Origin of the sequence: Mesorhizobium sp. M0904 (assembly GCF_040319475.1) — a bacterium.
GTDB lineage: Bacteria > Pseudomonadota > Alphaproteobacteria > Rhizobiales > Rhizobiaceae > Mesorhizobium.
The window spans coordinates 1-54,852 of sequence record NZ_JAMYOC010000025.1 but is presented as its reverse complement, the minus strand read 5'-3'; the positions used below and the strand labels follow the sequence as shown (position 1 = coordinate 54,852).

At 62.7% G+C, this 54,852-nt stretch carries 59 protein-coding genes and 1 pseudogene (1 of these 60 only partly in view); 36 read left to right on the top strand and 24 right to left on the bottom strand.

What is annotated here, in order from left to right; translation table 11 throughout:
* Both NKH80_RS24200 and NKH80_RS24195 read left to right on the top strand, forming a co-directional pair.
* Positions 1–237 carry the end of a carbohydrate ABC transporter permease gene (locus NKH80_RS24200; protein ID WP_352617427.1) on the top strand. Its footprint begins 621 nt before the window's first position, so only the last 237 of its 858 coding nucleotides appear in the window; its start codon lies beyond the left edge, outside the window; it ends in the stop codon at positions 235–237.
* 28 nt (positions 238–265) lie between these two features.
* On the top strand, positions 266–2,248 hold the full coding sequence (locus tag NKH80_RS24195; RefSeq protein ID WP_352993999.1) for a glycoside hydrolase family 127 protein: 1,983 nt from the start codon (positions 266–268) through the stop codon (positions 2,246–2,248).
* Here the strand turns inward: NKH80_RS24195 and NKH80_RS24190 are convergent.
* Positions 2,235–2,972 carry a gamma-glutamylcyclotransferase gene (locus tag NKH80_RS24190; protein WP_352993996.1) on the bottom strand — a complete coding sequence of 246 codons (738 nt, stop codon included), beginning with the start codon at positions 2,970–2,972 and terminating at the stop codon, positions 2,235–2,237. The two genes, NKH80_RS24195 and NKH80_RS24190, sit on opposite strands and share 14 nt — an antisense overlap.
* Positions 2,973–3,278: 306 nt before the next feature.
* On the opposite strand from NKH80_RS24190, the gene NKH80_RS24185 reads away from it, so the two are divergent.
* Complete coding sequence (locus NKH80_RS24185; RefSeq protein WP_352993993.1) at positions 3,279–4,436, top strand: putative hexosyltransferase; 1,158 nt, start codon at positions 3,279–3,281, stop codon at positions 4,434–4,436.
* Positions 4,423–5,055 (top strand): hypothetical protein, encoded by a 633-nt coding sequence (locus NKH80_RS24180; RefSeq protein WP_352509452.1) that lies wholly within the window; start codon positions 4,423–4,425, stop codon positions 5,053–5,055. Before NKH80_RS24185 ends, NKH80_RS24180 begins: the two co-directional genes overlap by 14 nt.
* Here the strand turns inward: NKH80_RS24180 and NKH80_RS24175 are convergent.
* The 4 genes from NKH80_RS24175 to NKH80_RS24160 form a co-directional block, all read right to left on the bottom strand.
* The gene (locus NKH80_RS24175; RefSeq protein WP_352993990.1) at positions 5,052–5,492 is read right to left on the bottom strand and encodes a GtrA family protein; all 441 of its coding nucleotides are present in this window, start codon (positions 5,490–5,492) and stop codon (positions 5,052–5,054) included. The genes NKH80_RS24180 and NKH80_RS24175 overlap by 4 nt on opposite strands.
* A complete protein-coding gene (locus NKH80_RS24170) occupies positions 5,485–6,177 on the bottom strand; it encodes a class I SAM-dependent methyltransferase (protein WP_352509455.1) in 693 nt (230 codons plus the stop codon). The genes NKH80_RS24175 and NKH80_RS24170 overlap by 8 nt, the downstream gene beginning before the upstream one ends.
* Positions 6,152–7,192 (bottom strand): glycosyltransferase family 2 protein, encoded by a 1,041-nt coding sequence (locus tag NKH80_RS24165; protein WP_352509473.1) that lies wholly within the window; start codon positions 7,190–7,192, stop codon positions 6,152–6,154. The genes NKH80_RS24170 and NKH80_RS24165 overlap by 26 nt, the downstream gene beginning before the upstream one ends.
* Before the next feature lie 476 nt (positions 7,193–7,668).
* Positions 7,669–9,051 (bottom strand): FAD-binding oxidoreductase, encoded by a 1,383-nt coding sequence (locus tag NKH80_RS24160; RefSeq protein ID WP_352509456.1) that lies wholly within the window; start codon positions 9,049–9,051, stop codon positions 7,669–7,671.
* A gap of 226 nt (positions 9,052–9,277) precedes the next feature.
* Here NKH80_RS24160 and NKH80_RS24155 point away from each other — a divergent pair, with 226 nt between their 5' ends.
* Positions 9,278–10,285: an AraC family transcriptional regulator gene (locus NKH80_RS24155; RefSeq protein WP_352751669.1), complete on the top strand. Its 1,008-nt coding sequence runs from the start codon at positions 9,278–9,280 to the stop codon at positions 10,283–10,285.
* Positions 10,286–10,416: 131 nt separating this feature from the next.
* Here NKH80_RS24155 and efp read toward each other — a convergent pair whose 3' ends face one another.
* Complete coding sequence (gene efp, locus NKH80_RS24150) at positions 10,417–10,983, bottom strand: elongation factor P (RefSeq protein WP_023674374.1); 567 nt, start codon at positions 10,981–10,983, stop codon at positions 10,417–10,419.
* Positions 10,984–11,097: 114 nt separating this feature from the next.
* Between efp and epmA the strand changes: the two genes are divergently transcribed.
* Both epmA and NKH80_RS24140 read left to right on the top strand, forming a co-directional pair.
* Positions 11,098–12,144, top strand: a complete 1,047-nt coding sequence (gene epmA, locus NKH80_RS24145) for an EF-P lysine aminoacylase EpmA (RefSeq protein ID WP_352993987.1) — start codon at positions 11,098–11,100, stop codon at positions 12,142–12,144.
* Positions 12,145–12,463: 319 nt separating this feature from the next.
* Complete coding sequence (locus NKH80_RS24140) at positions 12,464–13,138, top strand: DUF8692 domain-containing protein (protein ID WP_352479931.1); 675 nt, start codon at positions 12,464–12,466, stop codon at positions 13,136–13,138.
* Between the two features lie 12 nt (positions 13,139–13,150).
* On the opposite strand, the gene NKH80_RS24135 is transcribed toward NKH80_RS24140, so the two are convergent.
* On the bottom strand, positions 13,151–13,465 hold the full coding sequence (locus tag NKH80_RS24135; protein ID WP_352993984.1) for an ABC transporter permease: 315 nt from the start codon (positions 13,463–13,465) through the stop codon (positions 13,151–13,153).
* Positions 13,459–13,599, bottom strand: a complete 141-nt coding sequence (locus NKH80_RS24130; protein ID WP_352509461.1) for a hypothetical protein — start codon at positions 13,597–13,599, stop codon at positions 13,459–13,461. The genes NKH80_RS24135 and NKH80_RS24130 overlap by 7 nt, the downstream gene beginning before the upstream one ends.
* A gap of 244 nt (positions 13,600–13,843) precedes the next feature.
* On the opposite strand from NKH80_RS24130, the gene NKH80_RS24125 reads away from it, so the two are divergent.
* The 7 genes from NKH80_RS24125 to lpxK all read left to right on the top strand — a co-directional run bounded on the left by NKH80_RS24125 (position 13,844) and on the right by lpxK (position 19,869).
* A complete protein-coding gene (locus tag NKH80_RS24125; RefSeq protein WP_352993981.1) occupies positions 13,844–14,110 on the top strand; it encodes an FAD-dependent oxidoreductase in 267 nt (88 codons plus the stop codon).
* Positions 14,111–14,272: 162 nt separating this feature from the next.
* Entirely contained in the window at positions 14,273–15,616 is a 1,344-nt protein-coding gene (locus NKH80_RS24120; RefSeq protein WP_352993977.1) for a TldD/PmbA family protein, read from the top strand.
* Positions 15,603–16,409 (top strand): 3'(2'),5'-bisphosphate nucleotidase CysQ, encoded by an 807-nt coding sequence (locus NKH80_RS24115; protein WP_254817456.1) that lies wholly within the window; start codon positions 15,603–15,605, stop codon positions 16,407–16,409. Before NKH80_RS24120 ends, NKH80_RS24115 begins: the two co-directional genes overlap by 14 nt.
* Positions 16,410–16,483: 74 nt before the next feature.
* The gene (locus NKH80_RS24110) at positions 16,484–16,729 is read left to right on the top strand and encodes a DUF4170 domain-containing protein (protein WP_352993973.1); all 246 of its coding nucleotides are present in this window, start codon (positions 16,484–16,486) and stop codon (positions 16,727–16,729) included.
* Between the two features lie 5 nt (positions 16,730–16,734).
* Positions 16,735–17,514 carry a lysophospholipid acyltransferase family protein gene (locus NKH80_RS24105; protein ID WP_023717166.1) on the top strand — a complete coding sequence of 260 codons (780 nt, stop codon included), beginning with the start codon at positions 16,735–16,737 and terminating at the stop codon, positions 17,512–17,514.
* The gene (gene waaA / locus NKH80_RS24100; protein ID WP_254817457.1) at positions 17,511–18,827 is read left to right on the top strand and encodes a lipid IV(A) 3-deoxy-D-manno-octulosonic acid transferase; all 1,317 of its coding nucleotides are present in this window, start codon (positions 17,511–17,513) and stop codon (positions 18,825–18,827) included. The genes NKH80_RS24105 and waaA overlap by 4 nt, the downstream gene beginning before the upstream one ends.
* A gap of 1 nt (position 18,828) precedes the next feature.
* On the top strand, positions 18,829–19,869 hold the full coding sequence (lpxK, locus tag NKH80_RS24095) for a tetraacyldisaccharide 4'-kinase (protein ID WP_352993970.1): 1,041 nt from the start codon (positions 18,829–18,831) through the stop codon (positions 19,867–19,869).
* Between the two features lie 251 nt (positions 19,870–20,120).
* Here lpxK and NKH80_RS24090 read toward each other — a convergent pair whose 3' ends face one another.
* Positions 20,121–20,354: a DUF2093 domain-containing protein gene (locus tag NKH80_RS24090; RefSeq protein WP_031211156.1), complete on the bottom strand. Its 234-nt coding sequence runs from the start codon at positions 20,352–20,354 to the stop codon at positions 20,121–20,123.
* A 229-nt stretch (positions 20,355–20,583) separates the two neighbouring features.
* Positions 20,584–21,510, bottom strand: coding sequence for a LysR family transcriptional regulator (locus NKH80_RS24085; protein ID WP_352993966.1), 927 nt, complete (start codon positions 21,508–21,510; stop codon positions 20,584–20,586).
* Between the two features lie 90 nt (positions 21,511–21,600).
* Here NKH80_RS24085 and NKH80_RS24080 point away from each other — a divergent pair, with 90 nt between their 5' ends.
* On the top strand, positions 21,601–22,494 hold the full coding sequence (locus tag NKH80_RS24080) for a DMT family transporter (RefSeq protein WP_352479940.1): 894 nt from the start codon (positions 21,601–21,603) through the stop codon (positions 22,492–22,494).
* A 124-nt stretch (positions 22,495–22,618) separates the two neighbouring features.
* On the top strand, positions 22,619–23,374 hold the full coding sequence (locus tag NKH80_RS24075; RefSeq protein WP_352993962.1) for a hypothetical protein: 756 nt from the start codon (positions 22,619–22,621) through the stop codon (positions 23,372–23,374).
* A 34-nt stretch (positions 23,375–23,408) separates the two neighbouring features.
* Here NKH80_RS24075 and mutL read toward each other — a convergent pair whose 3' ends face one another.
* Both mutL and NKH80_RS24065 read right to left on the bottom strand, forming a co-directional pair.
* A complete protein-coding gene (mutL, locus tag NKH80_RS24070) occupies positions 23,409–25,259 on the bottom strand; it encodes a DNA mismatch repair endonuclease MutL (protein WP_352479969.1) in 1,851 nt (616 codons plus the stop codon).
* A gap of 87 nt (positions 25,260–25,346) precedes the next feature.
* A complete protein-coding gene (locus tag NKH80_RS24065; protein WP_352993959.1) occupies positions 25,347–26,249 on the bottom strand; it encodes a LysR family transcriptional regulator in 903 nt (300 codons plus the stop codon).
* 103 nt (positions 26,250–26,352) lie between these two features.
* On the opposite strand from NKH80_RS24065, the gene NKH80_RS24060 reads away from it, so the two are divergent.
* Entirely contained in the window at positions 26,353–27,342 is a 990-nt protein-coding gene (locus NKH80_RS24060; RefSeq protein ID WP_352993956.1) for a zinc-dependent alcohol dehydrogenase family protein, read from the top strand.
* Positions 27,343–27,359: 17 nt separating this feature from the next.
* Here NKH80_RS24060 and NKH80_RS24055 read toward each other — a convergent pair whose 3' ends face one another.
* On the bottom strand, positions 27,360–28,262 hold the full coding sequence (locus NKH80_RS24055; protein WP_352881602.1) for a LysR substrate-binding domain-containing protein: 903 nt from the start codon (positions 28,260–28,262) through the stop codon (positions 27,360–27,362).
* A 91-nt stretch (positions 28,263–28,353) separates the two neighbouring features.
* On the opposite strand from NKH80_RS24055, the gene NKH80_RS24050 reads away from it, so the two are divergent.
* The 6 genes from NKH80_RS24050 to NKH80_RS24025 all read left to right on the top strand — a co-directional run bounded on the left by NKH80_RS24050 (position 28,354) and on the right by NKH80_RS24025 (position 34,831).
* Positions 28,354–29,904 (top strand): trimethylamine methyltransferase family protein, encoded by a 1,551-nt coding sequence (locus NKH80_RS24050; protein WP_352993953.1) that lies wholly within the window; start codon positions 28,354–28,356, stop codon positions 29,902–29,904.
* Between the two features lie 41 nt (positions 29,905–29,945).
* Entirely contained in the window at positions 29,946–31,595 is a 1,650-nt protein-coding gene (locus tag NKH80_RS24045; protein WP_352993951.1) for an ABC transporter substrate-binding protein, read from the top strand.
* Positions 31,596–31,700: 105 nt separating this feature from the next.
* The gene (locus NKH80_RS24040) at positions 31,701–32,180 is read left to right on the top strand and encodes a DUF3828 domain-containing protein (RefSeq protein ID WP_352993949.1); all 480 of its coding nucleotides are present in this window, start codon (positions 31,701–31,703) and stop codon (positions 32,178–32,180) included.
* Positions 32,181–32,184: 4 nt separating this feature from the next.
* Entirely contained in the window at positions 32,185–32,739 is a 555-nt protein-coding gene (locus NKH80_RS24035; RefSeq protein ID WP_352993946.1) for a hypothetical protein, read from the top strand.
* 11 nt (positions 32,740–32,750) lie between these two features.
* The gene (locus NKH80_RS24030) at positions 32,751–33,935 is read left to right on the top strand and encodes a mandelate racemase/muconate lactonizing enzyme family protein (RefSeq protein ID WP_352993943.1); all 1,185 of its coding nucleotides are present in this window, start codon (positions 32,751–32,753) and stop codon (positions 33,933–33,935) included.
* Between the two features lie 110 nt (positions 33,936–34,045).
* On the top strand, positions 34,046–34,831 hold the full coding sequence (locus NKH80_RS24025; protein WP_352993940.1) for an alpha/beta hydrolase: 786 nt from the start codon (positions 34,046–34,048) through the stop codon (positions 34,829–34,831).
* 14 nt (positions 34,832–34,845) lie between these two features.
* On the opposite strand, the gene queF is transcribed toward NKH80_RS24025, so the two are convergent.
* A complete protein-coding gene (gene queF, locus NKH80_RS24020) occupies positions 34,846–35,307 on the bottom strand; it encodes a preQ(1) synthase (protein ID WP_023674394.1) in 462 nt (153 codons plus the stop codon).
* A 114-nt stretch (positions 35,308–35,421) separates the two neighbouring features.
* Between queF and NKH80_RS24015 the strand changes: the two genes are divergently transcribed.
* Complete coding sequence (locus NKH80_RS24015; protein ID WP_352650331.1) at positions 35,422–37,467, top strand: oxidoreductase; 2,046 nt, start codon at positions 35,422–35,424, stop codon at positions 37,465–37,467.
* A gap of 141 nt (positions 37,468–37,608) precedes the next feature.
* Here the strand turns inward: NKH80_RS24015 and NKH80_RS24010 are convergent, their stop codons facing one another.
* Positions 37,609–38,016 carry a hypothetical protein gene (locus NKH80_RS24010; protein WP_352650330.1) on the bottom strand — a complete coding sequence of 136 codons (408 nt, stop codon included), beginning with the start codon at positions 38,014–38,016 and terminating at the stop codon, positions 37,609–37,611.
* Between the two features lie 117 nt (positions 38,017–38,133).
* Between NKH80_RS24010 and NKH80_RS24005 the strand changes: the two genes are divergently transcribed.
* Both NKH80_RS24005 and NKH80_RS24000 read left to right on the top strand, forming a co-directional pair.
* Positions 38,134–38,562 (top strand): MarR family winged helix-turn-helix transcriptional regulator, encoded by a 429-nt coding sequence (locus NKH80_RS24005; RefSeq protein WP_352650328.1) that lies wholly within the window; start codon positions 38,134–38,136, stop codon positions 38,560–38,562.
* A 21-nt stretch (positions 38,563–38,583) separates the two neighbouring features.
* Positions 38,584–38,827, top strand: a pseudogene (locus NKH80_RS24000) (type II toxin-antitoxin system Phd/YefM family antitoxin).
* A 5-nt stretch (positions 38,828–38,832) separates the two neighbouring features.
* On the opposite strand, the gene NKH80_RS23995 reads toward NKH80_RS24000, so the two are convergent.
* A complete protein-coding gene (locus tag NKH80_RS23995; protein ID WP_352993937.1) occupies positions 38,833–40,905 on the bottom strand; it encodes a putative bifunctional diguanylate cyclase/phosphodiesterase in 2,073 nt (690 codons plus the stop codon).
* Between the two features lie 264 nt (positions 40,906–41,169).
* Here NKH80_RS23995 and NKH80_RS23990 point away from each other — a divergent pair, with 264 nt between their 5' ends.
* Together NKH80_RS23990 and tdh are read left to right on the top strand one after the other, a co-directional pair.
* Positions 41,170–42,357, top strand: a complete 1,188-nt coding sequence (locus NKH80_RS23990) for a glycine C-acetyltransferase (RefSeq protein ID WP_352993934.1) — start codon at positions 41,170–41,172, stop codon at positions 42,355–42,357.
* Positions 42,358–42,410: 53 nt separating this feature from the next.
* Positions 42,411–43,445 carry an L-threonine 3-dehydrogenase gene (tdh, locus tag NKH80_RS23985; RefSeq protein WP_352993930.1) on the top strand — a complete coding sequence of 345 codons (1,035 nt, stop codon included), beginning with the start codon at positions 42,411–42,413 and terminating at the stop codon, positions 43,443–43,445.
* 67 nt (positions 43,446–43,512) lie between these two features.
* Here the strand turns inward: tdh and NKH80_RS23980 are convergent, their stop codons facing one another.
* Positions 43,513–43,950, bottom strand: coding sequence for a MarR family winged helix-turn-helix transcriptional regulator (locus tag NKH80_RS23980; protein WP_352994049.1), 438 nt, complete (start codon positions 43,948–43,950; stop codon positions 43,513–43,515).
* A gap of 154 nt (positions 43,951–44,104) precedes the next feature.
* On the opposite strand from NKH80_RS23980, the gene hmgA reads away from it, so the two are divergent.
* The 5 genes from hmgA to NKH80_RS23955 are packed head-to-tail and all read left to right on the top strand — an operon-like array spanning position 44,105 to position 48,247.
* Positions 44,105–45,418 (top strand): homogentisate 1,2-dioxygenase, encoded by a 1,314-nt coding sequence (gene hmgA / locus NKH80_RS23975; RefSeq protein ID WP_352802458.1) that lies wholly within the window; start codon positions 44,105–44,107, stop codon positions 45,416–45,418.
* 10 nt (positions 45,419–45,428) lie between these two features.
* On the top strand, positions 45,429–46,328 hold the full coding sequence (locus tag NKH80_RS23970) for an MBL fold metallo-hydrolase (RefSeq protein WP_352993927.1): 900 nt from the start codon (positions 45,429–45,431) through the stop codon (positions 46,326–46,328).
* Between the two features lie 47 nt (positions 46,329–46,375).
* On the top strand, positions 46,376–47,398 hold the full coding sequence (locus tag NKH80_RS23965) for a fumarylacetoacetate hydrolase family protein (RefSeq protein WP_352883958.1): 1,023 nt from the start codon (positions 46,376–46,378) through the stop codon (positions 47,396–47,398).
* On the top strand, positions 47,395–47,688 hold the full coding sequence (locus NKH80_RS23960; protein WP_352883956.1) for a hypothetical protein: 294 nt from the start codon (positions 47,395–47,397) through the stop codon (positions 47,686–47,688). Before NKH80_RS23965 ends, NKH80_RS23960 begins: the two co-directional genes overlap by 4 nt.
* Positions 47,689–47,692: 4 nt before the next feature.
* Positions 47,693–48,247 carry a DinB family protein gene (locus NKH80_RS23955; protein WP_352883954.1) on the top strand — a complete coding sequence of 185 codons (555 nt, stop codon included), beginning with the start codon at positions 47,693–47,695 and terminating at the stop codon, positions 48,245–48,247.
* On the opposite strand, the gene NKH80_RS23950 is transcribed toward NKH80_RS23955, so the two are convergent.
* The 3 genes from NKH80_RS23950 to hppD all read right to left on the bottom strand — a co-directional run bounded on the left by NKH80_RS23950 (position 48,248) and on the right by hppD (position 50,024).
* A complete protein-coding gene (locus tag NKH80_RS23950) occupies positions 48,248–48,625 on the bottom strand; it encodes a type II toxin-antitoxin system VapC family toxin (RefSeq protein ID WP_254817486.1) in 378 nt (125 codons plus the stop codon).
* Positions 48,622–48,846, bottom strand: coding sequence for a type II toxin-antitoxin system Phd/YefM family antitoxin (locus NKH80_RS23945; RefSeq protein ID WP_254817725.1), 225 nt, complete (start codon positions 48,844–48,846; stop codon positions 48,622–48,624). The genes NKH80_RS23950 and NKH80_RS23945 overlap by 4 nt, the downstream gene beginning before the upstream one ends.
* 68 nt (positions 48,847–48,914) lie before the next feature.
* Positions 48,915–50,024 carry a 4-hydroxyphenylpyruvate dioxygenase gene (hppD, locus tag NKH80_RS23940; RefSeq protein ID WP_352883951.1) on the bottom strand — a complete coding sequence of 370 codons (1,110 nt, stop codon included), beginning with the start codon at positions 50,022–50,024 and terminating at the stop codon, positions 48,915–48,917.
* A gap of 139 nt (positions 50,025–50,163) precedes the next feature.
* On the opposite strand from hppD, the gene NKH80_RS23935 reads away from it, so the two are divergent.
* Positions 50,164–50,631: an Lrp/AsnC family transcriptional regulator gene (locus NKH80_RS23935; RefSeq protein ID WP_352525401.1), complete on the top strand. Its 468-nt coding sequence runs from the start codon at positions 50,164–50,166 to the stop codon at positions 50,629–50,631.
* Between the two features lie 20 nt (positions 50,632–50,651).
* Entirely contained in the window at positions 50,652–50,978 is a 327-nt protein-coding gene (locus NKH80_RS23930; protein ID WP_352993924.1) for a hypothetical protein, read from the top strand.
* A gap of 33 nt (positions 50,979–51,011) precedes the next feature.
* On the opposite strand, the gene NKH80_RS23925 is transcribed toward NKH80_RS23930, so the two are convergent.
* The 4 genes from NKH80_RS23925 to aztA all read right to left on the bottom strand — a co-directional run bounded on the left by NKH80_RS23925 (position 51,012) and on the right by aztA (position 54,181).
* Positions 51,012–51,350 (bottom strand): protein tyrosine phosphatase family protein, encoded by a 339-nt coding sequence (locus NKH80_RS23925; protein ID WP_352993921.1) that lies wholly within the window; start codon positions 51,348–51,350, stop codon positions 51,012–51,014.
* Positions 51,351–51,535: 185 nt separating this feature from the next.
* Positions 51,536–52,477 (bottom strand): zinc ABC transporter substrate-binding protein AztC, encoded by a 942-nt coding sequence (aztC, locus tag NKH80_RS23920; protein WP_352501460.1) that lies wholly within the window; start codon positions 52,475–52,477, stop codon positions 51,536–51,538.
* Positions 52,478–52,499: 22 nt separating this feature from the next.
* Entirely contained in the window at positions 52,500–53,375 is an 876-nt protein-coding gene (gene aztB / locus NKH80_RS23915; protein ID WP_254817491.1) for a zinc ABC transporter permease AztB, read from the bottom strand.
* On the bottom strand, positions 53,375–54,181 hold the full coding sequence (aztA, locus tag NKH80_RS23910; protein WP_352993918.1) for a zinc ABC transporter ATP-binding protein AztA: 807 nt from the start codon (positions 54,179–54,181) through the stop codon (positions 53,375–53,377). The genes aztB and aztA overlap by 1 nt, the downstream gene beginning before the upstream one ends.
* A gap of 212 nt (positions 54,182–54,393) precedes the next feature.
* Here aztA and NKH80_RS23905 point away from each other — a divergent pair, with 212 nt between their 5' ends.
* On the top strand, positions 54,394–54,738 hold the full coding sequence (locus tag NKH80_RS23905) for a RidA family protein (RefSeq protein ID WP_023674415.1): 345 nt from the start codon (positions 54,394–54,396) through the stop codon (positions 54,736–54,738).
* Positions 54,739–54,852: the final 114 nt, after the last annotated feature.

Genomic DNA, 54,852 nt, shown 5'->3' with positions numbered 1-54,852 from the left:
CTGTTCGCCTTCCTCGGCGCCTGGAACGAGTTTCTGGCGGCGCTGGTGCTGATGACAGACCAGTCGAAATTCACGCTGCCGATCATGATGACCGCGCTGCAGTCCGGCCGCTTCGGCGCCATCGACTGGGGCGCCGTGCAGGCCGGCGTCACCGTCATGATGGTGCCGTGCCTGGTGCTCTTCCTTTTGCTGCAGCGCTTCTACATCCGCGGCCTGATGGCAGGGGCCGTGAAGTGACCACAAGAAATCGAACCGGAGTAAATTGATGACCGCATCGCAATCCGCCAGTCAGGGCGCCAAGCCGAAACTCGCCTTCCGCCCGCTGCCCGTGCCGCAGGTCGATGTGCGCGGCTTCTGGGGCGACCGCGTCGATGCCGTCGCCTCGAAGACCGCCGGCATCCTCTATGACCGCTGCGTCGAGGCGCGCATGCTCGAGCAGATCGATCCGGACCGGCCATCCCCGGGCGTCGTCATTCCGTTCCACTCACCTTCACCGGACGAGGCGGCCACTGCCGGCAACGAGTTCACCGGATCGACGGTGACGACGCAGATGTTCTGGGACAGCGATTGGGGCAAGACCATCGAGACCGCCGCCTATTCGCTCTACCGCCGCCGCAACGACGAGCTCGAGAAGAAGATCGATGCCGTCATCGACATGTACGGCAAGCTGCAGCAGCCCGACGGCTATCTGTCGAGCTGGTACCAGCGCATCCAGCCGGGCCTGCGCTGGACCAATCTGCGCGATTGCCACGAGCTCTATTGCGCCGGCCACCTGATCGAAGGCGCCGTCGCCTATTACCAGGCCACGGGCAAGCGGAAGCTGCTCGACATCATGTGCCGTTATGTCGACCACATCGCCGAGACGTTCGGTCCCGAGCCCGGCAAGAAGAAGGGCTATTGCGGCCACGAGGAGATCGAGCTGGCGCTGGTCAAGCTGGCGCGGGTGACCGGCGGGCAACGGTATATGGACCTCGCAAAGTACTTCATCGACCAGCGCGGGGTTGAGCCGCATTATTTCGACGAGGAGGCGCGCGCCCGCGGCGCCGACCCCAAGGCCTATCATTTCAAGACTTACGAATACAACCAGTCGCACAAGCCGGTGCGCGAGCAGGACAAGGTCGTCGGCCATGCGGTGCGGGCGATGTATCTCTTTTCGGGGATGGCCGACATCGCCACCGAATATGGCGACGACACGCTGCGCGTGGCGCTCGACCGGCTGTGGGACGATCTCATGACCAAGAACCTCTACGTCACCGGCGGCCTCGGCCCGTCCTCGCACAATGAGGGTTTTACCGCCGATTACGACCTGCCCAACGACACCGCCTATGCCGAAACCTGTGCTTCGGTCGGCCTGGTGTTTTGGGCAAGCCGCATGCTCGGCATGGGTCCCAATGCGCGCTACGCCGACATCATGGAGCGGGCGCTCTACAACGGCTCGATCTCGGGCCTGTCGCTCGACGGCTCGCTGTTCTTCTACGAAAATCCGCTCGAAAGCCGCGGCACCCACCACCGCTGGAAATGGCACCGCTGCCCGTGCTGCCCGCCCAATGTCGGGCGCATGGTCGCCTCGATCGGCAGCTATTTCTACGGCCTGTCGGACGACGCACTCGCCGTCCATCTCTATGGAAACGGCACGGCTCGTTTCGATATCGCGGGCCGGCAAATAGAGCTCACCCAGACCAGTAACTATCCATGGGACGGCGCGGTCTCGATCTCTGTCGAACCGGAAGCTCCGACCGAGTTCACTTTGCACCTGCGCTTGCCGGCCTGGTGCCGCAAGGCAGCGCTCAAGGTCAACGGCGCCGATGTCGATCTGGCTGCCATCAGCAGCGACGGCTATGCCGCGATCCGCCGCGAATGGCGCAAGGGCGACCGCGTCGAGCTCGACCTCGAAATGGCCGTCGACCGCCTCTACGCCAATCCGCAGGTGCGGCAGGATATCGGCCGTGTCGCACTGGCGCGCGGCCCGCTGATCTACTGCGTCGAGGAGACCGACAATTCCAGCCAGCTGCATCGCATCGCTCTGCCGCGCACGGCCGACATCGAGGCGCATCAGCAGCTGAACCTTCTGGGCGGCGTTGTGACACTTTCGGCGATTGCCAAAAAGGAGGCTTTCGAAAATTGGGAAGAGGGGCTCTACCGCACCGAACCGCCGGCGGTCGAGGACGCGAAGCTCACCGCCGTGCCGTATTTCGCCTGGGACAACCGCGACCCCGGCGAGATGCTGGTCTGGCTCAGGGACGAATGAAGCCCGACGGCGCCCGACCGATCTCCTCGGCCACAAGTTCCTGCAACTGCCAGAGATTGCGGTCGCGGATGCCGCAGGCGTCGAGATGGCGAATGGTCTCGAACAGATATTCGGCGCCCGAACCCCAATGGCCGACGGCCGTGGCCAGGGTCGCCGCTATCGCTCGCTTTTCGAGCTTGCCTGCATAGCGCGGATTGGCGGGATCGACAACGAAACCAAGCGCTTGGCCTGTGCCGTCGGCTGTCCTGACCTGCAGCCAGCGCGGCACGTTGACGGAGGGCAGGATGGTCATCTCGCGGCGCAGCAGCGCTTCGAGATTGGCCGCCACGGGCTCGGCGATCTCGAACACCATGCCCTGGCATTGGCCGCCGCGGTCGAGCGCCATCATCAGGCCGGGCTGCTCGACGGTGCCCCTGAAGCGCTGCACCGTAAAACAGAACGAACGGTGCCAGCCCGTCGCCACGGCCCGTTCGCCACCCCTGACCTCGCCGGCCGGCTTCCACAGCAGCGAGCCATAGGCGAACAGCTTCACCGGCCCGGCCGGCGCGCCGGCTAGCACCTCGTCGCGAATGCGCGCGTAATCGGCATCGGTCATGTAGACCATGCCCGGCGTCGGCCCGGCATCCTCGACCGCACGCAAGGTGCGGGCGACCAGTGCCTCGGTCAGCGCCATCGGTGTCTTGCGTGGCGAACGCCGTGATGCGGCGGAAATGACCTTGCTCATCCTCATGCTCTCAGCCTTGCCGCCATGTTGCCGAAGGCTGAAGGATTCTCAAGGGCCGAGTACACCCGCGCGGTATCGGGATTCGAACTGTCATGTCCAACAGCTTGACTGCACAAATACCTACGCGACGGGTTAAAAGCGTCGACTGAACCCATTTCAACGTGATGCGGCGAGATGCTGGTCTGGGGGGACGCCGGATAGGCGATATCGCCAATTTTTGAGCCGCGTTGCATGCCTTGAATTCGCCCGGGCGCGCGTCATCTAGCTTTGAGTGGCGCCAGCCACTTGAACGGGTGGAGGCAGATTTTGGCGCTCGAAGCTGTCGCGCGTCCCGGCGGTCGCCATATTGCGGTCGCCGTCGTGGCGGTGCCGTTGCTGTTCGCCGTCAGTGGACTGGCCATTCGCTATGCGGCATTTGCCTCGATCTCGGCGGAACCAGGCTTCGCAGCCTATGCCCAGGCGCTCTGCCGGTGGGATTGCGCGTGGTATGTCGACATTTCCGAACACGGTTATGAGCGCTTTCCCATTCCAGGCCAGAGCAATGTCGGACGCTGGGGCTTCTTTCCGCTCTATCCGATGCTGGTGGCGGCAATCCGGTCTGTTTTCCCTTTGCCGACGATACTGCTCGCGTCGATCGCATCGATTGCGTGCAGCTACGCGGCCTGTCTGGTGGCGTGGCCGCTGCTCGAGAAGAACATGCGCGCTTATGTGCTGTATTGCGCCTTTCTGCTCAGCGGCCCGTTCTCCTTTCACTTCACGACTTTCCTGACCGAACCTCTTTTCGTGCTCCTGACGTCGTGCGTTTTTCTGGCACTCAAACGCTCCAGCTATCTGACCGCGGGGCTGTCATCGGCTCTGCTGTCGGCAACCAGGCTCGTCGGAGTGCTTGTTGTATTTGCGACCGTCATTCAGATGTTCAGGGATTACCGCGCAAAGGGCGGATCGGCGCTTTCGTTCCCACGTTGGGTGCTTGGCCGACCGGATCTGCTCGTTGCAATTCTCATCTCGCCTGCCGGCTTGTTCGCCTACATCCTGTTCCTCTATCTGACGGTCGGGGACGGCTTTGCCTTCCTGCACGTCCAGCGCGCGTTTGGACGGGTGGCGGGCAATCCGCTCGCCTTCATATGGGATGGACTCTCGGCCGTTCCGACGACTGGATGGCTGCCTACGGCGCCGCAATGGAGCGCGCTCGCCGCACTCATAGGACTGGCATTATCGGCGGTTCTGGCGGTTCGCAGGCAATATGGCGCCGCGCTGTTCTGCGCCTGCTGCATCATCCTGCCGCTGATCACGAACCTGGCCTCCATGGTCAGATACGTCATTGGGCTTGCGCCTCTGACAATGTTGCTGACCACGTTGTTGTCGGCGTCGAAGCTGACTTTTCTTTCGGCTCTGGGTCTCTTCCTTGGCGCCTGCTATTTCATGACGGTGGCATGGATCGGGGGCTATCTTGCCCTGGTCTAGCACTCCGGGCCCGCATCGGCGCGCGGCCTCGCTTGGCGGCTACACGCTGGCGGCGGTTCTGGCCGGGGCGGAAGTCATCATCCTTGCGCTTGCTGTCAATCCAAACGTCAATGCCGACTATCGCGCCTATTACATCGACTGGATGACAACCTGCCTCAATCGCGATGCGGTCGGCAGCTACACCCTTGGCCAGACGGTGTCGTTCCGGTCCGACGGAGCCAAAAAGGCAGCCGGCATGAGGGTCTGCGGCTGGTCGGGACCGGTAGCCGACGGCACCCATTCGCTGGGCGAGACCTCGCGGCTTCGCCTGAAGATACCGCCGCTCCGCGACGGCCTGACGGCTACGCTGCAAATGGCCGCCGTCATTCGCCCGCCACAGGTCACGCAAAGGGTCGTGATCTCGGTAAACCGCGTTCGGGCGCATGCGGTCACGCTGTCCGGCAAAGAGCCACGAACGGTCTCGTTCGTTATCCCACCGGCGGCTCTCGCCGAGGCTAAAACACTCGACATCGCTTTCGACTACCTCGACGGCATTCCGCCAAGTCCGGCCGCCAGCAACATCTACAAGCGCTCCATCAAATTGTTGTCGCTCCGGCTCGATCCCATTGAGGCGGATTAGGGCAGGCGATCACGCTGCTGGCCGCGTCTTCGCTGCGCGAAAACCCAGCGGTCGAGCATGAGAAGATTGACCGCCGGAACAAGCAAGCATGTAACCAGGATGGCGATGATCGGTCGAAGGCCGAATTTCGCGGTCAAAAGTGCCGGCGCCGCGTAGGCAACGGCGAAGCCTGTCGCCGTCAACAACAGAAAACGCGGAGCCTCCGATCGATGCGATCCGCTCGACGCGAAGGTCACGAACTTATGCGCGAGATAAGAAAACAGGGCGGCAGCGGTATAAGCCGCGAGCGAGGCACCGACCGGCGAGAGGCCGAACCGTTGCCATTTGACCAAAGCGGTGGCCATCACTGCATATAGGATCGTTGCAGCAATGCCGACCGACCCGAAGCGCGCCAGCAGCCTCAGCCCAGCGTCGCCGGTCGAACGGCGCTCAGACATGCGCACTGCACGCATACTGCGCTCCAAGCGGCAGGGCGGAAAGCAGGCGCTCGACCTTTTTGGCCAAGGGCGTTGCCGAGGGTAGCAGCAGAAAATGCTCGGAGCGGATGTCCCTGAAGCCTGTTTCCTGAAAAAGGGACCTTGCTTTAGCGGCGTTGAGCAGGACTGCCTCGTGATCGAACGGACACCGAAACACCGCAAGACGCGTCAGTGGATTGTAGGGATTGTGCTCGATGATGCAGGCGACGCCGCCCGGCCGCACGACGCGGCGCAGTTCCAGGAAGAAATCCAGCCAGACAGCGGGCGAGACATGATGGACGACGCAGCTGGCGAAAGCCAGATCGAACGTGCCGTCCTCATAAGGCAGCCGCTGCGTGCTGCAGGTCCTGTAGGCCACACGCGAATTGTCTTGGCTGGCACGCAAGATCGATTCTTGCGAGACGTCGCAGCCATCCAGGCTGTCGAAAGCACCTTCGAGGTAGGGGTGGAGCGAACCGACGCCGCAGCCGACATCCAGCGCCCTTACGGTCGCCCCACCCTGTCCAAGCTTTCGCTCGACGAGCAGACGCCGCAGCAGGTCCGCCTTGGCGACAAGGAAGAAGTCGTGCCTGAGTCCGGAAAACCGGATGGACCCTTCGACCGCCTCGCCATAGTTGGAATTATAGCTGTCGAAGAGTTCGCCCATTGGCGGGGACTCCACTCCTGGGCTTGTGAAACGATCGGCGGCGCTCACCAGAGACGGCACGCATCGCCTCGTCGAAGCCGGTGAGCCGATCGATCACATACAGCGGGCGGCGTTTCACCTCGGCGTGGATGCTGCCGACATAGAGTCCGACCACGCCGGTCATGAAAAGGTTGATGCCGCACAGGAGCGACACGATCACCACGGTTGATGTCCAGCCGGCAATGATGCCGGTTTCAAAAAACCAGGCAAAGATGGCGTAGGCACCAAAGACCACCGCAAGCGCGGAAATGGCCAATCCGCCCCAGAGGGCCAGGCGCAACGGCTTCTCGGAGAAACTAACGATGCCGTGAACCGCAAGGTGCATCATCTTCCAGAATGGGTATTTGGTCTGGCCCAGGGTTCGGGCGTGGCGCTCAAATGGCACTGCCGTCTGCTTGAAGCCCATCCAGCCGAACATGCCCCTGACGAAGCGGTCATGTTCGGGCATATGCTTGAAGGTTTCCAGCGCCTTGCGGCCGACCAGGCGGAAGTCGCCGACGTCGCGCGGAATATCGACCGACGTCATTTTCTCCAGCAGGCGATAAAAAAGACTTGCCGTAAAGCGCTTGAACCAGGATTCGCCCTCGCGCTTGACTCGGCGGGCATAGACGATCTCGAAGCCTTCCTTCCACTTTGCCACCAGGTCGAGAACGACTTCCGGCGGGTCCTGCAGGTCTGCATCCATGACGATGACGGCATCGCCCGCAGCGGCGTCCATACCGGCGGTAATCGCCACCTGGTGACCGAAATTGCGGGAAAATTCGATCAGCCGAAAGCGCGGCTCGGCGGCAACCACCTTTTGGAGGTATTCGACGCTTCCATCGAGGCTTCCGTCATCGACGAAGATGGCCTCCGTTTCGCCGTCCAGCCGGCCGATAAGCGAACTGATCCGCTCGATCAGCCGAGGAAGCACCTGTTCTTCATTGTATACGGGCAGGACCAGCGAGTAGCGAGGCGGTGACCTGTTCACCGTCATTCCAGGGTCGTGGACCACAGACTCTCGCATGCGGTTGAAAATGGAACGAAAGCTACAAAGTTCCAAAGGCACTTAAGAAACTGCTAATTTATCTAGTTCTGGAGGGAGTACCGGTTCTCGATAAGCACTTGGAGGATGTCGTCGTGAGGTCGGACGTCCACATCGAGGCGTAAACTATCGGTGGCTGCCGGCGCGATCGGGCTGGCGAGAAGCAGTCGTTGAGGCATAACGCGTTGACCGCGAGGCCTACTCTCCCGGACTTGTCGGTTAAAGCGGGGCTACGGGTGACCCTAAGGGTGCGGGCCGACCGCTTTTGACGCATGCCGGACATCGCTCATGGAACACGGTCGGCGAGCGCGGCCGAGTGTCCCGCTGGCAGGCCAGCGAGCGCCCTAACCGGCCGCCTTATCGTACCGGCCAAGCCTCAGCTGGCCCGCAGCCGGTACGACACTTGCCGGCCTGGCCGGTCGCCGCCGTCAAGCAGCCGGTCGAATGTTTTGGTTCACCCGGAAGAGGTTGTTCGGGTCGTATTTCTTCTTCAGCGTAGCCAGGCGCTCATAGTTGTCGCCATAAGCCGCCTTGAGCCTTGCATCGCCCTCGTCATCCATCATGAAGTTCAGGTAGGCGCCACCCAGATCGAATGGATGCACGGCCTCCCAGTAGGCCTTGGTCCAGCGCGTCACCGGGCCCGCTTTCTGTGGGTCCGGATCGATCCCGGCGATGACCATCGACCAGGTCGCATCACGGTAATTCCAGGGTGTCTCGTCTTTGCCGACGCGATGGACCGCACCATCGATCGGGTAGAGATGCATGAGCGATAGCTCGCTCGGCGTCTTCGCCGCCTGCTCGAGATGGGCGTCGATCGCCTCGTCGGACAGCGTCTTGACGAAATCGCCCCGCCAGTACCACTGCATTCCCTTCGGGTAGAGCCCATCGAACATGCTCTGCACCGCGGGATAGGGCATCGTTCCCATCCAGTTGAACCAGGGCGCGGGCAGCGCATCGAGCAGCGGGGCCAGCGCCTCTCTGCCCTTTTCCTCCGGGCCGTTGTAGCAGCACATCAGCAGACACATCCGCTGTCCCCAAAACTCTTCCGGGAAGGGTGCGCTCGACAGGACGGTCTTGAGCCCGAGGAAGATCCCGAGTTCTTCGGGCGCGTTCGGCAGGAACTCGCGATAATGCTGCATGATGGTGCGGGCGTGGCGCTGATCCCATGCGATCGGCCCCGCAAAGACCATGCTGACCCGGTGGAGCCTGAACACAAAGCTGGTAACGATGCCGAAATTGCCGCCGCCGCCGCGAAGCGCCCAGAACAGGTTGGGGTTCCGTTCCTTGCTGGCGGTGACGAAGCTTCCGTCGGCAAGCACGACATCGGCCTCGACCAGATTATCGATGGTCAGGCCATATTTGCGCGTCAGATAGCCATGGCCGCCGCTCAGCGTCAGTCCGGCGACCCCGGTGGTCGAGATGATGCCCGCCGGTACGGCCAGGCCAAAGGCATGGGTGGCATGGTCGAGGTCGCCCTGAGTGCAGCCCGGGCCTACCCGCGCCGTGCGGGCATCCGGATCGACGCGCACGCCGTTCATCGCCGACAGGTCGATCACCAGACCGTCGTCGCAGCTCCCCAATCCTGGTCCATTATGGCCGCCGCCACGTACCGCAACCAGCAAATTGTTGTCGCGGCCGAAATTCACCGCTGTGATTACGTCGGCGACGTCGACACAGCGGGCGATGATCAGCGGCCGCTTGTCGATCATGCCGTTGTAGAGCTTGCGGGCCTCGTCATAGCGGGCGTCGCCGGCGCGGATGACTTCGCCTCGCAGGCTTGCTGCGAATTTGGTGATGTCTTCATCGTTCATGACATTCCTCCCTGTTATTGGACCTGTCGGCCGGCCGATGAAACGCTAATCCCGTCCGCTGTTCCCGCAAATGTCACATCGTCCATTTCTGTTGCCCGATCGTTCAGAGTAGGATTAGACCGGATGGATAGTTGCTCGGGCGGCCATATTGCCGGATAGTTCGAGATGCCTGGCGGAAAAACTCGTTGTCAAAGGGAGTAGCCGATCGTTTCCGGAGGTGTAGTGCATGGATGTCCTTTCCGATGTGCTCCGAGCCGTTCGCCTCACCGGTGCGATCTATTTCGACGTTGACGCCAGCTCTCCCTGGGTTGGCGAGTCGCCGGGCACGGCCGACATTGCCGCCGCCATCATGCCGGAGGCAGAGCACATCATTTCTTTTCATGCCGTGATGTCGGGCTCGTGCTGGGCCGCGCTGGGAGACGATTCGGTGCCCCCGGTGCTCGTGAACGCCGGTGATGTCGTTGTCTTCCCCGGTGGTGTTCCGAACGTGTTGAGCTCCTCGCCGGGGGCGCGGGGCGAACCCAATATGGCGATGTATTATCGGCCGATAGACGAGAGCCTGCCGTTTGCGGTGATCCATGGTGGCGGGGGAGACGAGCGGACCCGGTTCATTTGCGGGTATCTTGGCTGCGATGCACGTCCCTTCAATCCTCTCCTGGCCGCATTGCCGGCCATCCTGTGCGCCCGCAAGCCCGCCGATGGAAGCAGCTGGGTTATCGACCTTTTTCGGCTGGCGCTGGCAGAAGGTGGCAGTGGGCGGGCGGGCTGTGAGACGATACTCGCCAAGCTGAGCGAGCTGATGTTTGTCGAGATCATCCGCCGCCATCTCGAGACCCTGCCCGACGATTCGCGCGGCTGGCTGTCAGGCCTACGGGATCCACATGTCGGCGAGGCGCTCCGGCTCATCCACGCTCGCCCCGGGGAGGAATGGACATTGGACCGGCTCGCCCGCGAAGTAGGGCTCTCGCGCACGGCGTTTGCGAGCCGCTTTACCCACTATGTCGGGGTTTCGCCCATGCACTATCTTGCTCGCTGGCGTCTACAACTGGCAGGACGCTTGCTCGAACGCCCTGAAATGAGCATCGCGCAAGCGGGTGCCGAGGTCGGCTACGAGTCGGAAGCCGCCTTCAATCGCGCCTTCAAAAAGTTCGTCGGCATTCCACCTGGCACCTGGCGAAAGGGACGGTCGGCGTTGCTCGAGGCTCAGAGATTGCCCGCTGGCGTCGTGCAATAGGAAAGAACTGGCAGGGCGTTGACGCTTCGGTCCGCGTAAAGCGTCCCAATGCTCGAAAGCCCCTGCCACAAAGCGGTTGACGATGACCGGCAGCCTCGACGCGTTCGGCGAGGCGTTTCAGGCCTCGCGCCTCAATCCTTCGCGCGCTCGACATAGGCGCCATCGGCGGTCATCACCACCACGCGGGTGCCAGCGCTGATGTGTGGCGGCACCAGGGTACGCACGCCGTTGGACAGCGTTGCCGGCTTGTAGGACGAGGACGCCGTCTGGCCCTTGGTCACCGGCTCGGTCTCGACCACCTCGAAAGTGGCGCGCTGCGGCAGTACCAGCGAGATGGCGATGTTGTTGTATTGCGAGATCTGCACCGGCATGCCTTCCACCAGATAGGGCGCCATGTCGCCGACCACGCTTTCCGGCACCGCGACCTGGTCGTAAGTCTCCGGATTCATGAAGTGAAAGCCTTCGCCGTCACGGTAGAGGAACGTGTGCTCGCGCTCCTCGACATAGGCGCGCTCGACCTGCTCTGTGGTGCGGTAACGCTCGGAAACCTTTACCCCGTCGGAGATACGCCGCATGTCGAGCTGGGTGACCGGCGTACCCTTGCCAGGATGAATGTTTTCGGCAAAGAGGATCACATAAAGCTTGCCGTCCTTTTCGACGACGTTGCCTTTGCGTAAGGAGCTGGCGATGACCTTCACGGGTTTCCATCCTGATAAAATTTGTTGGCGCAAATCGGCTGGAGAGGCCGTTGCGTGCGGCCTAGCGCATCTTGGCCGCAATCGCCAGCCCTCTGTGCAATTCCCCTGAAGCCGATGACCGCCGCTTCGCCGTGGTGGACGCCGCATGTCCACGCCGACCGCCGGCCGCGGCTGATTCTGCGCAACGCCATTGCCGCTGGCATGCGCGACTGGTTCGCCCGCCGCGACTTCGTCGAGGTGGAGACATCGGCCCTGCAGGTCTCGCCCGGCAATGAAGCGCACCTGTCGGCCTTTGCCACCGAGGCGATCGGGCCGGACGGGCAGCGCCAGCCGCTCTATCTCCATACCTCGCCGGAATTCGCCTGCAAGAAGCTGCTTACCGCCGGCGAAGAGCGCATCTTCAGCCTCGGGGCTGTGTGGCGCAACCGCGAGCGCGGCCCCTTGCACCATCCTGAGTTCACCATGCTCGAATGGTACCGCGTCGGCGAGACCTATGAGAGCCTGATGCGCGATTGCGCCGAGCTCGTCGCGCTGGCGGCCGAACGGGCGGGCGCAAAGCGTCTTAGCTTCCGCGGCCGCGAGGCCGACCCGTTTGCCGAGCCGGAACGGTTGAGCGTCGCCGAGGCCTTCATGCGCCATGCCGGCATCGATCTGCTGGCGACGGTAGCAGCCGACGGCAGCACCGACCGCGAGGGCTTGCATGCCGCCCTGGTCCAGGCCGAATTGCGGACCGCGCCCGACGACAATTGGGCCGACCTGTTCAGCCGGGTGATGGTCGAAAAAATCGAACCGGCGCTGGGGCAGGGGTGTGCCACAATCCTCTACGGCTACCCGATCTCGGAGGCGGCATTGGCCCGGCCGAGCGCCGACGATCCACGCACCGCCGAGCGCTTCGAGCTCTATTGCTGCGGCGTCGAGCTCGCCAACGCCTTTGGCGAATTGACCGATCCGGCCGAGCAGCGCCGGCGCTTTGCCGCCGAGATGGACGAGAAGCAGCGCGTCTATGGCGAACGCTACCCGATCGACGAGGATTTCCTCGCCGCGCTCGCCATCATGCCGCAGGCGAGCGGCGCCGCGCTCGGCTTCGACCGGCTGGTAATGCTCGCCACCGGCGCGCTCAGGCTCGACGACGTGATCTGGACGCCGGTGACTGGTCCCTGACGATAGGTTGGGCTGACCGACGCGTCAGATTTGGACCAATTACATGTCAGGCCAGGCCGCCGCTGGCTCCGTCGGCTAGAAGATTAGCGACGACGAACATCGACAGACCCATCATAGCGTGCCGGCGGCGGTGATTGCCGGGAGAGCTTTTCGCGCGGCCGTTGCCACTGGCCAGGAACTGCACCACGACGACTGGTCATGGCGAAGCGCTGCAACCGTTCCGTGTGTTGCCGCGATCATGATGGCCCGGCATAGTGCTGGCGGAGTTCGCGGCGCAGCGGAGCTAGCGGCCATCGTACTCAGAATGGGCCTGGGCACAATGCCAGACAAGAATGCGCTGGACGCAAAGCATGGCGGCGAATGGACAATGTCCTGGCGCTTGGTCATACTTGCGGCCGCAGCGATTAACGTTGTGATGCTCTTGGCCGCGCTGTTCGTCGCGCAAATTCTTGGTCTGGACGCTACGATCTTCTATCGAGATCCATCTGCAGCCGCCGACGTCGGCTTCTATACGGGGTGGATTTCGTCTCTGGGTGCCTCATTATGGATCGGCACCGGCGCTGCGACCCTGTTTGCTGGTCGGCTCACGCGCCGATGGGATTGCACTTTTCTCGGCGGCCTTACCCTGGTCTTGGGCCTCGATGACCTGTTGTTGATCCATGAGGACGTGCTGCCCGTTGTTGCGATACCAGAGATTGTTCCCATGATTGCCTATGCCGTCGCCGGGTTGTTCTGGTTCTTTCGGCTGCGACGGAAGACATTTGAGGGCACGATCGTATTTGTGGCCGCAGGCTTCCTACTCGCGATGTCAGCAGCCATCGACCAGTTGGGAGAGCTGTTTCCAACCCCGGATTCGGCGGTCGACATCGCCGAAGACGCCGTCAAAGAGCTTGGCATCTTTCTTTGGGCGGCAGGTGCCGTCGGGTACGCGGCGATGGTGACACGATTGGGCCGCCCGTGGGTGGATCCAGCCGATCCCAACTCTACAGGCTGACTGCCGCACACGCTATGAGCCAACGGCGGTGATCACCACCGGCACGATCAGCGGCGACAGCAGCAGCGGCATGACGATGCGGCGGCCGGGAAACTTTTCGTCGGAAAGCGCAATCGCTGCAAACGTGCCGAGTGTCGTCGCGACCAGCGTCGTCCCGAACGCAACGATCAGGCTGTTCCCGATCGCCGATTGCCAGCGTTGGGTGCCGAGCACGACCGCGTACCAGCGCGTCGAAATCCCCTCCAGCGGAAAGATGAAGAAGGCGCCGCTGTTGAACGACAAGGGAACCGGAACGAGGATCGGCACGAGGAGAAACAGGATCACCATGCGAGGCCCTTGGGCACGGAGGCGATGAGGCAGGCGAGGGGGAAGCCCAGTATCAGCGTGGCCAGCGTCTCCACCGCGGCGACGAAGAATGTGGGCATGAACACCTGCAGGAAGATCGCCTGCTCCGGCGGCACTCTTTCAATGCCTCCAATTCGTGCGGCAATCGCTTCCGGCGGCCACCCGCGCCAATGCGCTGGCGCTCGCCGGTCTGCTGGCCGAGGCCTTGCCCGCCTGGGAGGAGGTGGTGGCGGACGCTGACCTGGCAGACTTGCCGCGCTCCACGGCTGTCTCTACTTGTATCGTCGCGAGAGCGATTTCGCCAAGGCCGCTGGGGGCAGGGCGCTGCGCGCCGGGTTTGGCGTCCATCAAGAGGTTCTGATGCCGGAAGCGGTGGCCGCGCTGGAGCCCGGCCTGCCCGCGACCGGGGCCAGCGGTCTGTACTTCCCGGACTCGATGAATGTCACCGATTCCCGGCCCGTCATCGGTCCGTCGCGCGGCAGCTCCAGGGTGATCCATGCCTTCGGTCATGGTCATCTCGGCCTGACACTCGCGCCGATCACCGCGCGCCTGGTCGCCGAACTGATCGCTGGACGCGGCGATCCAGCGCGTCTCGCGGCGTTTTCGGCTGATCGCTTCCGCGCCTGATCGATCGAACATTTCGCCGTCGGGTTGCGATCAGGAGTCGCACCGACCTGGGCTGGATGCCCCCTGATTGTCCGCTTCTCCCATTGCAGAAGCCGCACCGGGACAATAGATGGTGCAGCAACGGCTGCCCCTCAGCCGGCCGGAAATAACAGGATCATGCGCATGACCGATACGCTCGACGCAGCGAAACTGACCGATCGCGTCGCAGCCCTGGTCGAGGCTGCCAAACGGGCCGGCGCCGATGCGGCGGATGCGGTTGCGGTGCGCGGCCGTTCGACCGGCGTGTCGGTGCGGCTCGGCAAGGTCGAAGGCACAGAGGCGTCCGAGAGCGAAGACGTCTCGCTGCGTGTCTTCGTCGGCAAGCGGGTAGCGAGCGTTTCGGCAACGGCGGCATCCGACCCCAATATGCTGGCCGAGCGTGCCGTCGCCATGGCCAAAGTGTCGCCCGAAGATCCCTATCAGGGTCTCGCCGATCCGGCCTTGCTGGTCAAGACGCCGCGCGACCTCGATCTGTTCGACGCCACTCAGGTATCGGCCGACCAGTTGAAGGAAGCAGCCCTTGCCGCCGAGGCGGCGGCGCTTGCCGTCAAGGGCGTCACCAATTCGGCCGGCAGTAGCGCCAGTGCCGGGCTGGGCGGCCTTGTGCTCGCCACTTCGCATGGGTTTGTCGGCCATTATGTCGCGTCGCGCTTTTCGCGCTCGACCAGCGTGATCGCCGGCGAGGGCACCGGCATGGAGCGCGATTACGAATTCTCTTCGCGCCAGCATTTTTCCGATCTCGACGCGCCGGAAGACATCGGCCGCAAGGCCGGCGAGCGCGCTGTACGCCGTATTGGCGCGCGCAAGGCTGCGACCGGGCCGGTCGACGTGGTGTTCGATCCGCGCGTGGCGCGCGGCATTGCCGGCCATCTCGCCGGTGCCATCAATGGCGCCGCAGTGGCGCGCAAGACCAGCTTTCTGCGCGACATGATGGGCAAGAAGGTGGCTTCGGCCGCAATTACCGTCACCGACGAGCCGCTCCGGCGCCGCGGCCAGGCCTCGCGCCCGTTCGACGGCGAAGGCGTCGAGGGCGAAAAACTGTTCATGGTCGACAAGGGCGTGCTCAACCACTGGTTCCTGTCGACTTCCGCGGCTCGGGAACTCGGCCTCGTCACAAATGGGCGCGGCTCGCGCAACGGCTCGTCGGTCTCGCCGTCATCGACCAATCTTGCAATCGAGCCTGGCGAACGGACGCCGGAAGAGCTGATCAAGTCGCTCAAGACCGGCTTCTACGTCACCGAAGTGTTCGGCCAGGGCGTCGACATGGTGACGGGCGAATATAGCCGCGGCGCTTCCGGCTTCTGGATCGAAAACGGCGAGCTGGCCTATCCCGTCGCCGAGGTGACCATCGCCTCCAATTTGAAAACCATGTTCCTCAACATGGTTCCGGCGAGCGATCTCGATCGCAATTTCGGCACTGCCGCGCCCACGCTTTTGATCGAAGGAATGACCCTTGCCGGAGCTTGATCCGGCCGTCTCGGCCGGCGCTACTGAAGACCTGCAGCTGCTGCGCGACGCTGCCCGCGAAGCAGGGCTCATCGCCATGCAGTACTTCAACAACAATCCGCAGGTGTGGATGAAGGGCGGCACCTCGCCGGTCAGCGAAGCCGATCACGCCGCCGACAAATATCTGCGCGAAACCTTGCTGGCGGCCCGGCCGGACTATGGCTGGCTGTCGGAGGAAACCGTCGACGACCCGGTAAGGCTTATCGCGCGCCGCACCTTCGTCGTCGATCCGATCGACGGCACGCGCGGCTTCCTCGAGGGCTTGCCCACATGGTGCGTCAGTGTCGCGGTGGTCGAGAACGGCCGCACGCTTGCCGGCGTGCTCGACTGCCCGGCGAAGGGCGAGATCTATTGGGCGCTGCCCGGCGAGGGCGCGTTCCTGAATGGCAAGCGCATCAGCGTGCGTCCGCCGGCGGAAACGGCCGAAATCGCCGGACCGAAGCCGATGATCGACCTGCTGCCGGCGAAATGGCACAAACGGCTGAAGCGGGTGCCCTATATTCCGTCGCTCGCCTACCGGCTGGCGATGATCGCCGGCGGCCAGCTCGATGCCACCTTCGTCAAGGCCAACGCGCATGACTGGGACATCGCCGCGGCCGATCTCATCCTACGCGAGGCAGGCGGCGCCGTGCTCGATCGGCACGGCCGCGCGCCGCTCTATGCCGGCGAAGTGATCCGTCACGGACCGCTCGCCGCCGGCAGCGGCGAACTCCTCGCCGTGCTCGCCGGCGTCATCGCCGGGCTGGACAATTGAACATTATCAATAGTTCCAAAGTCGGCGGCTTTGGTCTAGACCTGTCTCAAACTCACGATATGTGAAGGATCGACATGGCCGCTGACGACGGAAAGAAACAGCTTTTGCACCTGGTGTTCGGCGGCGAACTCAAGAAGCTGGGCGGCACCGAATTCCGCGATCTCGACGCGCTCGACATCGTCGGCATTTATCCGGACTACCAATCGGCGCACGCCGTCTGGAAGGCCAAGGCGCAAGCCAGCGTCGACAATGCCCATATGCGCTATTTCGTCGTTCACCTGCACCGCCTGCTCGACCCCGAAAACAAGGCTGTCGGTTGACATCGATGAACCATGAAGCGGTCAAGCGATCAGCCCCGCGGTCGGCGGTCAGACGTCGCAAGCCGAAGACGTTCTGGCGCAAGATCCGCGAACCGCTGGCGCAGTCGCGATTCGTCAAGAATGCGCTTGCCGCGCTGTTTGCGTATTTCGTCCGCCTTGTCCGCTTGACCAACCGCATGGTCGACGGATCGGCCAAGTTTTCCGGCGGCGCCTATGCGCAGCTCGAGCCTGGCATTATCGCGCTCTGGCACGGCCAGCATTTGCTGACCCCGGCCTATTATCCCAAGGGACGGCCGCTGGTTGCCATGGTGTCGCGCAGCGCCGATGCCGAGCTCAACGCGCTGATGGTCGAGAAATTCGGCATCGAGGCGGTGCGCGGCTCTGGCGGGCGCGAAAGCGCAAGGCATCTCGACAAGGGCGGGGCCAAGGCGCTCATCGCCCTCAAAAAGTCGCTCGCCACCGGCAAGAATGTCGCCATGATTGCTGATATTCCCCACGGCACGCCGCGCGATGCGGGGCTGGGTGTCGTCCTCCTGGCGCGGCTGTCCGGCCGGCCGATCCTGCCTGCAGCCATAGCCACCAGCCGCCGCAAGGTGATCGAAGGCAGCTGGGACAAGACGACGATCAACCTGCCCTTCGGCCGCTCCTCGATTGTCGTCGGCACACCCGTCTTCGTGCCGGCCAACGCCGACGCCGCGGAAATGGAACGCAAGCGCCAGGAGGTCACGGCCTCGCTCAATGCCGCGACCGCCGAGGCTTATCGCCTTGTGGACGGTTCGAAATGAGTATGCGCTGGGCGCGCGCCTTCCTGACGGCATACCGTTTCGCCGGGGCCGCCGCCTACCCGCTGGTCGGACCTTACGTCGCCTGGCGCACGTCCAGAGGCAAGGAGGACCGCATTCGCCGGCGTGAACGCTACGGCGTCGCCGGACGCGAGCGCCCCGAAGGCCCGGTGATCTGGATCCATGCAGCCAGCGTCGGCGAGACCATCGCCGTCGTGCCGCTGGTCGAGAGCATTCTCGATTACGGCGTCAACATCGTGCTGACCACAGGCACCGTCACCTCGGCGCAGGTCGCCGAAGAACGGCTGGGCGACCGGATCATCCACCAATATGTGCCGCTCGACCTCAAGCCGGCGGTCAGCCGCTTCCTCGACCATTGGCAGCCGGACCTGGCGATCATCGCCGAATCGGAGATCTGGCCGATGACCATCCTGGAACTCGGCGCCCGCCGCGTGCCACAGGTTCTGGTCAACGGCAGGCTGTCCGACCGCTCTTTCAAATCCTGGAAGAAGCGCGCCAACATTGCCGAAGCATTGTTCGAAAATCTCGCCCATGTCGTTGCCCAATCGGATCTCGATGGCGAGCGCTTCCTTTCGCTCGGCGCCCGGCCGGTCACCGTGTCCGGCAATCTCAAGGTCGACACCGCGCCGCCGCCGGCCGACGAGCGGGCACTGGCGGCGCTGAAACGCCAGATCGGCGGTCGCCCGACCTGGGCGGCGATCTCGACCCATGATGGCGAAGAGGCGGTCGCCGCCGAAGTTCACGCCATGCTGCACAAGCGCCACCACGGGCTCTTGACGATCATCGTGCCGCGCCATCCCGATCGCGCCGGGCAGCTGGCCGCCCAGATTTCCGGCATGGGCCTGAAGCTGGCGCAGCGCAGCAAGGGCGACAGGATCACTGCCGACACCGATATTCTGCTCGGCGACACGATCGGCGAGATGGGGCTTTATCTGAGACTGACGGAAATCGCCTTTGTCGGCCGTTCGCTGACTTCCGAGGGCGGCCAGAACCCGCTGGAACCGGCCATGCTGGAGACGGCGGTGCTTGCCGGCCGCAACGTCCAGAATTTTCGCGAGGCCTATCAGCGCCTGCTCGATAGCGGCGGCGCCAAGCTGGTGCGCGACCGCGATATGCTGGCCGGCGCCGTCAATTTCCTTTTGACCAACGAGGCGGCCCGCCATGAGATGATGGCGGCGGGTGCGGCGACGGTCGACGAGATGCGCGGTGCGCTGGCACATACGCTCAGGTCGCTCGAGCCCTATATCCAGCCGCTGGTCGTCAAGTCGCGCCTGAAGGGCGCGAACGGGCGCTGACGTGACCTCGGAAGCGCCGCCCTTCTGGTGGGAAGAGCCCGACTGGCGGGTCACGGCGCTGTCGCCGCTCTCCGCCATCTATGCGCTTGTCGCCGGTCGCCGCATGCGGCATGCACCGCGCGAAAAGGTCGAGGCGCCGGTGCTCTGCGTCGGCAACTTCACCGTCGGCGGCACCGGCAAAACGCCGGTGGCGATCGCATTGGCCGAGCAGGCCCGGCGCATGCAACGCAATCCGGGTTTCCTGTCGCGCGGCCATGGCGGCTCCTTCGCGCAGCCGCATATCGTCGATCCGCACCACGACGCCGCCAAGCATGTCGGCGACGAGCCGCTACTTCTGGCCGAACACGCGCCGGTCGCGGTGACGCCGAACCGGGCCGCCGGCGCCAGGCTTCTGCTGGAGAAGCTCGGCTGCGATTTCCTGATCATGGATGACGGTTTTCAGAGCGCGCGCATCCACATCGACTATGCGCTCGTCGTCGTCGACGCGCGCCATGGCATCGGCAATGGCCGCGTCATCCCCGGCGGGCCGCTGCGGGCAAACATCGTCGACCAATTGGTCTTCACCAGCGCCTTGCTGAAAATGGGCGAGGGCACCGCGGCCGATACGGTCGTGCGCCAGGCAGCGCGCGCCGGCAGGCCGATCTTCGAGGCGCATACCGTGCCGAGCAGCAAGGTGACGCTGGCCGGCAGGCGGTTCCTGGCGTTCGCCGGCATCGGTCATCCCGACAGGTTTTTCGACACCGTAAGCGAGGCCGGGGGCGAGCTTGCGCTGACCCGACCATTTCCAGACCATCATTTCTACAGTGCGGACGAGCTTGCCGAATTGGCGGCGACAGCACGTAAAGCCGGGCTTGGCCTCATTACCACCGCCAAGGACGCTGCCCGCCTGCGTCACGGCGCAGCACCGCCAGAATTCCTCGACGGGCTCGATGTGCTGAAGATCGACACTGTGTTCGAGCTTGACCACGTGCCGCAGCGCATTATCGACGAGACGCTGGATGCCTGGCGGCAGCGCAGGCTGAGGGGTCGATCAGCAGCTTGAGCACCGAGGCGGTGTAGGACTGGAATTTGCAGCTTTCCGCCGGTCGAGCGTATTTTGTTCTTGCTTTGTGCCGGCAGCTATGCTACTGACTTCGGTATGGTGATGATTCGCCGGTGACCCGCCTTCGAGCCTGAGGCGGGTTTTTTATTTCAAGATAGGCTCTAAAGTTTCGGTGTTGCCGGCCTGACCCGGGGGGCAGAGGGCGCAGGATCGCAACGGGGCGACTCCCATTTGCGCTGGACTAGTCTAGACTAGCGTCGGCGGCGCAGTTCCGGATGCGCTTCGATCTCGCGGCGCAGCGAGGCGGCGGCATTCACATAGGGTTCCTGCCTGGCGACACTCCAGTATTTGAGCTCGTCGAGCGGGATGCTCTCGCCGGTCACCGCGCAGCGCACGAAGGCGCCGGGGCTGGTCACCTGGAAGTCGCCATCGAGATAGCGGATGCGGGCTTCCTTGCCGCCGGGACCTTCGAAACGGTTCATCATGGGGTGGTGCCGAAATTCATGACGATGTCATCGCCACAAATTGCGGCGAGGTCAAGCTTGGTTGGCCTTGCCTGGTTCTGTTTCTGGTGACACTTGCTCAAACAAGCCGGCAAAGCGAATGCCAATGCATGTCGCGCAAAGTGTGCGGCGGTTTTGCGCGACATGCATAAACACAAGAACCTGAAGCACGTCGCATGATGCCGGTCGAACGCGACGCGTCTTAGGCATCTCATTCCTCGGCCGTGATAAACTGCTCGATCTTCTCCGCTGGCAGCCCTGCCTGGACGGCGATGCGCCGGGCGAGTTCGGCGGCCGCTGCGCGCGGCCGCCCCAGCGGCCGATCGAGCCAGTAGGATATCGGGCTGAGAACGCTGCGTTCGTCGACGGCGACGATGCGGCCCGACTTCAATTGGTCCACCGTCAACGGCGGACGTGCCAGCGCAACGCCGAGCCCGTGCGCGGCGGCGTCGAGCACGAGGTTGTAGTCCTCGAAACGGCGGTCGTGCGGCCGCGGCCGATAGTCCATCTCCTGCGCCGCAAACCAGGCGCGCCAGGCCGAAGCGTCGGAATCGTTGATCACCGGAAATTCGAGCAGCCGGGCAGGATCTCCGCGGCCGATCTCCCTGGCCAATTCCGGAGAGGCGACCGGGAACACATATTCTTCGAAAAGCTGCACCGAGATCCGGCCCGGAATGCGGCCGCGCCCGCAGCGGATCGACAGGTCGATGCCTTCGTCGGCAAGATCGCCCTGGCGGATGTCGACGTCGAGCACGATGCGCAGCTTGGACGGGTGGTTCTCCAGCGCCGCCATGCGCGGCATCAGCCACAGCCCGCTGACCGAGGGGATCGAGGTCAGCCGCACCACCGCCGTGCCGCGCGGCTCAACCCAGCGATCCGAATTGCTGGCGATCAGGGCGAAGGCTTCGGTGGTGCGCAGATGCAGGCGGTTGCCTTCGACGGTCAGCGAGACGCCGCGCGCGCCGCGATCGAAGACTTTCAGCCCGAGCCAACCCTCGAGCTTGGCGATCTGCCGGCTGACGGCGCCATGGGTGATATTGAGCTTCTCGGCCGCAGCCGAAAAGCTGCCGGTCCGAGCCGCGGCGTCGAAGGCGCGCAGCGTTTCGAGCGGCAGCATCGGGTCTAAGCTGTGATCCATAGTCACAGGTGATCCTCGATTTGTTCGTTTGTCAACCGACCCGCAATAGCGTTTCTCTACTTGATGGCATTGGATCGCGAGGACACCCAGATGAGCGCTTACACCGGCACGTTGAATACGACACAGCGCATGGATGCCGCGGCTGCCATCGCGGTGGCGCTGACGGTGGTCGGCTGGGCCTCGGCCTTTCCGGCGATCCGCGCCGGCCTTGCCGCTTTCGGGCCGCTGGAACTTGGCGCGCTGCGCTTTGCCATCGCCGCGGTTCCGGCGGCGATCTTTCTCGCTGTCAAGCGGCCGGCACTGCCCAGGCTCGATGAACTCTGGCGCTTTGTCTTCGGTGGTGCCGTCTTCGTCGCGCTGTACACGGTGATGCTCAATTTCGGTGAACTGACCGTTTCGGCCGGTGCGGCCGGCTTCATCATCAATGTCAGCCCGATCTTCACCGCCATCATGGCCATGGCGCTGCTCGGCGAACGCTTCTCGGGCCTGGCCTGGGCCGGCACATTCCTGTCCTTCGCCGGTATCGGCATCATCGCCATGGGCGAGGGGCAAGGGCTGCATTTCAACAGTGGTGCGCTGCTTGTCCTCGGCTCGGCATTGTGCTCGGCCGTCAACACCATCGTCCAGAAGCCGCTGTTTGGCCGCCACCACCCGCTGACGATCTCTGCCTCGAACATGGTGCTTGGCGCGCTCTGCCTGTCGCCCTTCCTGCCGAGCGGTCTGGCGCAGGCGGCGGTCGCCGACACCGCCGGGCTCGGCGCGGTCATCTTTCTTGGCATCGTGCCCAGCCTCATCGCCTATGCCGCGTGGGCAACAGCACTTTCCCGGCTGCCCGCCGCGCGCGCTTCCAATTTCCTCTACCTGGTCTCGCCGGTCGCGACGCTGATCGGCTTCTTCTGGCTGGGCGAAGTGCCGACAGTGCTCGGCATCATCGGCGGCGCGCTGGCGCTTGGTGGCGTCATCGTGGTGAATTTGAAGAGATGAATCAGATGGTTGAGGCCTTTTGCCGACTCAAACCGGCTACTGACGGCCATTGCGATGCAGACACGAGCCAGGCGGGTGTCTATGTTGATCGCGTTGGCGAAGCGCAGTAAGGGTCGACATGGGAATGCAGTTTATCTCCGCAGTTTTTTTCGTGTTGCTGCTCAGCCAAAAAGCCGCCGCGGGTTGGTATCAGGTCGAAAATTACGAAGGTTTCATTGGGCCTAACCCAGTCCACCTGTCGCTGCAGAGGAATGACAGTTTCGGCAGCGGGATTACGGTCGAGGGGAGCTATTTCTACGACGCGAAGCAAAGCCCGATAGCCGTGTACGGCAAGATCAACGGCACCAGCGTGTCCCTTTGCGAGGTTGCGGACGACAAGGAATTCGACCGGGTCCTGGTCATGGGATCGAAAACGCCCGTCGACACTACTGGATGCCCATTTTCTCTGGACATTGGTGAAAGCGGTGCAACGGGGGCATGGAGCAAGGGTGCGGACAAACATCCCGTTACGCTCAAGAAAGTTGCGAGCCTGGACGATACCGGCGACGGGAAGATTGATGGAACCGTTGAGATCCCGTTCTGGGCGCAGACCGCCACCGATAGATTTGCGGGAATCTACGCGAAAACCGACGCCGGCATTTGCATGGAAAAGTTGCTAGTCATCAGCAAGCGCAGCAAGAAAGTCGTTCAAGAGATCGTTTTCGATGACGAAGATTGCGACGCGGGCATGCTGATGACACCAATCTATATGAACGTTCAAAAACACACGGAAAAAACCGTCGAGATTATTTCTGTAAGCTTTCGCGGCGGCGGCGCCGGCTATAGCATGGACTATGCTTTCTCTCCTAAAACCAAAAAGTATCATAAATTGGTGAACTGAGCGGGTGCCCGCTTGGCATTGCGCAGGGTAAGGCTTACCGCCTGCCGAACAGCCTCTCGATATCCGACAGCTTGAGCTCGATGTAGGTGGGGCGGCCGTGGTTGCAGGTGCCGGAGCCGGGCGTCGCCTCCATCTGGCGCAGCAGCGCGTTCATCTCTTCGGGCTTGAGCAGACGGCCGGAACGCACCGAGCCGTGGCAGGCCATGGTCGCGGCTATTTTGTCCAGCCGCTCCTTCAGCGTGTCGACCGTATCGTTGTCGGCGATCTCGTCAGCGAGGTCGCGCACCAGCTGCTGGACGTTGGTCTCACCAAGCATCGACGGCGTCTCGCGCACCGCGACGGCACCGGGGCCGAAGCGCTCGATGCCGAGGCCGAAGCGGGCCAGCGTCTCGGAGTGCATGGCGAGCCGCTCGGCATCTTCCTCCGACAGATCGACGATTTCGGGCAGCAGCAACATCTGTGACGGCACCGCGCGTGAGTGCAGCGCATTTTTCAAGGCCTCATAGACCAGCCGCTCATGCGCCGCATGCTGGTCGACGATGACGAGCGAATCCCTAGTCTGGGCGACGATGTAGTTCTCATGCACTTGTGCGCGCGCCGCGCCCAATGCCGTGCCGAGCAGCGTCTCTGCCGCCTGGTCCTGTCCGGCGCGCGCGTCGGCACTGTGCAGCGGCCCGGCATCGAACGCCGCCTGCTCGTCCTCGCCCAAGCCGCCGCCCATAGCGAGCGGCCGCTGCGGCGAACGGGCCGGATCGAACCCGGCAAAGCCTGAGGCCCGATAGGCGGCCTCGTAACTGCGGTGACCGTTGGCCGGCCCGCCATGCGCATAGGATGCCGCGCCTGGCCGGAACGCCGCCATCATGCCGGCGGCCCCCGTGGTGGCGGCGCGGATGCCGGCATGGGCCAGTGCTTCACGGATGGCGCCGACGATCAGCCCGCGCACCAGCCCCGGGTCGCGGAAGCGCACGTCTGCCTTGGCCGGGTGGACGTTGACGTCGACGATCGCCGGATCGAGCGTCAGGAACAGCACGGTGACGGCATGGCGGTCGCGCGGCAGCACGTCGGCGAAGGCGCCGCGAATGGCGCCGGCGATCAATTTGTCACGCACCGGGCGGCCGTTGACATAGGCGTATTGCTGTAGCGCGTTGGCGCGGGTGAAGGAGGGGACCGAGACATGGCCGGCGAGGTGCACGCCGTCCCGCATCGCGTCGATGGCGATCGCATTGTCCGGAAAGTCGGCGCCCATCACCTGTGCCACCCGGCGCAGCCGGCCTTCCGGGCTGTCGTCGGTCGCCGGCAGTTCCAGCGTCGAGCGGTCCGGGCCGGCCAGAGTGAAGCGCACGGCGGGGAAGGCGATGGCGATGCGCTTGACCACGTCGCCGATGGCCGAGCTTTCGGCGCGCTCGCCCTTCATGAATTTGAGCCGCGCCGGCGTGGCGAAGAACAGGTCGCGCACCTCGACCGTGGTGCCGCGATTGGCGGCGGCCGGCCTGACGGCGGAGACGCGACCGCCGTCGATGCCGATCTCGGCGGCGTTGTCACTGGACACGGTGCGCGAGCGGATCGACAGCCGCGCCACCGAGCCGATCGAAGGCAAGGCCTCGCCGCGAAAGCCGAGCGAGCGGATGTCGTGAATGTCGTCGGCGAGCTTGGAGGTGCAATGGCGCGCGATCGCCAGCGCCAGTTCCTTTTCCGGAATGCCCGAGCCGTCATCGCTGACGCGGATCAGGTTCAGCCCGCCGCCGGCGGTGACGATCTCGACTCTGGTAGCGCCGGCATCGAGCGCGTTCTCGACCAGTTCCTTGACCACGCTTGCCGGACGCTCGATGACTTCGCCGGCGGCGATCTGGTTGATCATCGTTTCGGAAAGCTGGCGGATTGGCATGGCAGCACTATAGGCGGATTCGTGGCCGATACGGGAGGGTAGAATTGCGGAATCCACGCAGCTGACCGCGACCAGCCGCTCGTGCCTTCAACTCATGAGCTTGGGCAGCGCTGCCGCCAGTGCATCGACGGCAAGGCGGACTTTCATCGGCAGATGAGGCGTCTGCAACCAAAGGGCATGAACGTCGTAGAGAAACCGGGATTGTTCCGGCAATAGCAGGACAAGCGCGCCTGCCTGGATGCGCCGGCGAACCAGCCAGTACGGCAGCCAGGCGAGCCCCATGCCAGCGGCCGCGGCATCGGCAATGGCATCGAGATCGTCGAGCCGCAATCTGCTGACGGGCCGGATCTCCATCGCGGGCTGGCCGTTGCGCGGAAACAGCCACGGCTGAACGGCGCGCCCGGAACGGCGGTAGATGATCGCGTGATGGCGGCCCAGGTCATCTATTTCCTGCGGCTGGCCGTGCCGGTCGAGATAGGACGGCGACGCGCAGACGACCATGTGCTGGCGCGCGATGCGACGCGCCATTGCCTCGGCCTGGTCCTCCAGGTCGCCCGTTCTAATGGCAAGATCGCAGCCGTCCTCGGCGAGGTCGGCGAGGGTGTCGCTGAACGACAGATCAAGTTCCAGCGCCGGATATTGCTGCGCAAGCCCGAACAGGATCGGGGCAACGCAGCGCCGGCCGAAATGCACCGGCATGAGCACGCGCAGCTTTCCGCGCGGTTCGGCAAGCTGGTCGGCGGCGAGTGCATCCGCGGCCTCCGCTTCGGCAAGCACCAGCCGGCAGCGTTCGTAATAGGCGCGCCCGAAATCCGTCAGGCTTTGGCGGCGTGTGGTCCGGTTGATGAGGCGCACGCTCAGGCGCTCCTCGAGAAACCGGACATGTTTGCCGACCATCGGCCCGGACAGATCGAGAGCGGCCGCCGCGGCCGCGAACGAGCCCAGGTCGACGGCTTTGACGAACACGGCCATGCTCGTAAGGCGATCCATATTCAAAACCTACAGTTTCTGCTGATCTACTCAAGCGGCTATTTATCCGCCTGATCGCCGCTGGCATAGCTGATTCAGTTCAAATATTTTGGAGTTGTGACCGATGGCGCGTGTCGTTCGTTTTCATGAGCTTGGTGGTCCCGAGGTTCTGCGCATCGAGAATGTCGACATGCCTGCGCCCGGGCGAGGCGAGGTCCAGATCCGTGTCAAGGCGTTGGGTCTCAACCGGGCCGAGGCGCTGCTACGTTCAGGCAGATATATCCAGACTGCGCCCTTACCTTCGGGTCTTGGGCTTGAGGCGGCGGGTGTCGTCGAGGTGGTCGGCGAAGGCGTGAGCGGTGTTGCGCCGGGCGATGCCGTCAGCATCGTGCCGCCATTGTCGATGGTACGCTGGCCTGCCTATGGTGAGATTGCCACATACCCCGCCGAGCTCGTCGTCAAGCACCCGCCGGCGCTGAGCTGGGAAGAGGCGGCCGCCGCGTGGATGCAATATCTCACGGCCTATGGTGCGCTGATCGACATTGCCCAACTTGGCCGGGACGACTTTGTCGTTATCACTGCGGCCTCGAGCAGTGTCGGACTTGCGGCGATCCAGATCGCCAACCTGGTTGGCGCGACCCCGATCGCGGTCACGCGGACGTCCGCCAAGAAGCGGGCTTTGGTTGCGTTCGGCGCGGCCCACGTCATCGCTTCGGCGGAAGAAGATCTGGAGGCCAGGCTGAAGGAAATCGCCGGCCCGGACGGCGTGCGCGTGGTGTTCGACGCCGTCGGCGGTCCGATTTTCGAGCCTCTGACGGCAGCGATGGCACCGGGTGGCATTCTCATCGAATATGGCGGCTTGAGCCTCGACCCGACACCCTTTCGGCTACCTGCAGTGCTGGCAAAGACACTGACGCTGCGCGGTTATCTCATGCATGAGATCGTGCGCGATCCGGTCCGGCTGCAGGCCGCCAAGGCGTTCATCCTTGACGGACTGAGCTCGGGTTCGCTGAAGCCGGCAATCGCCAGAACCTTTCCGTTCGACCAGATCGTCGAGGCGCATCGTTATCTCGAAGCGAACGAACAATTCGGCAAGATCGTTGTAACGGTTTGACCGGGCATTTATCGGCATCACGCCTGCGCCGCCAGCCAGTCCCGCACCTTGCGGGCGTTGTCGCTGAGCTCGCGGTTCCTCGACCAGATGACATGAAAGCCCTTGCCGGTCGTCATCGTGTGGTCGGTGACGCGCACCAGCAGCCCTGATGCCAGCAGCCGCTCGGCGAGGTGACCCCAGCCGAGCGCGATGCCTTGCCCTTCCATGACTGCCTGGATCACCAGCGCATAGTCGTTGATACGCAAGCCACGTCCGGCATCGGCGATGTCGACACCAGCCGAGGCGAACCACTCGTCCCAGCTCGCGGCCTCGCGAAACGGCTCTTCGAGATGGATGAGGCGGTGCGATTGAAGGTCCGCGACACGCTCCGGCAGCCCGAACCGGGCCACATAACTCGCGCCGGCGACGGGGAATATCACTTCATCGGCCAACGGCAGCGAATGATAATCCGGCCATTCCCTGGGCTCGCCGCCGCGCACGCCGAGCGGGATGTCCTCGGCGATGATGTCGAGATCGCGGTCGGCGGTCTGGATGCGCAGGTCGATGCCCGGCAATTCGTCGCGAAACTGCTGCAGGCGCGGCATCATCCAGAATGAGGCGAAGGCGGTCGAGGCGGCGAGCGTCACATGCGCGCCGACGGCGATCTGGCGCAGATCCTCCGCCGACTTGCGGATGTGCGACAGGCCGAGCGAGACGTCGGCATGGAAGCGGTCGCCGGCCTCGGTAAGGCTGACTTGCCGGTGGCGGCGCTGGAAGAGTTTGGCGCCGAGCTGTTCTTCGAGCCCGCGGATCGCGTAGGACACGGCAGCCTGCGTCATGCCGAGTTCCCGTCCGGCGGCGGTAAAGCTCGACAGCCGCCCGGCGGCCTCGAAAACGATCAGGCTGCCCGCCGACGGCAGCAGATGGCGCAAGCTTCGCATAAGCTGACCTTATACAAGAGATCAGGATTTTCCAGCGTCACAGCTGCATTTTGTGTGGCTAGATTGGTCGAGACAGGAAGATGGAGCCTTCATGAACGCACCGGCCGTTGAAGTGAGCGAACATACCAATCGTCGCGCGGGTGGCCGCCTGGGGCGCAAGGCGCTGCGAGGCGCACCCGTTGCGTCATTTCCGACCCTGGTCCGCAAGATTCCGGTGTATCAGATGGTTCCGGACGAGGCGGTGGAGCTGATCCACCAGGAATCGCTCTCGATCCTCGAAGAGGTGGGATGCGAGTTCCGCGACGACGAGGCGATCGCAATGTGGAAGGCGGCGGGCGCCGATGTCTGGGAGACGAGGGTCCGCATCGACCGCGCCCTGCTCATGGAGCTCATCTCGAAGGTCCCGTCGGAATTTACGCTCAATGCGAGGAATCCCCAGCGTTCGGTACATGTGGGTGGCAACAACTCCATCTTCGTGCCGATGTATGGCGCGCCTTACGTTCGCGACCTCGACAACAACAGGCGCTACGGCACACTCGCCGACCTCAACAATTTCCACAAGCTCGCCTACATGGCGCCGGCGCTGCATTCGTCGAGCTCGATCATTTGCGAGCCGATGGAAATTCCAGTGCCGAAGCGTCATCTCCACATCATACATTCGGCGCTTAAGCACTCCGACAAGCCGTTCATGGGCATCGTGACGTCCAGGGATCGGGCCGAAGACACGATGGCGATGGCGGGCATCGTGTTCGGCGAGGACTATGTCCGCGACAACCCGGTGCTGGTTGCGATCACCAACTGCAATTCGCCGCTGGTCTGGGATGCCACCATGCTGGACGCGATGAAAGTCTATGCGCGCCACAACCAGCCGCTGATCCTCGCGCCCTTCGCCCTTTGTGGCGCCTCGACTTCGGCCTCTGCCGTCGGTGCGGTCGCGCAGGTCAATGCCGAAGCGCTGGCGGGCGTCGCGTTCACACAGCTGTTGCGTCCGGGTTCGCCGCAGATCTACGGACAGTTCATGGTGACGGTCGACATGAAGACCGGCGCTCCCATGGGCGGCACGCCGGAGGCGGCCCAGATGATGTATCTCATGGGCGCGCTGGCGCGGAAGTATCGGCTGCCGTGGCGCACGTCCGGTTTCCATGTCGGCTCGAAGCTGAACGACGCCCAGGCGGGCTACGAGGCGAACATGCTGATGCATGCCGCCATCCTTGCCGGCGCCAACTACATCTGGCACTCCGCCGGCTGGCTCGAGGCCGGCCTGACCTGCGGCTATTCGAAATTTGCCACCGACTGCGAGCAGCTTGTCGGCTGGTACAAATATGCTGGCGGGCTGCCATTCGACGATTTCAAGGAGGCTATGGCTGCGATCCGCGAGGTCGGACCGCAGGGCCATTTCCTCGGCACCCAGCACACGCTCGAACATTTCGAGTCCGCCTTCTTCATACCGAGCATCATGGACTTCAATTCGTTCGAACAGTGGAAGGCGGAAGGAGCAAAGGACCACGATACCCGCGGCCGCGAGAAAGCGCGCAACATGCTCGCCGATTACGAGGAGCCGAAGCTCGATGAGGGCATCGCCGATGGTCTCAAAGATTTGATTGCGCGGCGCGAGGAGAAACTGCCGGACAGCGTTAGTTGATAACGGGCGAAGACCCGATGGGAACCATAACGGAGGAAAAAATGACACTCTTCAGAAGCAACGGCGATCGCGTACCGAGCGCCATCGAAGCGATGGCCAGCGAGGCGCGTGCAGGTCGTGTGGATCGGCGCGAGTTTCTGGCTCTGGCAAGCGCCTTCGGAGCATCGACGGCCCTTGCCTACGGCATGATCGATCTTGCCGTGCCACAACGGGCTTTGGCTGAAGAGCCGAAGAAAGGCGGCACGCTCCACGTTTCGATGTCGGTGAAGGCACAGAAGGATCCGCGCACCTACGACTGGGTGGAACTTGCGAACATTTCACGCTGCTGGCTGGAGCCGCTTGTCCGCTACACCCGCCAGTTTACATTCGAGCCGGTTCTGCTTGAAAGCTGGGAGGTCAACGACGACGCCACCGAATATGTGCTGCATGTTCGCAAGGGCATCGCCTGGAACAACGGCGATGCTTTTAGCGCCGATGACGTGGTCTACAATCTGACGCGCTGGTGCGAGAAGGCTGCCGCCGGCAATTCGATGGCCGCGCGCGTCGGTGCGCTGATCGATGCAAAGACCGGCAAGGCCAGGGAAGGGGCGATCACCAAGGTCGACGACAACACGGTGAAGCTGAAGCTGAACGAACCGGACATCTCGCTGATCCCGAACTTCACCGACTATCCGGCGCTGGTGGTCCATCGCAACTTCGATGCCGACGGCGCCAATCCGATCGAGAAGCCGATTGGCACCGGGCCGTTCGAACTGGTGTCTTATGCGGTCGGCCAGAAAGCGGTCGTCAAACGTCGTGAGACTGGCAAATGGTGGGGTGGTGAAGCGCTTCTCGACGGCGTCGAATTCATCGACTACGGAACCGATTTCAACGCCTCGATAAATGCATTCGACTCCGGCGAAATCGATCTCAACTTCGAGACGCCTGCCGACTTCATAGACATCCTCGACAAGATGGGACTGGTAAAATCGGAGGTCGCGACAGCGACCACGCTCGTCGCCCGCACCAACATCACGCACAAGCCCTACGATGACAAGCGGGTCCGCAATGCCCTCCAGATGGCCGTCGACAACAATGCGGTGCTCGAACTTGGCTATGCCGGGCGAGGCACCGTGGGTGAAAATCACCACGTCAGCCCGATTCATCCGGAATACTACGCGCTGCCCAAGAAGACACGCGACGCCGCGGGCGCCAAGAAGCTGATGGCGGAGGCCGGGCAGGCCGACTTCGAGCATGAACTGATCACCGTCGAGGACGATTGGCAAAAGAACACCGGCGACGCGATTGCCGGCCAGTTGCGCGATGCCGGGATCAAAGTAAAGCGCACGGTGCTGCCGGGTTCGACCTTCTGGAACGACTGGACGAAATATCCTTATTCCATGACCATCTGGTACATGCGCCCGCTTGGCGTCCAGGTGTTGGCGCTCGGCTATCGCACCGGCGAGGCCTGGAACGAAACCGGCTACTCGAACCCTGATTTCGATGCCAAGCTCAAGCAGGCTCTCTCGCTCATCGACGTCGAGAAGCGCCGCGAGGTCATGAAGGACATCGAGCAGATCCTGCAGGATTCGGGCGTCATCATTCAGCCGTTTTGGCAGAAGCTGTTCAGCCACATGAACGAGAAGGTGAAGAGCTACGGTGTCCACCAAACCTTCGAGATGGATCTCCAGAACGTCTGGCTGAACGCCTGAGTTGCCAGCAGAGGACGCGTTGCAGGATTTCATGGACCGCAAGAAAGCCGACGGGCAAGATGCGTGGTACTGATAGCTTCCGTCAGTGAACAATCGGGGACACCCATGAAACTGCCACTTTTTGTTGCCGCGCTTTCGATGGCCTTGCCGGCGGCCGCGTTTGCCGGCCCCGCTGCCAACGCCGTGAAGTTCTTCTATGTCCCGTCGGTCAAATTCGAGGCCGATTCGCAATATCGCGGCCGCTTCACCGCACCGGTGACGAAACTGTTCGAACTGAACGACAATGCGGCAAAGAACCATCCGGATGAAGTTCCCTGCATCGACTTCGCCCCTGGTCTCGATGCGCAGGACTATGACGAAAAGACCGTGGCCAAGACGCTGACGCTGGCCGAAACGCTGGATGGCGACAGCGCCGAGGTGACGGCGACCTTCAACCTTTTTCCGGAAGGGGATGATTCCAAACGCGAAATGGTCTGGTCGTTGAAGAAGATCGACGGCCAGTGGAAGGTCGCCGACATCACCTCGAAGACCAGCGGGTGGACGCTGAGTGCGCTCGAATGCCTGGCCGGGCAGTCGCCGGAGTGATGCCGTGCTCCGCTGTCATCCCTGGCTTTTGGCGACTGCGTGCCTGCTGGCCGGATTGAGCAGCGCCGCCGCTCAGGGCCTGTTCGGCGCGCCGCCCGCAAACGCGCCGGCCGACAGTGCGGCACCGAAGGCAGTTTTGCCGCCGGCAGAAAACGCGCCGGCCGCACCCGTGCAGCCGGGCTCGCCGACCGCGGTGGTGAAGCCGTTCTACGAGCATGCCGGGCTCGAGGTCGATCCGGCTCAGCGGGGCCATTTCACCGACCCGGCAAAGTCGGTGCTCGACAAGAGCGACGCGCTGCGGAAGTCGGGGCAGGGCGAATGCCTCGATCCCAACATGGCGCTCGACAATTCCGAATACGACAAGGCGGAGATCGACAAAAGCCTAAAGACCATCGAAGCGATCAAGGGCGACGAGGCCAAGGTCGTCGTCGCCTTCGTCGTCGCCGGCAACCCGCACCGGCTGGAGTGGAAATTCAGGAAAGTCGACGGCGACTGGAAGATATCGGACCTTCTCTCGGTGACCGGCGAATGGGCGCTAAGCCAATACCAGTGTGAGTGAGAACGGAACCGATGAAGATCACCAACATCCGCGTCACCCACGTCAACGTCCCGCTCGATGCTCCGTTCTGGTGGACGGCTGGTCTCTACGGCGGCGCCTCGAAATCGATCATCGAGGTCGAGACGGACGAAGGCGTGGTCGGACTGGGCGAGGCGCCATGGTGGCATTTCGGCGAGGTGATCAAGGCCGAGATCGCTCCGGCGCTGATTAGCGCCGATCCGCTCGACATCGCCGACTGCGAGGCGCGCTGTGTGCCGCCCTGGCAGATCACCGCCAACACCGGCGAGAACGCAGCCACGGTGGCGTTCGGCGCCGTCGACCTGGCGCTGTGGGATATAAGAGGCAAGGTCTTCGGTATGCCGCTCTATAAGCTGCTCGGCGGCGCGGTGCGCAAGGACATTCCGTTTTCGGAATATTTCGCCTTTCGCCCCGCTCAAGGCGGAGCCGGCGGCGAGATGACCGCCGAAGCGATCGTCGACTACTGTCTCGGCATGCGAGAACAGCACGGCTCGACGATCTTCGAGGGCAAGCTGATCATGGGCGATCCCGAGCTCGAGATCAGGACAGTGCGCATGCTGCGCGAGGCGCTTGGCGACAAGGCGCAGATCAAACTCGATTCCAACATGCAGTGGTCGCTAACCACAGCGCGCTGGGTACTGCGCGAGATCGAGCCGTTCAACATCCGCAATTACGAGGATCCGGTCGCGACCTTCGAGGAGATGGCGGCGCTGCGCCAGCATTCGCGCATTCCGTTCTCCACGCACATCCCGGATCTCAGGCGGGCAGTCGCGCTCGGTGCGCCGGATTACTTCGTCTGCAATTTCGCAGCACTCGGCGGATTGTCGAAAACTCTGAAATTCATCGCCGCCTGTGAGGCGATGGGCAAGGGGTTCTGGTGCTATTCGAACGATCTCGGCATCATGACATCGGCCTATTTGCACGTCGTGGCGGCGACACCGTGGATCACCGAAGCATCGCAGTCGCTGTTTCGCTGGCAGATCGGCGATGTCATCAAGGACGGCCCATTCCGGCAGACCGGCAATACGGTGCGTGTGCCGGAGGGGCATGGCCTGGGCGTCGAACTCGATCCGGCTTCGATGAAGCGCTGGGCGGGCCACTTCGCCGAACATGGGCCGATGCACTATTTCAGCGATCCGAACAATCCCAGCCGCTACCGGCGGCTGCCGCTCAACTGATGCGAAGTGCACGTGACCGTTCGATGAGAAGAGGTCCTGTCGTGGTTGCTTTATTCGCGGCGGTTTGCGTCCTGGCCTGCGCTGTCAGCTGGGAGGCAGGAAGCCGCGCGGTGGCCCGCGTGCCTCAGCAAAGCTTCACGCTGCCTGTGGGGTTGCCGGTGGAGCGCAGCGTTCTGAAGCAGGAGGGCGCGCCCGACCTTGCCGGTTGGGTGGCGGATCGGCAGGACAGTTGCGGAACAATCGTGCTGTTACACGGACGCGGTTCAAACAAGCTGGCCATGGTTCCAAGAGCGAAGCTGCTTTTCGAAAGCGGCTACTCGATCGTGCTGTTCGATCTCTCGGGACATGGCGAAAGCGGCGGCGATATCAGAGGCTTTGGTTACATCGAACGGCAGGACGCCAGTCGCATCCTCGCCTTTGCGCGGCAACGCTTCCCTGGTCGCAAGGTGGCGGCCATCGGTTCGTCGCTTGGTGCGGCTGCTTTTGTGTTTGGCGCTCAGCAGGAGCATGCCGATGCCTATGTCCTGGAGCAGCTCTACGCGACTTTGCTGGAAACCACGGCGTTGCGAGCGCCCTTGCCTATGTTACGCGACGTACAGGCGACCGTCCTCTTGGCGCAGATGCAGCTCCGCCTTGGCTTCGGGGTAGATGATGTCAGGCCGGTCGATCGCATCGGCACTATTGATCGGCCGATCTTGCTGCTAGCAGGCAATTCGGATCCGTTTGTCGCTCGCAGCCAGACACTGGCTTTGAAAGATGCGGCAGGCGCTCACGCAAAGCTGGTGTGGTTCGACGGCGCGCGGCATGTTGATCTCTATCGCTATGACCAACAGCGGTACCGCGACGCGGTGATGCCTTTCCTGGAGACCAACCTGTGCCGGACCGGGATCAGATGAGCCGCTCCGTCCGATTAGCCGCGCCCGCGATAGGGGGCGACGCCGGTGTCGGGCAGCCACACACCTTCCGGCGGTGCGCCGGTTTGCCAGAACACGTCGATCGGAATGCCGCCCCGCGGATACCAGTAGCCGCCGATGCGCAACCACAATGGCTTGGTCGCGGCGATGATACGGCGACCGATCATGACGGTGCATTCTTCATGGAAGGCGCCGTGGTTGCGAAACGAGGTCATGAACAGCTTGAGCGACTTCGATTCCACCAGCAGCGCGTCGGGTGCGTAGTCGATGACGATATGGGCGAAGTCCGGCTGGCCGGTGACGGGGCAGAGCGAGGTGAATTCCGGGCAGGTGAAGCGAACGATGGCCGGCGGGCCGTCGCCGCGCGAAAACGGCACGGTTTCCAGGACGGCCGCTTCAGGGCTCTGTGGCGCCTCGACGTTGGTGCCGAGCTGGGTGAGGTTTTTCGTATCGGTCATGAGCAGGTTCCTTGCTGCATGTCGCCCAAAACTGCGCAGCGATTTTGGGACAGCGACATGCGTAAAAACAAAAATTTGCCGCTCATTAGCACAATTTGAAACAGCAGGAAGACGATGACTAGCAACGACCCGCTCCTCCAGCCCTATCAGCTCAAGCATCTGACGCTGAAGAACCGGGTGATGTCGACCAGCCATGAGCCGGCCTATTCAGAGGACGGCATGCCGAAGGAGCGGTACCGGCTCTACCATGCCGAAAAGGCCAAGGGCGGCATGGCGCTGACCATGACCGCCGGTTCGGCGATCGTCTCGCGCGACAGCCCGGCCGCTTTTGGCAATCTGCATGTCTATGACGACCGCATCGTGTCGTGGCTCGCCGAGCTGACCGATGCCTGCCACGAGCACGATTGCAAGGTGATGATACAGATCACCCATCTCGGCCGCCGCACCGGTTGGAACAAGGCCGACTGGCTGCCAGTCCTGTCGGCTTCGCCGGTTCGCGAACCCGCCCACCGCGCCTTTCCCAAGACTATCGAGGACTGGGACATCGAGCGCATCGTCGCCGACTATGCCGCTGCCGCCCAGCGCTGCCAGGCTGCCGGCCTCGATGGCATCGAATTCGAGGCCTACGGCCACCTGATGGACGGCTTCTGGTCGCCGGCCACCAACCAGCGCGACGATGATTTCGGTGGCTCGCTCGACAACCGCTTGCGCTTCACCGGCATGGTGCTCGACGCGGTGCGGGCGGCGGTCGGCCAAAAATTCGTCGTCGGCATCCGCATGGTCGCCGACGAGGATTTCGAGAAAGGCCTGTCGAAACAGGAGGGCGTCGAAATCGCCAGGCGGCTGGCCGAATCCGGCAAGGTCGATTTCCTCAACATCATCCGTGGCTCGATCGAGACCGATGCCGCGCTGACCAAGGTCATCCCGGTGACCGGCATGCGCTCGTCACCACATCTCGACTTCGCAGGGGAGGTGAGAGCGGCGACGAAATTCCCGACCTTCCATGCGGCGCGGATTTCCGACGTCGCCACCGCGCGCCACGCCATCGCCACCGGCAAGCTCGACATGGTCGGCATGACGCGTGCCCACATTGCCGACCCGCATATCGTCAAAAAAGTGATGGAGGGCCGCGAGCACGAGATCCGTCCTTGCGTCGGCGCCACCTATTGCCTCGACCGCATCTATGAGGGCGGCGAGGCACTGTGCATCCACAATGCGGCGACGGGCCGCGAGGCGTCGATACCGCATATTATTCCGAAAACCGAGGGACCGAAGCGGAAGGTGGTCGTCGTCGGCGCCGGCGCCGGCGGGCTGGAGGCGGCGCGGGTCGCCGCCGAACGTGGGCACCAGGTGACGGTGCTGGAAGCATCGAGCCAGGCCGGCGGCCAGGTGCGGCTGGCAACGCAGAACCCGCGCCGCAAGGAATTGATCGGCATCATCGACTGGCGTCTGGCCGAACTCGACCGGCTCGGCGTCGAGATCCGCTACGATAAATGGGCGGAGACGGACGACGTGCTGGCGCTGTCGCCGGACGCGGTGGTGATCGCCACCGGCGGCCTGCCGCAGAACCCGCCTCTGACAGCGGGCGACGATCTCGTCACCTCGAGCTGGGACATCATGGCCGGCAGCGTCAAGCCGGCCGAGAACGTGCTGCTCTATGACGACAATGGCGGCCATCAGGGCATGGGTGCCGCCGAACTGATCGCCAATAGCGGTGCCAGGCTGGAGCTGGTTTCACCGGAGCGCTTCTTCGCGCCGGAAATGGGCGGCATGAACCATGTGCCCTACATGCGCGCCTTCCAGGAAAAGGGTGTCACGGTGACCATCAACACACGGCTACGTTCTGTGCGGCGCGAGGGCAACCAGCTGATCGCCGAGCTCGCCTCCGACTTCGCCGATGGCTGGCGCGGCGAGCGGCGCGTCGACCAGGTGGTGGTCGAGCATGGCACGCTGCCACTCGACGATCTCTATCTGGCGCTGAAGCCGCTGTCGAAGAACGCCGGCGCGATCGATTACGAAAAACTGGTCAATGGCGGCGACATCTTCCCCGTGCGCAATCCGCAAAGTGGCTTCGTGCTCTTCCGCATCGGCGACGCAGTTGCCTCGCGTAACATCCATGCCGCAATCTATGACGGCATCAGGTTCGGCTTGCGGATCTGAGGAATATTTTGGATTGATTGGTGGCGCGCAGCCGAACCTCCGTACGGAGAGCCACCACGGTACTTTGGTCCGGGCTGCGCGCCGCGCACGCCGCCCGGCCATCGCCGGGCACCGTACGACCTTGCGATTGCGGCAGGACGTTCAAAACATCCTGGCGGTGGCCATGCAGAATACGGTGATGACCAGCAGGCCGCCGGCGATGCGTTCGCCTTTTGTCATCTTGGCGCGCAACTGGGTTTGCTTCGCCGCATCAGCGCCGGCCAGCTGCCTGCTGGCGGAACCCACCAATGCGCCCTGAACCGCGGCTGCGATCAAGGCAGTCAAGATGCCGAGCGCCAGGACTTTTTCCATCGAACCGAAAGAACCGTTGTGGAAGAAATACCACAGCAGCAAACCCGTGAGGAAAACCACGCCGGCGGCGCCCATTTGCGGCCGGAAGAAACGTTCCGCCCTGATCTCCGGTTCGCGGGCAACCGCGATGGTGGTGCCGGCCCAGAACACACCCGCCATGACGTGAAGGCCGAGGACGATGATGTAGACATATTGCATGACCGCATTTCCTCTCTTGCCCGCCGCTAACCATATTGATAGATATCAAATGATTAGATGTCAACGCATAAGCTCGAGCCGGTTCCATCGGCTTTGCCCTTGTTCTAGTGTCCGACCATGACGCCCTTTGACCGCCCGCCGATCGGGATGAATCTCGCGCGCACCGCCAAGCTGGTTGCGCAGGCTTTCGACGCTGCCTTGGTCGAGGCCGGCGGCACGCTGCCGGTCTGGGTCACGTTGCTGTCGGTCAAGTCGCGGGAGCTGGCCAACCAACGCGAGCTCGCCGGCATGATCGGCATTCGGGGCGCAACGCTGACCCACCATCTCAACGCCATGGAGACGCAGGGCCTGCTGATGCGCCGCCGCGATCCCGAGAACCGCCGGGTTCACCAGGTGGAGTTGACCCAGGCCGGAGAGGCGTTGTTCCTGAAATTGCGCACGGCCGCGTTAGCCTTCGACAAACGGCTGCGGAAAGGGCTGTCCGACGACAGGCTGGCGGAGTTTGCACAGGTGCTGGCTGCGCTGCGGGCCAATGTCGAGAGCTAGAAATTAGGCTAGGAAGACGCCATGCGCGAAATTTCGCTGAAGGATGCCAGGGCTAAACTCTCGGCGGTGCTCGATCAGGTCATCGCGGGAGAACCGGCCGTCATCACCCGGCGTGGCCGCAAGCAGGCGGTCATTCTGTCGTTCCAGGACTATGAAAAAGCTGGCGCGTGTGCCCAGCTTTGGACAATTGCTGGCAGCATTTCCCGGTGATGAGGATGACCTTCCGCCTCGGCCCATCAGGTCGGTTCGCAAGGCCGAACCATGACGGATCTACGCCCGGCTGCCCTGCAGCACTGTCAGCCTGGCCTTTTTCGGCGTCCGTGCCACCAGCCATTCACGCACCCTGTCCGGCGGCATCGGGAAAGCGATGGAATAGCCTTGCACCTGGTCGCAGCCGATCGCCATCAGCGAGTCGAGCTCGGCTTCGGTTTCGGCGCCCTCGGCAACGATCGAGATGCCGAGACCGCGGGCGAGCTCGGTGAGGGCACGCACGATCTTTGTGTTGCCGCTGTTCTCGTTGATGTTCTGGACGAAGCGGCGGTCGATCTTCAGCCGGTCGATCTCGTTTGGATTGACATGGCTGAGCGATGCGTAGCCGGTGCCGAAATCGTCGAGCTCAAGATGGATGCCGGCGGCGCGGATGTGCCGCAGCTTTGCCGCGATACCGGTCTTCTCGTCGTCGAGAATGACGGATTCGACGATCTCCAGCGATAGTTTGTGCGCGGGCAGGCCGGTCCTTTCCAGCGTCCCGAACAGGAAGACTTCGAAATCTGTCTCGCGCAGCTCCGAACCGGACACGTTGACGGCGATCCGGCCGAAGCCGATGCCTGCGCGGTTCCATTCGGCTGCTTCGTTGATCGCCTTGGCAATGACGATGCGGCCAATCTCGGACATCAAGCCGCATTTTTCCGCGATTGGAATGAACTCGCCCGGCGCGATCATGCCGCGTTCGGCATGCCTCCAGCGAGCCAAAGCTTCGATGCCACTGATGGTGCCGTCCGACAGCGACACCTGCGGCTGGAAATAGACTTCGAACGCCTTCTCCGAGATGGCGACCCTGATGTCGAGCTCGAGCTGCTTTCGGTTGTCGAGTTCGCGCCTCAGCTCATCGGAGAAGAACGACAAACTGCCGCCGCCCTGCTTCTTGGCGGAATACAACGCCAGATCGGCATGGACGAGCAGATCCTGCGCATTGTCGGCGTCGACAGGATAGACCGCAATCCCCGCACTTACGCCCGGATGGATCGTCGTGCCTCGGAATATGACCGGTTCATTGAGTTTGGCCAGCATGCGCCTGGCGACGATATCGATGTCCTCGGTGCTGCCGGCGTCGTTGAGGACGACGACGAATTCATCGCCGCCGAGACGCACGTTGAGATCCGACGTACGGCACGAATCACGCATGCGTTGCGCAGCCGCCACCAGCACATAATCGCCGGCGGCGTGGCCGAACGTGTCGTTGATCTGCTTGAACCGGTCGAGATCGAACTGCACCACGGCAACCCGTTCACGCCGTCGCTGCGCGGCATTGATCAACGTATCGAAATGCTCGGTCAGGAAGGTGCGGTTGTGCAGGCCAGTCAGCCCGTCATGCACGGCAATAAAGGCCATGGAATTGCGCGCATCGACCAGCTCGCGGGTCCTGCGCAAGATAGCATTCGACATCGGCCTGAAAATGAAAAGCGCCACCAGCACGATGACGCCGATGGTCGAGTAGAACAATGTGCGGTTAAGCTCGAGAAGTGTTTCGGATCGCTGGTCTGCAAAGGCGCTGATGCGCTGGCCAAGTGCGGCATAGCCCGACAATGTTGCGTTGGCAACGGAAGCGTTCAGGTTGACGCGCTCCTCTCCACCTTTGTAGCCACCATTGCCGGCCATGTTGAGCCGCGATTCGAATGACGAGATCAGGCGTTCGCCGTTGGCGATAAGCCCGACCGAGAAATAGTCGAGATGGAACGGCTTGGCGAAAAGCACGCTCTCGATCGATTTGGGATCGAACCTTGCCGGCGACGCCGGATCGGCGGCGGTCCGCTCGAGCAGCAGATCGTAGTTCTTCTCGAACTCTACCGTCGCTTGCTTGAGCGCGCTGATCAGGGCCGGCTGCTGGTCGCGTGAGGCGGTACCGGTCGCGCCGGCAAGGAAGACGATGCGTTGCGACAGGGCTTTTTGTGTGCTGACCACATCGAGCAGCGCCTGGTTGTGTTGCTGGGCCGCCATCATCTGTTGCAGCAGGATGAAGGAGGCCACGACCATGGCGGCGATGATCAGCAGAGCCAGCCAGTAGCCGGATTTGATGAGGAGTATGAGCCTGCCTGAAACGGCGTGCACCGGCTGCTGCGACATTTTCTGGGTCGGCCCTCTCGCCAACGAATTCTCGTGCGACAACCTTTGGCTTCAAAGTGTTAACAGGTTAGGACGGCAACAGGCCGGCAGCGGCGACCGTGGCGGGAAATCCGCAAGGTGGTTATTGCAATCTTTCGCAGCACCTCCGCATTTGAACATCGTGGCCTCTGCCGTGCCATTGCCGCCACCGAAGCGGTCGCTTTTGCGATGGATTTTTCGTCCGCGCGGCGCGACAGTCCTCATCGATCTCAACAGGGCCTGATCATGACCGCAGCATTCCTTTCCCATATCGACCGCGAGCTTGAAGGGCTCAAATCGGCGCGCCTCTATAAATCCGAGCGGGTGATAACCTCGACCCAATCGGCCGAGATCGAGGTCGGCGGCGAGAAGGTGCTGAATTTCTGCGCCAACAATTATCTCGGCCTCGCCGACAGCGCCGAACTGCGCGAGGCGGCCAAGCAGGCACTCGACCGCTACGGCTACGGCATGGCATCGGTGCGCTTCATCTGCGGCACGCAGGAAGAACACAAGCAGCTCGAGGCGACCATTTCTGACTTCCTCGGCATGGAGGACACCATCCTCTACGGCTCCTGCTTCGACGCCAATGGCGGCCTGTTCGAGACGCTGCTCGGCGAAGAGGATGCGGTCATCTCCGATGCGCTGAACCACGCCTCGATCATCGACGGGGTACGGCTGTCCAAGGCAAAGCGTTTCCGCTACGCCAACAACGACATGGCCGATCTCGAAGCGCGGTTGAAAGAGGCGCGCGACTGTCGGTTCCGGCTGATCGCCACCGACGGCGTGTTCTCTATGGATGGCATCATCGCCAATCTGAAGGGCGTCTGCGACCTCGCCGACAAATATGACGCAATGGTCATGGTCGACGACAGCCATGCAGTTGGTTTCGTCGGCAGGAATGGCCGTGGCTCGGCCGAACATTGCGGCGTCGAGGGCAGGGTGGACATCATCACCGGCACGCTCGGCAAGGCATTGGGCGGCGCGTCGGGCGGCTACACGTCGGGCAGGAAGCAGGTGGTCGACTGGCTGCGCCAGCGCTCGCGGCCCTATCTGTTTTCCAACACGCTGATGCCGGCGATCGCTGGCGCCTCGATCCGGGTTTTCGAACTGCTCCGCAATGGCGATGCGTTGCGTCAGCGCCTATATGCCAACGCAGCGCGGTTTCGCTCCGAGATGGGCAGGCTCGGCTTTACACTGGCCGGCGCCGACCATCCGATCATCCCGGTGATGCTGGGCGACGCGACGCTGGCGCAGGAAATGGCCGCGCGCATGCTGAAGCGCGGCATCTATGTCATCGGCTTCTCCTTCCCGGTGGTGCCGAAGGGCCAGGCGCGCATCCGCACGCAGATGTCTGCCGCCCATTCCAGCGCCGACATTGACCGTGCGGTTGAGGCGTTCGCCGCAGTCGGTCGCGAACTCGGCGTGATTTTCTGAATGACCGGCAGTCGAAAAGCGATTCCGGATCGAGACCTTCAAGGGACTGCAGAATGTCGAACATGATGAAGGCGCTGGTGAAGGCCAAGGCCGAGCCGGGCATCTGGATGGAAGAGGTGCCGGTGCCAGAGATCGGCCCCAACGACGTGCTGATCAAGGTCCGGAAGACGGCGATCTGCGGCACCGACGTCCACATCTACAATTGGGACCAGTGGGCGCAAAAGACCGTGCCGGTGCCGATGGTGACCGGGCATGAATTCGTTGGTACGGTCGCCGATTTCGGCGCGGCGGTGACCGAATACAAAGTCGGCCAGCGCGTTTCGGGCGAGGGTCACATCGTCTGCGGCCATTGCCGCAACTGCCGCGCGGGCAGGGGGCACCTTTGCCGCAACACGCTCGGCGTCGGCGTCAATCGCCCCGGCGCCTTCGGCGAATATCTGGCTATCCCGCAGCACAATGTCGTGCCGATCCCCGACGACGTGCCGGACGAGATCGCGGCAATCTTCGATCCCTTAGGCAATGCGGTTCACACCGCACTATCTTTCGACCTCGTCGGCGAGGACGTGCTAGTCACCGGCGCCGGGCCGATCGGCATCATGGGCGCATTGGTGGCGCAATGCGTCGGCGCGCGAAAAGTCGTCATCACCGACATCAACCCGGTGCGCCTGGCACTGGCAAAAAAGCTCGGCGTCCAGCATGTCGTTGACGCCTCGAAAGAAAAGCTGCGCGATATCATGCCGGCGCTCGGCATGACCGAGGGTTTTGACGTCGGTCTTGAAATGTCCGGTGCCGCACTGGCATTCCGCGACATGATCGATACCATGAACAATGGCGGCAAGATCGCCATTCTCGGCATCGCGCCGACCGGCTTCGAGATCGACTGGAACAAGGTCATCTTCAAGATGCTGCATCTGAAGGGCATCTACGGCCGCGAGATGTTCGAGACCTGGTACAAGATGATTGCGCTGGTGCAGGATCCTCTCGATGTCAGCGGCCTGATCACCCACCGCATCGGCATCGACGACTATATTTCCGGCTTCGAAGCGATGAAGAGCGGCAATTCCGGCAAGGTGGTCATGGACTGGTGAAGGCCCGAAGGAACACGGTGCGAACTGAAAGCTGTCCCGCCAAGGTGCCTGTAATTCTGGCAGGAACCTAGCTTTTCGCCAATGCCGCCTCCAGTGCTGCCACTCCGCCGACAATGGCCACACGCTCGGCGGGGCTCAATCTTGCCAGCAATTCCCGTTCGAACTCCTTCGCCAGCGGCACCATCTCGCGATAGGCGGCAACGCCAGCCTTGGTCAGCCCCAGATGCTCGACACGGCGGTCTTTTTCGTCAGGCGTCCGGCTGAGCCAGCGGCGCCGTTCGAGCTCCGCGACCGCGCGCGAAACCTTGGTCTTGTGCATGGCCGATTGCTCGCCGAGCGCCGTCGCCGTCATCGTGCCGTGCTGTCCAAGCCCGGCCAGCGTGCGCCATTCGGGCCGGGTCAGTCCGTGACGGTCCTTGTAGACCCTTGAGAATTCGCGGCTGACGGCATCGGCAAGCCGGTAGAGCCGGTAGGGCAGGAAGGATTCCAGCTCGAGGATTTCCATGGTTGGCCCTGACTGGGCATGCTGGCGGCTCATGGCGAAATCACCGTTGATGGTTACATTTTCAATGGTTACAAATGAAACCGGTATGGTCAACTCGGAGCATCTTTGCGGATGCGCAAACGATGCTCCGAGACCATGAATTCGGGAGGGTTCCATGGCCTACTCCTACATGCCGGGTTTCGGCAATGACTTCGAAACCGAGACTTTGCCGGGCTCGCTGCCGCAAGGGCGAAACTCGCCGCAGCGGCCGGCCTACGGCCTCTATGCCGAGCAGCTTTCCGGCTCTCCTTTCACCGCGCCGCGCGGCACCAATGAGCGCTCCTGGCTTTATCGGATAAGGCCGAGCGTCAGGCACACCGGCCGCTTCAAAGCGGCGAATTATCCGCTCTGGAAAAGCGCGCCGAACGTCGGCGACCACCAGCTCGCACTCGGCCAGTATCGCTGGAGCCCGGTGCCGATGCCCAAGGAGCCGACCGATTTCATTGCCGGCATGCGCTCGATCACCACCGCCGGCGACGTGCTCGGCCAGACCGGCATGGCGGCACATGTCTATGTCGCCAACCGCTCGATGGTCGACGATCATTTCTTCAACGCCGACGGCGAGTTGCTGGTCGTGCCGCAGGTTGGAGCCTTGCGCTTTGTCACCGAGATGGGGGTCATCGAGCTCAGGCCGGGCGAGATCGCCGTGCTGCCGCGTGGTCTGGTGTTCAAGGTCGAACTGGTGGATGCCGAAGTGCGCGGCTATGTCTGCGAGAATTACGGCGCCAAGCTGACGCTGCCGGATCGTGGCCCCATCGGCGCCAATTGCCTGGCCAATCCGCGCGATTTCAAGACGCCCTGTGCCTGGTTCGAGGACAAGGAGACACCATGCCGGCTGATCGCGAAATGGTGTGGTCAGTTCCATGTCACCGAGCTCGACCATTCGCCGCTGGATGTGGTGGCGTGGCACGGCAATTATTCGCCCTACAAATATGATCTTGCGACCTTTTCGCCGGTCGGCGCAATCCTGTTCGACCACCCCGATCCGTCGATCTTCACCGTGCTGACCGCGCCGAGCGGCGAGGAAGGCACCGCCAATATCGATTTCGTCATCTTCCCGCCGCGCTGGCTTGTGGCGGAAAACACTTTCCGGCCACCCTGGTATCACCGCAACATCATGAGCGAGTTCATGGGCCTCATACATGGTCAGTACGATGCCAAGGAAGAGGGCTTCGTGCCCGGCGGCATCAGTCTGCACAACATGATGCTGGCTCACGGACCCGATGCGTCTGGCTTCGAAAAAGCCTCGCGCGCGGAGCTGAAACCGGTCAAGCTCGACAATACCATGGCCTTCATGTTCGAGACACGCTTTCCGCAGATGGTGACCCGCTATGGCGCCGAGCTCGAAACCCGGCAGGACAATTACATCGATTGCTGGGCCGGCCTGAAGAAGCGCTTCAACGGCACGCCCGAGGGCGACTGGTCTTGAGCGCCGTCGCGTGACGGATCGTCTGGTGCTTCTTGGCTCGAAGGGTGGTCCCGCGCTGCGGCCGGGCGGGCCGTGGCCGAGTTCGTCGCTGCTGGAGATTGGCGGCCGCACCATTGTCGTCGATTGCGGGCTGGGCGTAACGCGCGGGCTGACCGGTGCCGGCATCAGCCTGAAGGCGCTCGACCTGATCTTCATCACGCATTTGCATTCCGACCATGTGCTGGAACTTGGACCGTTGATCCACACCGCATGGACGGCCGGCCTGGCAACAAAGGTCACCGTATTCGGCCCGCCCGGCACCGGCCATTATTGGCAACGCTTTTGCCAGGCGATGGAGTTCGACATCGAGATCCGCATCGCCGATGAAGGGCGGCCGGATCTCCGCGACCTGGTCTCGATCGTCGAGTTTGGTGAAGGCCAGGTGGCGGAAGAGCGCGGTCTCAAAATATCGGCCTTGCGCGTCGACCACCCGCCGGTGACGGACTGCTTTGCGCTGCGCTTCGATCATGCGAGGCAAGGCGTCGTCTTTTCGTCGGATACGGCGTTCTTTCCGCCATTGGCGGATTTCGCCCAAGGCGCCGACATACTGGTCCACGAGGCCATGCTGGAAGTGGGTATCGAGCGGCTGGTCGCGAAGACCGGCAACGGCGCAAGGCTGAGGGAACACCTGCTTGCCAGCCATAGCTTTGCCGAGGAAGCGGGCCGCATCGCCAGTGATGCAGGCGTCAAAAGACTGGTCCTCAACCATCTCATTCCCGCCGACGATCCCGAGATCGACGAGGCCGACTGGATTGCCGCCGTCAGGAAAACATGGGCCGGCGACTTGACGATCGCACGCGACGGCCTTGTTGTGGGGCTGCAGCATGATCCCGAAAAGTGGAAACCGGTTATCGGAAGAGATCATGCGTAAAACAAAAATCAAAGCAGCACCAAAGCTGCGCCAGGAGAGGAAACCGCATGAAGCTTGCCACATTGAAGGATGGGACGCGCGACGGAAAGCTTGTCGTCGTCTCGCGCGACCTGACGCGGTTCACCGATGCTTCGTTTCTGGTGCGGACGCTGCAGGCCGCGCTTGACGGCTGGCATCGGATCGCGCCGCATCTCGCTGCCATGGCTGAATCGCTGGAGAATAATGCGGTGCCGTCGGCTCGCTTTCACGAGCATGACGCCCATTCGCCGCTGCCGCGCGCCTACCAATGGGCCGATGGCTCGGCCTATGTGAACCATGTCGAGCTGGTGCGGAAGGCGCGCGGCGCCGAGATGCCGGCAAGCTTCTGGACCGATCCGCTGATCTACCAGGGCGGCTCGGACGCTTTCCTCGCACCGCGGGACCCAATCCGCATGACCGACGAGACCCTTGGCATCGACATGGAAGGAGAGGTCGCGGTCATAGTTGACGATGTGCCGATGGGCGCAAGCCTCGAAGAGGCGCGGGCAGCGATCCGCCTGGTCATGCTGGTCAACGATGTGACGCTGCGCAGCCTGACCGGACCTGAGCTTGCCAAGGGGTTCGGCTTCTACCAGTCGAAACCGTCATCGGCCTTTTCGCCGGTAGCGGTGACGCCGGAAGAGCTGGGCGATGCCTGGGACGGCGGCAAGGTCAGCCTGCCGCTGCTGGTCGATCTCAACGGCAAACCGTTCGGCCGGGCGAACGCCGGCATCGACATGACCTTCGACTTTCCGGCGCTGATTGTTCACGCCGCAAAAACGCGGCCGCTGGCCGCCGGCACCATCGTCGGTTCGGGCACCGTCTCCAACAAGCTTGACGGCGGGCCGGGCAAGCCTGTCTCGGCAGGCGGCGCCGGCTATTCCTGTATCGCCGAGTTGCGTATGATCGAGACTATTGAGGCCGGCGGACCGAAGACGCCCTTCCTGCGCTTTGGTGATACCGTGCGCATCGAGATGAAGGACAGGGGCGGGCATTCGATCTTCGGCGCCATCGAGCAGAAGGTCGAGAAATACGAGGGGGCAAGAGAATGACGGGCGAGACATTCTATCTGCTGTGGAGTGTCTGGGCCCTTGTCATGCTGGCGATCTTCATCCTGGCGATCCGCCTGAGCTATCGCATCGAGGCGCGCTCGCCCGGCCTGACCAACCGCAGCGGCTTTCCGCGCAAGGCGATGATGTTTCACACCGTCACCAACACCAACGTCGCACAGGACCAGGAAACGCAAGCCATGCGGCGGCGCATGATCGGGCTCCTGCTGATTGTTCTCGCTGGATTTCTGCTAATGTGGGCAGGCCTGTCTTTGGTCCGGTCAGCGGCGTGAAGTCATGGACCTGCTGAACCATTTCCGCCGCATGGCAGCCAACAATCTCTGGTCGAACGACCGGCTCTATCGTGCCGTGCTGCAGCTTGAGCCCGGCGAATTCGAGGCTGAAAGGATAAGCTTCTTCCCATCGATCAAGGCAACGCTGAACCACATTCTCGCGGTCGATCACCTCTATCTCGATTTTCTCGAAGAGAGCGGCGTCGGCGCCGCCGCCCATGACGATTTTGTGCCGTTCAATGATACCAAGGCGCTTTTTGTTGCACAGGCGGAGGCCGACCGGCGGCTGATCGCCTTTTGCGACCGCCTGTCGGCGGACGATCTCGAGCGCCCCGTTCTGACCGACCGGCGCGAGGACGGCATGATACCGGAGCGGATCGGCGATTTGCTCGCGCATCTCTTCATCCACGACATCCATCATCGCGGCCAGGTGCACGCGATGCTGTCCGGTACCTCCGTGAAACCGCCGCAACTCGACGAGTTCTTCCTTGATTACGATGTGAAACTCAGGAAAGCGGAGGTTGAGCGCCTGGGCTTGCGAGACCAACTGCTTGGATAATCATGCCAAAGCCACATCGTAACGGGCGAAATGCGGGTCGGATGTCAGGATGGTGAGGTTCTCCACTTGCGCCTGCGCAATCAGAAGCCTGTCGAACGGATCACCATGGTGGTGGGGTAGGCCGCCGACGGCGTTCGCGTGCTGGAAGGTTACGGCGAGCGGCTGAAATTGCATCCTTGGAAGCAGCGTTGGCAGATCGTCCGGCGCATTAAGTTTTCTGATCGAACGTTTGATGGCAATTTCCCAGACGCTTGCCGCGCTCGCGAACACCACCGCTTCCGAAGCCAGAATAACGCGGTGGTGCTCGCTGAGACGTCGATCGTCCGAAATCGACCAGAGGATGATGTGTGTGTCGGCGAGAAACGGGCCGACCGTCATTTCACGTACTCATCCCACTCGGGACCGAGTTCATCAAAATCGTCCGCAATCCAGATCTTGCCCTTCAACGCGCCTATCCGCGGCAGGGGTTCGGCCACTGCCGGAGCTACGATCCGCGCCGCCACCTTGCCGTGGCGTGTGAGCACGATCTCCTCGCCGGCTTCCGCGCGGCTGACGAGTTCCGACAATTTGGCCTTGGCTTCGGCAATAGAAACATTCATGACTCGATCCTTTATGACCATAATTTAGGTCATAATTGATCGAGACGCAAGTCCGGTCGGGTTGCCTACTACGCCGCTTGCACCTTCAGCACGCCGCGCTTGATCTGGTCCTGCTCGATCGATTCGAACAAGGCGCGGAAATTGCCCTCGCCAAAACCTTCGTCGCCCTTCCTCTGGATGAACTCGAAGAAGATCGGCCCGATGACGGTTTTCGAGAAGATCTGCAGCAGGATCTTGGTCGTGCCGCCGTCGACCACGCCTTCGCCGTCGATCAGGATGCCGTGCTTCTTCATCCGCTCGATCGGCTCTTCATGGCCGTTCACGCGGGCGAAGGACATGTCGTAATAGGTCTCGGGCGGGCCTGGCATGAATTTCAGGCCGTTTTCGGCCAGCCTGTCGGTGGCGTCGTAAATGTTATCGGTACCGACGGCGATGTGCTGGATGCCTTCGCCATTGTACTTCTTCAGATATTCGGCGATCTGGCTGGTCTCGTCCTTGGACTCGTTGAGCGGGATGCGGATCTTGCCGCAGGGCGAGGTGATGGCGCGGCTGACCAGGCCGGTGATCTTGCCGTCGATGTCGAAGAAATGGATCTGCTTGAAGCCGAACAGGTCGCGGTAGAAATCCCACCATTTGTCCATCTGGCCGCGATAGACATTGTGGGTCAGGTGGTCGAGATAGTAGAAGCCGACGCCCTCGGGCCTGGGGTCGCGCTCGCCCAGCCAGTCGAACTCGGCGTCATAGGCCGAGCCCTTCTCGCCGTAAGTTTCGATGAAATAGAGCAGCGATCCGCCGATACCGACGATCGCCGGCACATCGAGCGTCTTGTCGTTGCCTTCATAGGGCGTCGCGCCCTTGGCTACGGCGTGGTCGAAGGCATGCCTGGCATCGACCACCCGCCACGCCATCGAGGCGGCGCAAGGGCCGTGCTTGTCGACGAATTTCATGGCATGCGAGCCGGGTTCGGCATTGACGACATAATTGATGTCGCCTTGCCGCCAGACGGTAATGTTCTTGCGGCGGTGCTTGGCGACCGGCACATAGCCCATACGGGTGAACAGTTCGGCGAGCTTCTGCGGCTCAGCATGCGCGAATTCGACGAATTCGAAGCCGTCGGTACCGGCGGGATTGGTTTTGCTGATCTTGGCGGGCGGTGCGTCGTGCGGGAAGGGACCCATGGCAGTGTCCTCCAAAGCTGTTTGGCCTGGAAAGGCCATCTCAACCTAATGATAGCAAGGACGCAGTGCATGGTGCTTGCATTCAAACGCTTGAAATGATCAGGTAATGCGTGAATTGTGCATGTATGGAGAGAAACCCATGGATGATGCGCGCATCGACCAGTTTGACCGCAAGATAATGGCTCTGCTGCAAGGCGATGCACGGCTGACCAACAACGATCTGTCAGAACGGGTGAATCTTTCCGCGTCGCAATGCTCGCGGCGTCGCCAGCGGCTGGAGGAGGACGGCTACATCAAGGGCTACCGGGCGGTGCTCGACCGCGACAAGCTCGGTTTTTCCCTTGTGAACGTCATCTCGGTGACGCTCGCAACTCACAACCGCGACAATGCGCGGCGTTTCGGCGAATTGGTGGCACGGCTGCCGCAAGTGCAGGAAGCGCACGCGCTGACCGGCGAGATGGACTATATATTGAAAGTGGTGACGCCCGACCTGAAGTCGCTGTCGGAATTCGTCAACGGCGTATTGCTGCCGCACGAATCGGTGCAACACGTGAAGACGGCGATCGTGCTGGAGACGCTGAAGGAGACCGGCGCGCTGCCGATTTGATCGTAGATACGGGAGGCGACATGGAAATAAAATCAACGCGATACTATATGCTGCTGTTTCTATCGATGTCTGCCGTTTTCTTGGCAACGACCTTCATTGTCGTTTACCTTGTGCCAAAATCAATCTATCTTGTGCCTCCAATTGCCGTAGTAATCGGATACACAAAGCCAGTTGGCGCGAGAATTTCCTTCAGAAATGTGCTGTCGTCGTTGGTATATCTTATAATAGGAAGTTTCTTTGCATACTTGGTAGCAAAGGGAAGTGATGCCGCAAGGGGAACCTTCATTAGTTTATTTCTGGCGTTGCTCTACCTCGAATACATCAAGGATAGAGGTGCAAGGGGCTGAATCGGCCAGCCGTATTGGAGTTGCTTTGGCTCTTCAACTCTTCGACTGCTTGATCAGCCCATAGAGATTAGTGCAGCGGGCGCCGGACCGGCAGTAAGCGAAGACCGGGCCTTCGAGTTCGTCAAGCGCCTCGGCCTGGTCCTCGACATTCTCGGCCGTGATCTGGCCGCTGATCACCGGGATGTAGCGGAAGGCGAGCCCGGCGCCCTCGACCGCCGCTTTGACGGTGTCGGCCGATGGCTGGCCGGGCTGCTCGTCGTCCGGCCGGTTGCAGATCACGCTCTTGAAGCCGGCGGCCTTGATGGTCGCGACATCTTCGGGCTGGATCTGGCCCGAGACTGAATAGTCCTCGCTTATCTGACGGTATTCCATGGCGGTGTCCTCGCAATCTGGTTAGCGGCAGTCTTGCCACTCCCTGACCCGGTCGGCAATCCGCGCGAAAAGAAATCCATCCGCGCAGATAGGGATTTCGATGCCGGAAATCCAGCCGGGCTAACGCGGTACGTCGCCAGGACGCATCATGCGCCAGCCCGGCTGAATGAACCGGATCGGTCGGCTCAGCTTCCTAGGATCGCGCCTTTGATCTGGGCGATGTTGTTGTGCATCAGGTCGATATAGGTCGCGGCCGGGCCGTCGGGCTGCGACAACGCATCGGAATAGAGCGTGCCGCCCACCTTGATGCCGGTCTCGCTGGCGATCTGCTCGATCAGCCGCGGGTTGGTGATGTTCTCGACGAAGATCGCCGCCGCCTTGTCCTGTTTCACCTGGCTGACCAGCTTGGCGACGTCGGCAGCGGAGGGCTCCGACTCGGTCGACACGCCTTCCGGGGCCAGGAACGTCAAGCCGTAGGCCTGCTCGAAATAGCCGAAGGCGTCATGCGAGGTGATGACGACGCGCTTCTCCTGCGGGATCGACTGGATCGCCGCCTGCACTTCGCCCTCAAGCGCCTCGAGCTTTTGCGTATAGGCGGCTGCATTGGCCTTGTAGCTGTCGCAACCCGCAGCGTCGGCCGTGCAAAAGGCGTCGGCGATGTTCTTCACATAGATCTTGGCATTGGCGATCGACTGGAAGGCATGCGGATCGGTGACCGTCTTGCCGCCATCGGTTTCCGCGCCTTCGGCGGCATCGGCCTCGGCGAATTCGGGTTTGAAATTGATCGGCGTGACCCCCTTGGTCAGCACGGCAATCGAAGCCTTGGTGGCGCTGGCGTCGACCAGGCGCTGCAGAAAACCTTCGAAATGCAGGCCGTTGACCAGCACGATGTCGGCCTTGGCCATCGCCACCGCATCGGCGGGGCTCGGCTCGTAGACGTGGGCGTCGCCGTCCGGCCCGACGATGGTGGTCAGATCGATGCGGTCGCCGCCGACATTCTTGGCGAAATCGGCGATGATCGTGAAGCTGGCGACCACCTTCAACGGCTCAGCAAAGGCCGAAGATGCGCCAAAGGCGGTTAATGTTATAACGCTCACGGCCAAGGCGGCGCGGATCGATTTCAGCATGGACAGTTTCTCCTTGTTGGGATCAGGCAGTTCTGTGGCGGTGATGGACGATGCGGGCGCGCAGGATGCCGCGCGTGCCGAACAGGATCGAGGCGAAATAGACGACGCCGGCGGACAGGATGATGGCCGGGCCGGATGGCAATGACGCATGGTAGGACAACAGCAGCCCGGCAATGCAGGAGGCAAAGCCGATTACTGTGGCCAGCACGCACATCGGCTCGACGCGCGAGGTCCAGAAGCGGGCCGCCGCTGCCGGCAGCATCATCAGCCCGACCGACAGCAAGGTGCCGAGCGCCTGGAAGCCGCCGACGAGGTTGAGCACGACGAGGCCGAGAAAGATGAAATGCACCGGGCTGCCCATCCGGCTGACCGAGCGCAGGAACAAAGGGTCGAGGCATTCGGCGACCAGCGCCCGCCAGAAGATGGCGAGGCTGGCCAGCGTCACCACGACGATGCCGCCGATCAGCGTCAGCGCCTCGTTGTTGAGCGCCAATACGGTGCCGAACAGCACATGCATGAGATCGACGCTGGAGCCGCGGATCGACACCATGAGCACGCCGATGGCCAGCGAAATCAGATAGAAGGCCGCCATAGAGGCGTCCTCGCGCTGGATGGTGAAGCGCGAGACGGCGCCGGCGCCGAGCGCCACGATGATGCCGGCGATCAGTCCGCCGATGGTCATCGGCAGGATCTCCAGGCCATAGAACAGGAAGCCGGCGGCGGCACCGGGCAGGATGGCATGCGCCATGGCATCGCCGGACAGGCTCATGCGCCGCAGCATCAGGAACACGCCGACCGGGCAGGCGCCGAGCGACAGCATCATCGAACCGGCAAGCGCCCGCTGCATGAAGGCGTAGTCGGCGAAAGGAGCGACGAAAAGACCGTAAAGCACGTCCATCATGCCGCCCTCGGCCCGGAGCCGTGATGATGGTCGTGGTCATGGCTGTGCTCGTGGCCACCGTGATCATGCTCGCCGGGCTCACACCACGGCGCGTTGTCTTCCCAGGCTTCGTGGAAGCGGCGCGCGCGCAACAGATTCTCCGGCTGCAGCGTCTCCCTGGTCTCGCCCCAGGCGATCGGCTGGCGCGCCAGGAGCAGTGTTTCGGGGAAATTCTGCCGCACCAGATCGAGATCGTGGACCACAACCATGATCGTGCGTTCCTCGCCGTGCCAGCGCTTGATCAGCGCGATCAGGTCACCGACCGTCTTGGCATCGACGGCGTTGAACGGCTCGTCGAGCAGGATGAGCTCGGCATCCTGCAACAGCACGCGGGCAAACAGCGTGCGCTGCAGCTGGCCGCCCGACAACGTGTCGATCGGCCGCTTCTCGAAACCGCCTAGGCCGACGGCCATCAGCGCCTTGCTGACCGAGTCGCGGTCTTCCCTTGTATAGCGGCCGAGCATGCCGCGCCGCGGCCACAGGCCAAGTGAAACCAGGTCGACGACACGGGCCGGAAAGGAGCGGTCGAGCTCCGATTGCTGCGGAAGATAGGCGGCGCGTACGCCGGGCGCCCGGATCACCGCGCCGGCCATCGGCTTCAGAACGCCGACGATGCCCTTCATCAGCGTCGACTTGCCGGAGCCGTTGGCGCCGACGACCGCCGTCAGCGATCCCTTGCGGATCGTACCATTGAGGTGGTGGACCGCAGGGTGGCTGTTGTAGCCCAGCGTCAGGTCGCGGAAGGTCAGGCAGGTTTGGCTCATGTGACGATCCATGGGGCGACGATCGGTGCTGCAGGGGCGGATTCGATATGTGATGTTATTACATTAGTCAACAAGCCAATCGGGCGGAATTGCGGCCGGGCCGTCATGTTGTGTGCTTTGGCTTGGCTCAAGAAGTTCCGCTCGAGCGGCCTTGCTCCCGGCGAACCCGGCCCCTAAACAGGCGCAGCTGACAAGAGGAGAAGGAATATCCAATGAGCATTCGTCGCATCGATGTAGGCCCACGCATGAGCCAGATCGTCATCCACGGCAACACCGTCTATCTGGCCGGTCAGGTCGGCAAGCCGGGCGGAAACGTCGGCGCCCAGACCAGGGACATTCTGGCGGCGATCGACGAATTGCTGGCCAAGGCCGGCACCGACAAGACCAAGATCCTGCAAGCGATCATCTGGCTGGCCGACATGAGCACCTTTGCCGAGATGAACGCGGAATGGGACAAATGGGTGCCGCAGGGCAACACGCCGGCCCGCGCCACGGGCGAAGCGAAACTTGCCGGACCGGAATATCTGGTCGAGATCATTGTTACCGCGGCGATTTGAGAATGCGGCTCTAACCCTCCCCCTCGAGGGCAGGGCTATCGCATATGAGTGATGGCATTGATGAGATAGTCATCGTTCCAGGCGCATTTCTTGATGCGATGGCTGATGGGGACT

What these genes read in the sequence shown, in the direction of transcription:
- NKH80_RS23905 (WP_023674415.1), top strand. Translation starts at nt 54,394, where the DNA reads ATGAGCATTCGTCGCATCGATGTAGGCCCACGCATGAGCCAGATCGTC.
- aztB (WP_254817491.1), bottom strand. Translation starts at nt 53,375, where the DNA reads ATGGACGTGCTTTACGGTCTTTTCGTCGCTCCTTTCGCCGACTACGCC.
- NKH80_RS24120 (WP_352993977.1), top strand. Translation starts at nt 14,273, where the DNA reads ATGACCGATACGCTCGACGCAGCGAAACTGACCGATCGCGTCGCAGCC.
- NKH80_RS23935 (WP_352525401.1), top strand. Translation starts at nt 50,164, where the DNA reads ATGGATGATGCGCGCATCGACCAGTTTGACCGCAAGATAATGGCTCTG.
- NKH80_RS24065 (WP_352993959.1), bottom strand. Translation starts at nt 26,249, where the DNA reads ATGGATCGCCTTACGAGCATGGCCGTGTTCGTCAAAGCCGTCGACCTG.
- NKH80_RS24140 (WP_352479931.1), top strand. Translation starts at nt 12,464, where the DNA reads ATGCCAGACAAGAATGCGCTGGACGCAAAGCATGGCGGCGAATGGACA.
- NKH80_RS23930 (WP_352993924.1), top strand. Translation starts at nt 50,652, where the DNA reads ATGGAAATAAAATCAACGCGATACTATATGCTGCTGTTTCTATCGATG.
- NKH80_RS24105 (WP_023717166.1), top strand. Translation starts at nt 16,735, where the DNA reads ATGAACCATGAAGCGGTCAAGCGATCAGCCCCGCGGTCGGCGGTCAGA.
- hmgA (WP_352802458.1), top strand. Translation starts at nt 44,105, where the DNA reads ATGGCCTACTCCTACATGCCGGGTTTCGGCAATGACTTCGAAACCGAG.
- NKH80_RS24160 (WP_352509456.1), bottom strand. Translation starts at nt 9,051, where the DNA reads ATGAACGATGAAGACATCACCAAATTCGCAGCAAGCCTGCGAGGCGAA.
- NKH80_RS24085 (WP_352993966.1), bottom strand. Translation starts at nt 21,510, where the DNA reads ATGGATCACAGCTTAGACCCGATGCTGCCGCTCGAAACGCTGCGCGCC.
- aztA (WP_352993918.1), bottom strand. Translation starts at nt 54,181, where the DNA reads ATGAGCCAAACCTGCCTGACCTTCCGCGACCTGACGCTGGGCTACAAC.
- NKH80_RS24090 (WP_031211156.1), bottom strand. Translation starts at nt 20,354, where the DNA reads ATGATGAACCGTTTCGAAGGTCCCGGCGGCAAGGAAGCCCGCATCCGC.
- NKH80_RS24045 (WP_352993951.1), top strand. Translation starts at nt 29,946, where the DNA reads ATGACACTCTTCAGAAGCAACGGCGATCGCGTACCGAGCGCCATCGAA.
- NKH80_RS23950 (WP_254817486.1), bottom strand. Translation starts at nt 48,625, where the DNA reads ATGACGGTCGGCCCGTTTCTCGCCGACACACACATCATCCTCTGGTCG.
- NKH80_RS24010 (WP_352650330.1), bottom strand. Translation starts at nt 38,016, where the DNA reads ATGCAATATGTCTACATCATCGTCCTCGGCCTTCACGTCATGGCGGGT.
- NKH80_RS24075 (WP_352993962.1), top strand. Translation starts at nt 22,619, where the DNA reads ATGCAGTTTATCTCCGCAGTTTTTTTCGTGTTGCTGCTCAGCCAAAAA.
- NKH80_RS24110 (WP_352993973.1), top strand. Translation starts at nt 16,484, where the DNA reads ATGGCCGCTGACGACGGAAAGAAACAGCTTTTGCACCTGGTGTTCGGC.
- NKH80_RS23965 (WP_352883958.1), top strand. Translation starts at nt 46,376, where the DNA reads ATGAAGCTTGCCACATTGAAGGATGGGACGCGCGACGGAAAGCTTGTC.
- aztC (WP_352501460.1), bottom strand. Translation starts at nt 52,477, where the DNA reads ATGCTGAAATCGATCCGCGCCGCCTTGGCCGTGAGCGTTATAACATTA.
- epmA (WP_352993987.1), top strand. Translation starts at nt 11,098, where the DNA reads ATGACCGCCGCTTCGCCGTGGTGGACGCCGCATGTCCACGCCGACCGC.
- mutL (WP_352479969.1), bottom strand. Translation starts at nt 25,259, where the DNA reads ATGCCAATCCGCCAGCTTTCCGAAACGATGATCAACCAGATCGCCGCC.
- NKH80_RS24030 (WP_352993943.1), top strand. Translation starts at nt 32,751, where the DNA reads ATGAAGATCACCAACATCCGCGTCACCCACGTCAACGTCCCGCTCGAT.
- tdh (WP_352993930.1), top strand. Translation starts at nt 42,411, where the DNA reads ATGTCGAACATGATGAAGGCGCTGGTGAAGGCCAAGGCCGAGCCGGGC.
- NKH80_RS23925 (WP_352993921.1), bottom strand. Translation starts at nt 51,350, where the DNA reads ATGGAATACCGTCAGATAAGCGAGGACTATTCAGTCTCGGGCCAGATC.
- NKH80_RS24040 (WP_352993949.1), top strand. Translation starts at nt 31,701, where the DNA reads ATGAAACTGCCACTTTTTGTTGCCGCGCTTTCGATGGCCTTGCCGGCG.
- NKH80_RS24050 (WP_352993953.1), top strand. Translation starts at nt 28,354, where the DNA reads ATGAACGCACCGGCCGTTGAAGTGAGCGAACATACCAATCGTCGCGCG.
- NKH80_RS24135 (WP_352993984.1), bottom strand. Translation starts at nt 13,465, where the DNA reads ATGGTGATCCTGTTTCTCCTCGTGCCGATCCTCGTTCCGGTTCCCTTG.
- NKH80_RS24155 (WP_352751669.1), top strand. Translation starts at nt 9,278, where the DNA reads ATGGATGTCCTTTCCGATGTGCTCCGAGCCGTTCGCCTCACCGGTGCG.
- NKH80_RS24055 (WP_352881602.1), bottom strand. Translation starts at nt 28,262, where the DNA reads ATGCGAAGCTTGCGCCATCTGCTGCCGTCGGCGGGCAGCCTGATCGTT.
- NKH80_RS24060 (WP_352993956.1), top strand. Translation starts at nt 26,353, where the DNA reads ATGGCGCGTGTCGTTCGTTTTCATGAGCTTGGTGGTCCCGAGGTTCTG.
- NKH80_RS24165 (WP_352509473.1), bottom strand. Translation starts at nt 7,192, where the DNA reads ATGACGGTGAACAGGTCACCGCCTCGCTACTCGCTGGTCCTGCCCGTA.
- hppD (WP_352883951.1), bottom strand. Translation starts at nt 50,024, where the DNA reads ATGGGTCCCTTCCCGCACGACGCACCGCCCGCCAAGATCAGCAAAACC.
- NKH80_RS24015 (WP_352650331.1), top strand. Translation starts at nt 35,422, where the DNA reads ATGACTAGCAACGACCCGCTCCTCCAGCCCTATCAGCTCAAGCATCTG.
- NKH80_RS23980 (WP_352994049.1), bottom strand. Translation starts at nt 43,950, where the DNA reads ATGGAAATCCTCGAGCTGGAATCCTTCCTGCCCTACCGGCTCTACCGG.
- waaA (WP_254817457.1), top strand. Translation starts at nt 17,511, where the DNA reads ATGAGTATGCGCTGGGCGCGCGCCTTCCTGACGGCATACCGTTTCGCC.
- NKH80_RS23995 (WP_352993937.1), bottom strand. Translation starts at nt 40,905, where the DNA reads ATGTCGCAGCAGCCGGTGCACGCCGTTTCAGGCAGGCTCATACTCCTC.
- NKH80_RS23945 (WP_254817725.1), bottom strand. Translation starts at nt 48,846, where the DNA reads ATGAATGTTTCTATTGCCGAAGCCAAGGCCAAATTGTCGGAACTCGTC.
- NKH80_RS24080 (WP_352479940.1), top strand. Translation starts at nt 21,601, where the DNA reads ATGAGCGCTTACACCGGCACGTTGAATACGACACAGCGCATGGATGCC.
- queF (WP_023674394.1), bottom strand. Translation starts at nt 35,307, where the DNA reads ATGACCGATACGAAAAACCTCACCCAGCTCGGCACCAACGTCGAGGCG.
- NKH80_RS24170 (WP_352509455.1), bottom strand. Translation starts at nt 6,177, where the DNA reads ATGGGCGAACTCTTCGACAGCTATAATTCCAACTATGGCGAGGCGGTC.
- NKH80_RS23990 (WP_352993934.1), top strand. Translation starts at nt 41,170, where the DNA reads ATGACCGCAGCATTCCTTTCCCATATCGACCGCGAGCTTGAAGGGCTC.
- NKH80_RS23960 (WP_352883956.1), top strand. Translation starts at nt 47,395, where the DNA reads ATGACGGGCGAGACATTCTATCTGCTGTGGAGTGTCTGGGCCCTTGTC.
- NKH80_RS24190 (WP_352993996.1), bottom strand. Translation starts at nt 2,972, where the DNA reads ATGAGCAAGGTCATTTCCGCCGCATCACGGCGTTCGCCACGCAAGACA.
- NKH80_RS24005 (WP_352650328.1), top strand. Translation starts at nt 38,134, where the DNA reads ATGACGCCCTTTGACCGCCCGCCGATCGGGATGAATCTCGCGCGCACC.
- NKH80_RS24175 (WP_352993990.1), bottom strand. Translation starts at nt 5,492, where the DNA reads ATGTCTGAGCGCCGTTCGACCGGCGACGCTGGGCTGAGGCTGCTGGCG.
- NKH80_RS23955 (WP_352883954.1), top strand. Translation starts at nt 47,693, where the DNA reads ATGGACCTGCTGAACCATTTCCGCCGCATGGCAGCCAACAATCTCTGG.
- NKH80_RS24195 (WP_352993999.1), top strand. Translation starts at nt 266, where the DNA reads ATGACCGCATCGCAATCCGCCAGTCAGGGCGCCAAGCCGAAACTCGCC.
- NKH80_RS24125 (WP_352993981.1), top strand. Translation starts at nt 13,844, where the DNA reads ATGCCGGAAGCGGTGGCCGCGCTGGAGCCCGGCCTGCCCGCGACCGGG.